This is a genomic window from Mucilaginibacter paludis DSM 18603 (genome assembly GCF_000166195.2).
Taxonomy (GTDB): Bacteria; Bacteroidota; Bacteroidia; order Sphingobacteriales; family Sphingobacteriaceae; genus Mucilaginibacter; species Mucilaginibacter paludis.
In genome coordinates this window covers 2,455,146-2,512,080 of record NZ_CM001403.1, presented here as the reverse complement: position 1 = coordinate 2,512,080, position 56,935 = coordinate 2,455,146, and the positions used below count along the sequence as shown (strand labels likewise).

Annotated in this window: 62 protein-coding genes, 1 tRNA gene and 1 pseudogene (2 of these 64 only partly in view); 53 read left to right on the top strand and 11 right to left on the bottom strand. The window is 41.6% G+C overall.

Features of this window, described 5'->3' with window-relative positions; translation table 11 throughout:
* On the top strand, nt 1-25 hold the final stretch of the coding sequence (gene rpsJ, locus MUCPA_RS10480) for a 30S ribosomal protein S10 (RefSeq protein WP_040627320.1). It extends 281 nt beyond the left edge of the window; the window shows 25 of its 306 coding nt (coding positions 282-306); its start codon lies off the left edge, out of view; its stop codon occupies nt 23-25.
* Nucleotides 26-164: 139 nt separating this feature from the next.
* Here rpsJ and MUCPA_RS35960 read toward each other — a convergent pair whose 3' ends face one another.
* Nucleotides 165-875, bottom strand: coding sequence for a hypothetical protein (locus MUCPA_RS35960; protein ID WP_008506295.1), 711 nt, complete (start codon nt 873-875; stop codon nt 165-167).
* Between the two features lie 32 nt (nt 876-907).
* Here MUCPA_RS35960 and MUCPA_RS10470 point away from each other — a divergent pair, with 32 nt between their 5' ends.
* Together MUCPA_RS10470 and MUCPA_RS35955 are read left to right on the top strand one after the other, a co-directional pair.
* Nucleotides 908-2,284, top strand: coding sequence for a prephenate dehydrogenase (locus MUCPA_RS10470; RefSeq protein WP_316928923.1), 1,377 nt, complete (start codon nt 908-910; stop codon nt 2,282-2,284).
* Nucleotides 2,284-4,172, top strand: a pseudogene (locus MUCPA_RS35955) (rhomboid family intramembrane serine protease). The gene MUCPA_RS10470 and the pseudogene MUCPA_RS35955 overlap by 1 nt, the downstream one beginning before the upstream one ends.
* A 54-nt stretch (nt 4,173-4,226) precedes the next feature.
* Here MUCPA_RS35955 and MUCPA_RS35945 read toward each other — a convergent pair.
* Nucleotides 4,227-4,967, bottom strand: coding sequence for a hypothetical protein (locus MUCPA_RS35945; protein ID WP_008506292.1), 741 nt, complete (start codon nt 4,965-4,967; stop codon nt 4,227-4,229).
* Nucleotides 4,968-5,510: 543 nt separating this feature from the next.
* Here MUCPA_RS35945 and rplC point away from each other — a divergent pair.
* The 29 genes from rplC to rplQ all read left to right on the top strand — a co-directional run bounded on the left by rplC (nt 5,511) and on the right by rplQ (nt 20,851).
* On the top strand, nt 5,511-6,128 hold the full coding sequence (gene rplC / locus MUCPA_RS10450) for a 50S ribosomal protein L3 (RefSeq protein ID WP_008506291.1): 618 nt from the start codon (nt 5,511-5,513) through the stop codon (nt 6,126-6,128).
* 1 nt (nt 6,129) lies between these two features.
* Nucleotides 6,130-6,756 carry a 50S ribosomal protein L4 gene (gene rplD / locus MUCPA_RS10445; RefSeq protein WP_008506290.1) on the top strand — a complete coding sequence of 209 codons (627 nt, stop codon included), beginning with the start codon at nt 6,130-6,132 and terminating at the stop codon, nt 6,754-6,756.
* A gap of 6 nt (nt 6,757-6,762) precedes the next feature.
* Nucleotides 6,763-7,053, top strand: a complete 291-nt coding sequence (rplW, locus tag MUCPA_RS10440; protein WP_008506289.1) for a 50S ribosomal protein L23 — start codon at nt 6,763-6,765, stop codon at nt 7,051-7,053.
* A gap of 2 nt (nt 7,054-7,055) precedes the next feature.
* Nucleotides 7,056-7,880: a 50S ribosomal protein L2 gene (rplB, locus tag MUCPA_RS10435; RefSeq protein ID WP_008506288.1), complete on the top strand. Its 825-nt coding sequence runs from the start codon at nt 7,056-7,058 to the stop codon at nt 7,878-7,880.
* Nucleotides 7,880-8,146: a 30S ribosomal protein S19 gene (gene rpsS, locus MUCPA_RS10430; protein ID WP_008506287.1), complete on the top strand. Its 267-nt coding sequence runs from the start codon at nt 7,880-7,882 to the stop codon at nt 8,144-8,146. Before rplB ends, rpsS begins: the two co-directional genes overlap by 1 nt.
* A gap of 3 nt (nt 8,147-8,149) precedes the next feature.
* Entirely contained in the window at nt 8,150-8,578 is a 429-nt protein-coding gene (gene rplV / locus MUCPA_RS10425) for a 50S ribosomal protein L22 (RefSeq protein WP_008506285.1), read from the top strand.
* A 6-nt stretch (nt 8,579-8,584) separates the two neighbouring features.
* Nucleotides 8,585-9,511 (top strand): 30S ribosomal protein S3, encoded by a 927-nt coding sequence (gene rpsC / locus MUCPA_RS10420; RefSeq protein WP_008506283.1) that lies wholly within the window; start codon nt 8,585-8,587, stop codon nt 9,509-9,511.
* Nucleotides 9,512-9,558: 47 nt separating this feature from the next.
* Nucleotides 9,559-9,981, top strand: a complete 423-nt coding sequence (gene rplP / locus MUCPA_RS10415; RefSeq protein WP_008506281.1) for a 50S ribosomal protein L16 — start codon at nt 9,559-9,561, stop codon at nt 9,979-9,981.
* Between the two features lie 80 nt (nt 9,982-10,061).
* Entirely contained in the window at nt 10,062-10,271 is a 210-nt protein-coding gene (gene rpmC / locus MUCPA_RS10410) for a 50S ribosomal protein L29 (RefSeq protein WP_008506278.1), read from the top strand.
* A gap of 14 nt (nt 10,272-10,285) precedes the next feature.
* Entirely contained in the window at nt 10,286-10,540 is a 255-nt protein-coding gene (rpsQ, locus tag MUCPA_RS10405) for a 30S ribosomal protein S17 (RefSeq protein ID WP_008506277.1), read from the top strand.
* A gap of 1 nt (nt 10,541) precedes the next feature.
* Nucleotides 10,542-10,910: a 50S ribosomal protein L14 gene (gene rplN / locus MUCPA_RS10400; RefSeq protein WP_008506274.1), complete on the top strand. Its 369-nt coding sequence runs from the start codon at nt 10,542-10,544 to the stop codon at nt 10,908-10,910.
* A gap of 1 nt (nt 10,911) precedes the next feature.
* Nucleotides 10,912-11,253 carry a 50S ribosomal protein L24 gene (gene rplX, locus MUCPA_RS10395; protein WP_008506272.1) on the top strand — a complete coding sequence of 114 codons (342 nt, stop codon included), beginning with the start codon at nt 10,912-10,914 and terminating at the stop codon, nt 11,251-11,253.
* Complete coding sequence (gene rplE / locus MUCPA_RS10390; RefSeq protein ID WP_008506271.1) at nt 11,253-11,822, top strand: 50S ribosomal protein L5; 570 nt, start codon at nt 11,253-11,255, stop codon at nt 11,820-11,822. Before rplX ends, rplE begins: the two co-directional genes overlap by 1 nt.
* Entirely contained in the window at nt 11,815-12,084 is a 270-nt protein-coding gene (gene rpsN, locus MUCPA_RS10385; protein ID WP_008506270.1) for a 30S ribosomal protein S14, read from the top strand. Before rplE ends, rpsN begins: the two co-directional genes overlap by 8 nt.
* Before the next feature lie 138 nt (nt 12,085-12,222).
* A complete protein-coding gene (gene rpsH / locus MUCPA_RS10380) occupies nt 12,223-12,621 on the top strand; it encodes a 30S ribosomal protein S8 (RefSeq protein ID WP_008506269.1) in 399 nt (132 codons plus the stop codon).
* Nucleotides 12,622-12,642: 21 nt separating this feature from the next.
* On the top strand, nt 12,643-13,200 hold the full coding sequence (gene rplF / locus MUCPA_RS10375; protein ID WP_008506268.1) for a 50S ribosomal protein L6: 558 nt from the start codon (nt 12,643-12,645) through the stop codon (nt 13,198-13,200).
* 5 nt (nt 13,201-13,205) lie between these two features.
* Nucleotides 13,206-13,556, top strand: a complete 351-nt coding sequence (gene rplR, locus MUCPA_RS10370) for a 50S ribosomal protein L18 (protein WP_008506266.1) — start codon at nt 13,206-13,208, stop codon at nt 13,554-13,556.
* A gap of 12 nt (nt 13,557-13,568) precedes the next feature.
* A complete protein-coding gene (gene rpsE, locus MUCPA_RS10365) occupies nt 13,569-14,087 on the top strand; it encodes a 30S ribosomal protein S5 (protein WP_008506265.1) in 519 nt (172 codons plus the stop codon).
* Nucleotides 14,088-14,093: 6 nt separating this feature from the next.
* Nucleotides 14,094-14,273 carry a 50S ribosomal protein L30 gene (gene rpmD / locus MUCPA_RS10360; protein WP_008506264.1) on the top strand — a complete coding sequence of 60 codons (180 nt, stop codon included), beginning with the start codon at nt 14,094-14,096 and terminating at the stop codon, nt 14,271-14,273.
* 4 nt (nt 14,274-14,277) lie between these two features.
* Nucleotides 14,278-14,724, top strand: coding sequence for a 50S ribosomal protein L15 (rplO, locus tag MUCPA_RS10355; protein ID WP_008506263.1), 447 nt, complete (start codon nt 14,278-14,280; stop codon nt 14,722-14,724).
* Nucleotides 14,725-14,730: 6 nt separating this feature from the next.
* Nucleotides 14,731-16,074, top strand: a complete 1,344-nt coding sequence (gene secY, locus MUCPA_RS10350; protein ID WP_008506262.1) for a preprotein translocase subunit SecY — start codon at nt 14,731-14,733, stop codon at nt 16,072-16,074.
* Between the two features lie 6 nt (nt 16,075-16,080).
* Nucleotides 16,081-16,860 carry a type I methionyl aminopeptidase gene (gene map / locus MUCPA_RS10345; protein WP_008506261.1) on the top strand — a complete coding sequence of 260 codons (780 nt, stop codon included), beginning with the start codon at nt 16,081-16,083 and terminating at the stop codon, nt 16,858-16,860.
* A gap of 78 nt (nt 16,861-16,938) precedes the next feature.
* Nucleotides 16,939-17,157, top strand: a complete 219-nt coding sequence (gene infA / locus MUCPA_RS10340; RefSeq protein ID WP_008506260.1) for a translation initiation factor IF-1 — start codon at nt 16,939-16,941, stop codon at nt 17,155-17,157.
* A gap of 6 nt (nt 17,158-17,163) precedes the next feature.
* A complete protein-coding gene (rpmJ, locus tag MUCPA_RS36925; RefSeq protein ID WP_008506259.1) occupies nt 17,164-17,280 on the top strand; it encodes a 50S ribosomal protein L36 in 117 nt (38 codons plus the stop codon).
* A gap of 33 nt (nt 17,281-17,313) precedes the next feature.
* On the top strand, nt 17,314-17,691 hold the full coding sequence (gene rpsM, locus MUCPA_RS10335) for a 30S ribosomal protein S13 (RefSeq protein ID WP_008506254.1): 378 nt from the start codon (nt 17,314-17,316) through the stop codon (nt 17,689-17,691).
* Between the two features lie 146 nt (nt 17,692-17,837).
* Nucleotides 17,838-18,227: a 30S ribosomal protein S11 gene (gene rpsK / locus MUCPA_RS10330; protein WP_008506253.1), complete on the top strand. Its 390-nt coding sequence runs from the start codon at nt 17,838-17,840 to the stop codon at nt 18,225-18,227.
* A gap of 67 nt (nt 18,228-18,294) precedes the next feature.
* On the top strand, nt 18,295-18,903 hold the full coding sequence (rpsD, locus tag MUCPA_RS10325) for a 30S ribosomal protein S4 (RefSeq protein ID WP_008506252.1): 609 nt from the start codon (nt 18,295-18,297) through the stop codon (nt 18,901-18,903).
* Nucleotides 18,904-19,093: 190 nt separating this feature from the next.
* Nucleotides 19,094-20,086 (top strand): DNA-directed RNA polymerase subunit alpha, encoded by a 993-nt coding sequence (locus MUCPA_RS10320; RefSeq protein WP_008506251.1) that lies wholly within the window; start codon nt 19,094-19,096, stop codon nt 20,084-20,086.
* 198 nt (nt 20,087-20,284) lie between these two features.
* Nucleotides 20,285-20,851: a 50S ribosomal protein L17 gene (rplQ, locus tag MUCPA_RS10315; RefSeq protein WP_008506250.1), complete on the top strand. Its 567-nt coding sequence runs from the start codon at nt 20,285-20,287 to the stop codon at nt 20,849-20,851.
* A 304-nt stretch (nt 20,852-21,155) separates the two neighbouring features.
* On the opposite strand, the gene MUCPA_RS10310 is transcribed toward rplQ, so the two are convergent.
* The gene (locus MUCPA_RS10310; RefSeq protein ID WP_008506249.1) at nt 21,156-22,994 is read right to left on the bottom strand and encodes a UbiD family decarboxylase; all 1,839 of its coding nucleotides are present in this window, start codon (nt 22,992-22,994) and stop codon (nt 21,156-21,158) included.
* A 99-nt stretch (nt 22,995-23,093) separates the two neighbouring features.
* Here MUCPA_RS10310 and MUCPA_RS10305 point away from each other — a divergent pair, with 99 nt between their 5' ends.
* Together MUCPA_RS10305 and MUCPA_RS38625 are read left to right on the top strand one after the other, a co-directional pair.
* The gene (locus tag MUCPA_RS10305) at nt 23,094-24,338 is read left to right on the top strand and encodes a cation:proton antiporter (RefSeq protein WP_040625829.1); all 1,245 of its coding nucleotides are present in this window, start codon (nt 23,094-23,096) and stop codon (nt 24,336-24,338) included.
* A 65-nt stretch (nt 24,339-24,403) separates the two neighbouring features.
* Nucleotides 24,404-24,850, top strand: a complete 447-nt coding sequence (locus MUCPA_RS38625) for a hypothetical protein (protein ID WP_217220458.1) — start codon at nt 24,404-24,406, stop codon at nt 24,848-24,850.
* A 14-nt stretch (nt 24,851-24,864) separates the two neighbouring features.
* On the opposite strand, the gene MUCPA_RS10295 is transcribed toward MUCPA_RS38625, so the two are convergent.
* Entirely contained in the window at nt 24,865-26,046 is a 1,182-nt protein-coding gene (locus MUCPA_RS10295; protein WP_008506246.1) for an AIR synthase related protein, read from the bottom strand.
* 251 nt (nt 26,047-26,297) lie between these two features.
* On the opposite strand from MUCPA_RS10295, the gene MUCPA_RS10290 reads away from it, so the two are divergent.
* Nucleotides 26,298-28,085 (top strand): chloride channel protein, encoded by a 1,788-nt coding sequence (locus tag MUCPA_RS10290; RefSeq protein WP_008506245.1) that lies wholly within the window; start codon nt 26,298-26,300, stop codon nt 28,083-28,085.
* A gap of 12 nt (nt 28,086-28,097) precedes the next feature.
* Here MUCPA_RS10290 and MUCPA_RS35940 read toward each other — a convergent pair whose 3' ends face one another.
* Together MUCPA_RS35940 and MUCPA_RS10280 are read right to left on the bottom strand one after the other, a co-directional pair.
* Nucleotides 28,098-28,502: a hypothetical protein gene (locus MUCPA_RS35940; protein ID WP_008506244.1), complete on the bottom strand. Its 405-nt coding sequence runs from the start codon at nt 28,500-28,502 to the stop codon at nt 28,098-28,100.
* 97 nt (nt 28,503-28,599) lie between these two features.
* On the bottom strand, nt 28,600-30,786 hold the full coding sequence (locus tag MUCPA_RS10280) for a glutamine synthetase III family protein (protein WP_008506242.1): 2,187 nt from the start codon (nt 30,784-30,786) through the stop codon (nt 28,600-28,602).
* Nucleotides 30,787-31,146: 360 nt separating this feature from the next.
* Between MUCPA_RS10280 and MUCPA_RS10275 the strand changes: the two genes are divergently transcribed.
* The 9 genes from MUCPA_RS10275 to fbp all read left to right on the top strand — a co-directional run bounded on the left by MUCPA_RS10275 (nt 31,147) and on the right by fbp (nt 41,111).
* Nucleotides 31,147-32,808 (top strand): ammonium transporter, encoded by a 1,662-nt coding sequence (locus MUCPA_RS10275; protein ID WP_008506241.1) that lies wholly within the window; start codon nt 31,147-31,149, stop codon nt 32,806-32,808.
* A 244-nt stretch (nt 32,809-33,052) separates the two neighbouring features.
* Nucleotides 33,053-34,117 carry a porin gene (locus tag MUCPA_RS10270; RefSeq protein WP_008506239.1) on the top strand — a complete coding sequence of 355 codons (1,065 nt, stop codon included), beginning with the start codon at nt 33,053-33,055 and terminating at the stop codon, nt 34,115-34,117.
* 71 nt (nt 34,118-34,188) lie between these two features.
* On the top strand, nt 34,189-34,776 hold the full coding sequence (locus MUCPA_RS10265; protein ID WP_040625828.1) for a DUF4468 domain-containing protein: 588 nt from the start codon (nt 34,189-34,191) through the stop codon (nt 34,774-34,776).
* Between the two features lie 84 nt (nt 34,777-34,860).
* Nucleotides 34,861-35,652, top strand: coding sequence for an energy transducer TonB (locus tag MUCPA_RS10260; protein ID WP_008506235.1), 792 nt, complete (start codon nt 34,861-34,863; stop codon nt 35,650-35,652).
* A gap of 256 nt (nt 35,653-35,908) precedes the next feature.
* Nucleotides 35,909-38,131: a phosphoribosylformylglycinamidine synthase subunit PurL gene (gene purL / locus MUCPA_RS10255; RefSeq protein WP_008506234.1), complete on the top strand. Its 2,223-nt coding sequence runs from the start codon at nt 35,909-35,911 to the stop codon at nt 38,129-38,131.
* Complete coding sequence (gene gloA2 / locus MUCPA_RS10250) at nt 38,131-38,520, top strand: SMU1112c/YaeR family gloxylase I-like metalloprotein (RefSeq protein ID WP_008506233.1); 390 nt, start codon at nt 38,131-38,133, stop codon at nt 38,518-38,520. The genes purL and gloA2 overlap by 1 nt, the downstream gene beginning before the upstream one ends.
* Before the next feature lie 254 nt (nt 38,521-38,774).
* Nucleotides 38,775-39,485 (top strand): tRNA1(Val) (adenine(37)-N6)-methyltransferase, encoded by a 711-nt coding sequence (locus tag MUCPA_RS10245; RefSeq protein WP_050982069.1) that lies wholly within the window; start codon nt 38,775-38,777, stop codon nt 39,483-39,485.
* Between the two features lie 60 nt (nt 39,486-39,545).
* Complete coding sequence (locus tag MUCPA_RS10240; RefSeq protein ID WP_008506229.1) at nt 39,546-40,037, top strand: metallophosphoesterase family protein; 492 nt, start codon at nt 39,546-39,548, stop codon at nt 40,035-40,037.
* 24 nt (nt 40,038-40,061) lie between these two features.
* Nucleotides 40,062-41,111, top strand: coding sequence for a class 1 fructose-bisphosphatase (gene fbp / locus MUCPA_RS10235; protein WP_008506227.1), 1,050 nt, complete (start codon nt 40,062-40,064; stop codon nt 41,109-41,111).
* A 409-nt stretch (nt 41,112-41,520) separates the two neighbouring features.
* On the opposite strand, the gene rnhA is transcribed toward fbp, so the two are convergent.
* The 3 genes from rnhA to MUCPA_RS10220 form a co-directional block, all read right to left on the bottom strand.
* On the bottom strand, nt 41,521-41,988 hold the full coding sequence (gene rnhA, locus MUCPA_RS10230) for a ribonuclease HI (RefSeq protein ID WP_040625827.1): 468 nt from the start codon (nt 41,986-41,988) through the stop codon (nt 41,521-41,523).
* Nucleotides 41,989-42,264: 276 nt separating this feature from the next.
* Entirely contained in the window at nt 42,265-42,720 is a 456-nt protein-coding gene (locus MUCPA_RS10225; protein ID WP_008506222.1) for a BLUF domain-containing protein, read from the bottom strand.
* 248 nt (nt 42,721-42,968) lie between these two features.
* Entirely contained in the window at nt 42,969-45,092 is a 2,124-nt protein-coding gene (locus MUCPA_RS10220) for a heavy metal translocating P-type ATPase (RefSeq protein WP_008506220.1), read from the bottom strand.
* Nucleotides 45,093-45,192: 100 nt separating this feature from the next.
* Here MUCPA_RS10220 and MUCPA_RS10215 point away from each other — a divergent pair.
* Nucleotides 45,193-45,266 (top strand) — tRNA-His (locus MUCPA_RS10215).
* Here the strand turns inward: MUCPA_RS10215 and MUCPA_RS10210 are convergent.
* Nucleotides 45,262-46,788, bottom strand: a complete 1,527-nt coding sequence (locus MUCPA_RS10210) for a recombinase family protein (RefSeq protein WP_040627307.1) — start codon at nt 46,786-46,788, stop codon at nt 45,262-45,264. The two genes, MUCPA_RS10215 and MUCPA_RS10210, sit on opposite strands and share 5 nt — an antisense overlap.
* Nucleotides 46,789-46,804: 16 nt before the next feature.
* Nucleotides 46,805-47,014 carry a hypothetical protein gene (locus MUCPA_RS10205; RefSeq protein ID WP_008506219.1) on the bottom strand — a complete coding sequence of 70 codons (210 nt, stop codon included), beginning with the start codon at nt 47,012-47,014 and terminating at the stop codon, nt 46,805-46,807.
* A gap of 152 nt (nt 47,015-47,166) precedes the next feature.
* On the opposite strand from MUCPA_RS10205, the gene MUCPA_RS37660 reads away from it, so the two are divergent.
* From MUCPA_RS37660 to MUCPA_RS10170, 8 genes are all read left to right on the top strand, one after another.
* Nucleotides 47,167-47,331 carry a hypothetical protein gene (locus MUCPA_RS37660; protein WP_008506218.1) on the top strand — a complete coding sequence of 55 codons (165 nt, stop codon included), beginning with the start codon at nt 47,167-47,169 and terminating at the stop codon, nt 47,329-47,331.
* A 186-nt stretch (nt 47,332-47,517) separates the two neighbouring features.
* Nucleotides 47,518-47,925 carry a plasmid mobilization protein gene (locus tag MUCPA_RS10200; RefSeq protein ID WP_008506217.1) on the top strand — a complete coding sequence of 136 codons (408 nt, stop codon included), beginning with the start codon at nt 47,518-47,520 and terminating at the stop codon, nt 47,923-47,925.
* A complete protein-coding gene (locus MUCPA_RS10195; RefSeq protein ID WP_008506216.1) occupies nt 47,910-49,187 on the top strand; it encodes a relaxase/mobilization nuclease domain-containing protein in 1,278 nt (425 codons plus the stop codon). The genes MUCPA_RS10200 and MUCPA_RS10195 overlap by 16 nt, the downstream gene beginning before the upstream one ends.
* 10 nt (nt 49,188-49,197) lie before the next feature.
* Nucleotides 49,198-51,270, top strand: coding sequence for a conjugal transfer protein MobC (gene mobC, locus MUCPA_RS10190; RefSeq protein WP_008506215.1), 2,073 nt, complete (start codon nt 49,198-49,200; stop codon nt 51,268-51,270).
* A gap of 98 nt (nt 51,271-51,368) precedes the next feature.
* Nucleotides 51,369-51,971 carry an RNA polymerase sigma factor gene (locus MUCPA_RS10185; RefSeq protein WP_008506214.1) on the top strand — a complete coding sequence of 201 codons (603 nt, stop codon included), beginning with the start codon at nt 51,369-51,371 and terminating at the stop codon, nt 51,969-51,971.
* Between the two features lie 129 nt (nt 51,972-52,100).
* Nucleotides 52,101-53,273 carry a FecR family protein gene (locus MUCPA_RS10180; RefSeq protein WP_008506213.1) on the top strand — a complete coding sequence of 391 codons (1,173 nt, stop codon included), beginning with the start codon at nt 52,101-52,103 and terminating at the stop codon, nt 53,271-53,273.
* Between the two features lie 281 nt (nt 53,274-53,554).
* A complete protein-coding gene (locus tag MUCPA_RS10175) occupies nt 53,555-56,905 on the top strand; it encodes a SusC/RagA family TonB-linked outer membrane protein (RefSeq protein WP_008506211.1) in 3,351 nt (1,116 codons plus the stop codon).
* A 2-nt stretch (nt 56,906-56,907) separates the two neighbouring features.
* On the top strand, nt 56,908-56,935 hold the start of the coding sequence (locus MUCPA_RS10170) for a RagB/SusD family nutrient uptake outer membrane protein (RefSeq protein WP_008506209.1). Its footprint extends 1,442 nt past the window's final position; the window shows 28 of its 1,470 coding nt (coding positions 1-28); the start codon lies at nt 56,908-56,910; its stop codon lies off the right edge, out of view.

Genomic DNA, 56,935 nt, shown 5'->3' with positions numbered 1-56,935 from the left:
TGTTGAAGTTGAAATTAAAGTTTAGTGCGCCCGCTCCCTGCAGGGGAGTATGAAAATAAAAATGCCGCTTTCCAAAAGAGAGCGGCATTTTTTATTTAACTATATTTTATATCAGGCCTGGGATGTAAACGGGATGCCTGCTGCCTTTAACTGTTTGTTTATTTTTATTTCCCACTTAGCTCATCCAGCTTATTTCTTTCTGTTTGCAGTTCCCTGGCAAGTTTCTTTTCCTTTTCGTTAGCCTTGGTTTTATAGGTTTGGAACTCGGCCGATAACTCGTCGAAAAGTTTAATGCGATAAGCTGCTTCGCGGCGGCTGCTGGCTGATAAGTAAATTACCGCTACAAGCCCTGTGCCCAATACCAATACTAACCCCCACATGATGATGTTGTACATGGCTTTAGACAGCGAGATACCTATAAAGCTAACCGAATTAACCTGCGACTGTGATTCGGACAGGGTTTGATCTTTACTTGTTACATCTGTTTGCAGCGCGGCGATTTTTTTAGCCTGTTCGGCCAATTTACTTTGGGCATCCTTTAATTTGCGTTTCTCCACATTAAGGGTGTCCATGTAATTTTTGTGAAAGCTGACGATGGGGCCTTGCTGATATCTGTAAGTAGCTTTAAGTATAGCATTGTACTGGCCGGTTAAACTGTTATCAACAACGGCAGGTGGTACAGGGGTTGTTGCTACCGGTGCTTGCGGGTAGGTAGCTGGTTGTTTATAGGGGTTGGTGGCTGGTTTAGTAGTTGCAGCTTTAACCGGGGCAGCGGTTGCTGGTTTTTGAAATTTTTTGGCAGTATCCTGTCCGTTGGCTACATATGTGCCCGTAAAGGCGAGCAGGCCTAAAATTAAGCTTAATGGCTTATTCATAATTTATAGTATATAATAGAATATAATAACAATTGAACAAATTTGTATTGCGGCGCAATATTAAATTAACATTCAATAATAAAAATAGTGTTAAAAAAACCAAATACGAAATACAACAGCAAATATCACGCCTTCATACCTATATTAGCAACATGAATATCGGAATTATCGGCTTGGGCGACATGGGCCGTTTATATGCTAAGGTGTTTGCAAAAGCTGGTTATAACGTTTACGGTTGTGATTTACCGCAAAATAGGGCGATGCTCGAGGCAGAGCTGAGTCCTTTGGGCATTGCTGTTCTGAGCGATGGACACCAGGTATCGGCAAAGGCAGATGTGCTGATCTACTCGGTAGAAGCCGAAACTATCGGCGCTGTTGTGGCGCAATACGGGGCATCGGCCAAGCCGGGTTGTATTGTGGCTGGGCAAACATCAGTAAAGCATCCCGAAATTGCGGCCTTTGAAAAATATCTGCCCGCCAATGTTTTTATTGTAACAATACATGCCTTGCATGGGCCCGGCTTTGCACCAGAGCAACAAAAGCTGGCCATTATACCGCACCGCAGTAACCCGGAGGTTTACCAGCGGATGATGGATATTTTTGTAAGCATCGGATCGGACATTGTTGAGATAGCTGATTATCATGAGCACGATAAAATTGTTGCCGATACCCAGGCCGTAACCCATGTGGGTTTTGAAAGTATGGGCACTGCCTGGAAAGAGGCCGGCTTTTTTCCCTGGGAAAACGCTTCGTACATTGGTGGTATCGATAATGTTAAAATTTTAACTACGCTGCGTATTTTTAGTTACAAAGCGCACGTCTATGCAGGCTTAGCCATATTGAATCCTTATGCCAAACAGCAGGTTAAGCGTTACGCGGTATCCGAGTCGGAATTATTTAAGCTGATGATCAAGGAGGAGGAAAAGGAATTTCGTGAGCGTTTGTACAGAGCCCGCGATTTTGTTTTTCACGAAAGTCGCAAACCCATTTTGTTGAACGATGCCGTGATGCGCGAGTTCTCGTTGGCGGGCGAGCCGGGTTTACGCAAACATAACTCGCACCTGAGTTTACTAAGTATGGTTGATGCCTGGTACCACTTAGGCGTTAACCCTTATGATAACCTGATTTGCCAAACACCGCCTTTCCGTTTGCGTTTGGGCATAGCCGAGTACTTGTTTAAGAATGAAGAACTGCTGGAAGAATCTATACAAGCGGCATTATATGATAAAACCATCCGGGGCGACGACCTGGAATTCCACTCCGCCGTGCGCGAATGGTCGTCCATTATTGTTTATGGTGATATGAAAGGATATAAGGAACACTTTAACCAGGTAAAGGAGTTTTTTGGCGACAGATTAGAGCAGGGGAGGATACAAAGCGCTGAATTGATTAGGAGGTTGATGGAGTGATGAAACAGTTTGCTGTTAAGGTTAAATTAATACTTGTACCGTTTTTGATAATTACGGTTTGTACAACTTTTGTATACACACTTTTAAATTGGCTATTATTCGTCAAGCTTGAAGCATTTAGTGTAGACGAATTTATTACCAATTTTGTTGCACCAGCATTAATAGTTGGAATAGCAATTTTAATATGGTTACGGCCCCGAGTAAAATTACTCAATTTCAAAAAACGTAATAGTGGCGATCCTTTTGGCGGGTATATGATGCTGGCATGGGTTGCTGCCACTGTACCGATCTGCGTTACCCAGGCATATATCACTACGGCAACGGGTACGCTAACAACCCTTGATCATATCAGCCAGATCAATAAAGTGCCTAAAACCAAATATTATAAGTTAACGCATTTTTATGTAGATAAAAGGCTCGTACGTATCAGGCCTACTTTTAAAGTTACCGGTAAATCAAATCAGGATTTTGATATGGCGATATATGCTCCGTGTCCAATTTTTGATAGTAATGCCACTGTTGAAACAAGGCAAATTGGAACATCAGCAACAACTAACAAAAGCTATCCAATATACGTTGTGGATGGTAAAATAATAGCACAAGATGCATTATCCAAACTAAACAAAGATTCCATTGCGTCAATTAGTATTTTGAAGGGCGAACCGGCGATGGCTGTTTGGGGTACTATAGCACGAGGTGGTGCGGTAGTTATTACCACTAAAAAAGTATTAGTTAAAGGCATGTATAATGCTAAATCAATGTTCGCAAAGAGTAAGCGTGATACAAACTTGAATCGAAGGCCTGTTGCATGGTTTGCGGTGAAGTACGCCAAAACCATTTCGAATAGGCTTTCACCGGCTGAAAAAGAGGAAAATTATAAAGAGTTTGCGAAAGGGAGCGAGGCCGATTTTGAATCTAAGAATTTGGCTGATTTCATTTATCTGGACAGGATGCGTGAAAATTTTGATTTTAAAGATTATAAACAAGCAATTTTAACTAAAGATACAACGGGTATAAACCCAATAATAATTTTATCACCAATTAATGAGCCATTCGAACTTAGAAATGGTAATAAATTTGTTTGGATATTTGGCTCACTCGGTATTGGCTCCGCCATATTTTTGATCTTTTTATTATTTACTCCACTAAAAAGTGATTTGCATTTGCCTGATAAAGCTAATGATGAATCATTTACATTTAAAGATCTTCAAATATTTATTCCACATGAAGGTTATTATGCAACTCCCATTATTATCGATCTCAATATCATCATTTTCGCCATTATGGTATGTTGCGGCCTTGGCTTTATATCCTTTGATGCACCTGACTTGTTAAAATGGGGTGGTAACTTGCGTACAAATGTTATTCAAGGGCAATACTGGCGGCTTTTAACAAATATCTTTTTGCATGGTGGCTTAATGCACGTTTTAATGAACATGTATGGTTTATTGTTTGTAGGTATATTTTTAGAACCATTAATGGGGGTTAAACGCTATACATTGGCATATATTGGTACTGGCATTCTGGCGAGTATCGCCAGTATTTGGTGGCATCCGGCTACGGTGAGTATTGGGGCATCCGGGGCTATCTTTGGTATGTATGGCATATTTTTAGCTTTGCTTACAACAAATCTTTCCCCCATGATTTTAAAAAAACATTCCTGATCAATACATCAATTTTTGTTGGCTATAATTTATTGTATGGACTAACCGGAGGTATTGATAACGCTGCCCACATCGGGGGGGTACTGAGCGGGTTGATAGTTGGTTACGCCTTGTACCCTTCGTTAAAAGAACGAGCTTTGCGGATTGAAGTAGAAACAGGAAAATTTCCCGACGGATTGAGCGAATCGGAGAAGGCGACACCTTCTCCGATTCATAAAGATTAGATTGCCTTCTTAATTTAATCTCCCGGCTACCACCGGGAGATTAAATTAAACAAGCTATTGTTGGGTAGGGAATGGCACCCGTTCCCCATCAAGCAGCAAAGGGAACGGCACATTTTCACTATCGGCCTTAAGCGTTGGTGGCTCCGGCAGAAAATGGTCAATAGTTGTGATTAATTCCCCTTCGTGAAATATTTCTATTGACGAATATTGGCCAGGGGTATCCAGTCCTTGAGAATAACTATTGTTACGGGGATTAAAAATATAGATCATTTCGTTCGAGTCGGTAATTTCCAGCAAGAGAATTCTGGGATTGATCCCTTGAGGAACCATGGGGTGCAAAGTATGAAAACCATGATTATTGGAATTATACTTGATGCTAACCACAAGCGTGCTGCCAAACTTGGTGTGTTTTACCCAAGCCTCCGCTTTAATAACCTGTATGCCCAATTGCACCGGCTGTGTTTTGGTTTCGGGTTTACCAGGTATAATGGTAATACTGTTTGATGCCGAATAAACTTTGATGCCTCTAACAGCTATTGAATATTCTTTCCATTCGTAGTGTGCGGTTACCGGAGTAACTAATTGATTAGCCTCGCCTACAGGTGCATCAGCAACCATATCAAATTCCCAGATTCCATTGGCTGGCGCCTTTTTATATACAAACGGGCTTAAGGTGATGTTGGTAAAACCACCGGTATTGGTATACCCTTTGGCCTCAATTAAAAGGGTAGGAGGATTAGTTTTTGACAGCGTAGCAATAACGCTCTCAATTTTAGCAACTTTTTCCATGCTCATTAACTTGATGTTTTAGCCTACTCTGTTTACCGTTTTCGGCTTCCCGGGTGCATACGCTGTTTTTGTTGTGGATTTTTTCAGTATTCATCCTTTACACTTGGTCTGTTTTTTGTTTTGGGATAAGCCTGCACTCTACCGTATCCCTATATCTTTAATTTTATTGGCCTATCATTTTGGTTTTTAACGTGATACGATAGGTATATGCAAGTTTCATCATCTTTCAGGCAGCGGAGTACCGTAAAAAAACGGTATTGTATAAGTATAAACGCCCTCGCCAGTATATAGCGAAAAATAAAAATTATAGCATAAGGCAGCGAGTAAATAGGGAGGGCAAATTGTGCCGTCCTGTTTAGATTTTGTTGCCCGGCAACCAAAATAACCCGGCCAATCAGGGGCGTTTTCAATTGCCTAATTATTTACAAAAATAACTCACTAAGTATTTGATTATTAATATAACATTCTTATCTTTGCCGTCCCTTTCGGGGGGAATATATGCCTTGAACGAAGCCCTACTGCTTCGATGGGCAAAAAACTAAAAAGAAAATGTCAGGAATAATTGGTAAAAAGGTAGGTATGACCAGCATATTCGATGAGGCAGGGAAAAACATCCCATGTACAGTAATCGAAGCTGGACCATGTGTAGTTACACATGTTAAGTCTGTAGATACAGACGGGTACGCCGCAGTACAGTTGGCGTATGGCGAAAAGAAGGAAAAAAACACCAGTGGCCCTCTAAAAGGCCATTTCCAAAAAGCCGGTACTACTCCAAAACGCAAGCTTGTTGAATTCAAAACATTTGAAGACGAAAAATCTCTTGGTGATGTAATCACTGTAGATCTTTTCTCGGCAGGCGATTTTGTGGATGTTGTAGGTACCTCTAAAGGAAAAGGTTTTCAGGGTGTTGTTAAGCGTCACGGTTTTGGCGGTGTGGGTATGCAAACACACGGTCAGCACAATCGTTTAAGAGCTCCGGGTTCATTGGGTGCTTCATCATGGCCTTCACGTGTATTCAAGGGAATGCGCATGGCAGGGCATATGGGTAACAGCCGCGTTAAAGTTCAAAACTTACAGGTTGTTAAAGTTTATCCAGAACAAAATCTAATAGTTGTTAAGGGTTCCATACCAGGAGCTAAGGGTTCATTTGTAATTGTGGATAAATAAGATGGAAGTTAAAGTATTAAATGTATCAGGTAAAGAAACAGGTGCAAGTGTGCATCTACCTGAGTCGGTATTTGGTATTGAGCCCAACGATCACGCAATTTATTTGGATGTTAAGCAATACTTAGCTAACCAGCGCCAGGGAACTCATAAATCAAAACAACGTAACGAGATTGCAGGTTCAACCCGCAAGTTATACAAGCAAAAAGGTACAGGTGGTGCCCGTGCAGGTAGTATTAAATCTCCTTTGTTTAATGGTGGTGGCCGTGTATTTGGCCCGCAACCACGCGACTATAGCTTTAAGCTGAACAAGAAGTTAAAACAACTTGCCCGTAAATCGGCCTTAAGTTATAAAGCATTGGATAACAGCATAGTAGTATTGGAAGATTTTACTTTTGATGCTGTTAAAACCAAAACCTACATACAGTTTGTTGCTGATTTGAATTTATCCGACGAAAAAACTTTGTTGGTATTGCCTTCAGCAAATAACAATATTTATTTATCAAGCAGAAATCTTAAAAAATCGAAAGTTATCACTGCCGATCAGTTAAGCACTTATGATGTGCTGAACGCTGGCAAGTTGTTACTTACCACTGATTCTGTTAAAACTTTGGAGGAAGCATTAGCTTAAGCAAAAATGGAAGTATTAAAGAAACCCTTACTTACTGAAAAGGTATCTCAATTAACCGAGAAGCTTAACCGTTACGCTTTTATAGTTGATCCCAGAGCTAACAAGATCCAGATCAAAGGAGCAATTGAGACCATGTACGGTATTAACGTAGTTGCAGTAAACACCATGCGCTATGTTGGAAAGTTGAAAAGTCGTAATACTAAGGCAGGTGCCATATCAGGCCGTGCTGCTAAGTATAAAAAAGCGATCATCACTTTAAAAGATGGTGAAACGATAGATTTTTATAGCACAATATAAAGATGGCAGTTAAAAGATTTAAACCGGTAACACCGGGTACCCGTTTCAGGGTAGGTGCCGATAATTCAGATATTACAACCAACGTTCCTGAAAAAACGTTAGTAGTATCTCACAAAAGATCAGGCGGCCGTAACCACGATGGCAAGATGACCATGCGCTACCTTGGTGGTGGTCACAAACAATCATATAGGTTGATCGATTTTAAACGCGATAAGTTTGATATCCCTGCAAAGGTTGCAACTATCGAGTACGATCCAAACCGTTCAGCACGTATTGCTTTATTGCATTATGTTGATGGCGAGAAAAGATACATGATCGCTCCGGAAGGATTAACAGTTGGACAAGTTGTTTTATCAGGCGAAAAATCAGCTCCAGAAGTTGGTAATACCCTGCCGCTAAAAAACATCCCTCTGGGTTCAATCATCCACAACATTGAGCTGAACCCTGGTCAAGGCGGTACAATTGCCCGTTCGGCAGGTACTTATGCCCAGCTTTCAGCACGTGATGGCAAATATGCTATCATCAAATTGCCTTCAGGCGAAACACGTATGATATTGCTTACTTGTATGGCAACTATCGGTACCGTTTCAAACGGCGATAAGGCTAACGAAGTGTTAGGTAAAGCTGGCCGTAAACGCTGGTTGGGCCGTCGCCCAAGAGTTCGTGGTGTTGCCATGAACCCGGTAGATCACCCTATGGGTGGTGGTGAGGGAAGGGCCTCCGGTGGTCACCCACGCTCACGCAAAGGTTTATTGGCTAAAGGCTTTAAAACCCGCGATAAAAAGAAATCATCTGATCGTTATATCATTGAAAGAAGGAAGAAATAATGGCACGTTCAATTAGAAAAGGACCTTATATTGATCATAACCTGGAAAGAAAAGTTCTGACCTTGAATGATACAAGCAAGAAATCGGTAGTTAAAACCTGGTCACGTCGTTCCATGATATCTCCTGATTTCGTTGGTCACACGTTCGCAGTACACAACGGTAACAAGTTTATCCCTGTGTATGTTACAGAAAACATGGTTGGACACAAGTTGGGAGAATTTGCTCCAACCCGTACATTCCGTGGTCACGCAGAAAAGAAAAAATAAGGCATGGAAGCAACAACTAAAATCAAAAAGTCTGTATTGATCAGACAACAGAAAGAAGCTGCGAAAGCTGTTGTAGGCGGCGCTTCTATCGCTAAATTACAAGACTGCCCAACTTCACCCCGCAAAATGCGTTTGGTGGTTGATTTGATCCGCGGCGAAAAAGTAGAAAAAGCTTTGTACATATTAAAGTATACCAACAAAGAAGCTGCTATCAGGGTTGAGAAATTATTATTATCAGCCATTAAAAACTGGGAAGCTAAAAACGAAGGTAAACGTGTGGAAGACAGTGGGTTATTCGTTAAAGAAGTTTCTGTAGGCGGTGGTCGTCAATTAAAAAGATTACGCCCGGCTCCACAAGGTAGAGGATACCGTATCAGGAAACGTTCTAACCACGTAACCTTAGTTGTGGATAGTAAAAACGATAACAATTAATTTGAAATGGGACAAAAAGCACATCCAATAGGTAACAGATTAGGAATCATCAGAGGTTGGGATTCTAATTGGTTCGGTGGCAACAACTACTCCGACAAATTAGTTGAAGACGAAAAGATCCGCAAATATATTTCGGTACGTATCGCCAAAGGCGGTGTATCAAAAGTGGTTATTGAGCGTACATTGAAACGCATCACTGTAACTATCCACACTGCCCGTCCGGGTATTGTGATTGGTAAAGGTGGCCAGGAAGTTGACAAGATTAAAGAAGAGTTGAAAAAACTGACTAAAAAGGACGTTCAGATCAACATCTTCGAAATTAAACGCCCTGAACTTGATGCTCAGTTAGTAGCAGAAGGTATAGCAAAACAACTGGAAGCACGTATATCATTCCGTCGTGCCATGAAAACTACCATCGCATCAACCATGAGAATGGGTGCCGAAGGTATCAAGATCATGACATCAGGTCGTTTAGGCGGCGCGGAAATGGCTCGTAGCGAACAATATAAAGAAGGTAGAATACCATTGCACACTTTCCGTGCTGATATTGACTATGCATTAGCTGAGGCTTTAACAACCTATGGTAAAATAGGTGTAAAGGTTTGGATTTGCAAAGGCGAAGTTTACGGTAAACGCGATCTTTCTCCAAACATCGGTGGCACAAGCAGCAGCAGCGGCAAGGGCGGACGTCCTGAAGGCGCAGCAGCTTATGGCGACCGTGGTGGTGACAGAAGAGGCGGAGGCGGCGAACGTCGTGGAAATGACAGACGCGGTGGAACCGGTGGTGCTCCAGGTCAGGGTGGTAATCGTCCAGGTGGTCAAGGCGGCGGTAACCGTCCGGGCGGCCAAGGCGGTAATCGTCCAGGTGGTCAGGGTGGCAGTCGCCCAGGTGGTCAAGGTGGTGGCGCAAATCGTCCAGCCGGAAAGAGATAATAATTATTCAAAGTCGAGAGACATCGTTTATATAAGAATTTAAAACAATGCTACAGCCAAAAAGAACGAAGTTCAGAAAGATGCAAAAAGGCAGAATGAATGGTTTAGCCAGTCGTGGTGCAGAGCTATCATTCGGTTCATTCGGTATCAAATCACTCGAAGCCGCCTGGATTACCAGTCGTCAGATCGAGGCTGCCCGTATCGCTGTAACACGTTTCATGAAACGTGAAGGCCAGGTATGGATACGTATATTCCCTGACAAACCGGTTACTAAAAAACCAGCAGAGGTACGTATGGGTAAAGGTAAGGGTGCTCCAGAATATTGGGTAGCCGTGGTTAGACCAGGCCGCATCATTTTTGAGGCCGAAGGTGTATCTTTGGAAACTGCCAAAGAAGCCTTACGCCTTGCCGCAGCTAAATTACCGGTACAAACAAAATTTGTGTTACGTAGGGATTACGTAGAAGAATAGAAAACAGTTATCGATCGGGAGTTGCCTCTTATCAGTGGACTAACGCAGCTTGATGATCATAACATATAATTAACAAGAAAATGAAGAACTCAGAAATTTTAGAGCTATCAACCGAAGAACTTGCTGCAAGGATCGGGGAAGAAAGAGGGAACTTAACTAAATTGAAATTCGCTCACGCAGTTTCGGCAATTGAGAACCCAACCCGTATTACTAAGGTAAGAAAAGATATTGCTCGTTTAAATACTGAATTAACTAAGCGCAAAGCGGCGTCTGCTTCTGAAAAGAATTAATTTTTAGAATTGAAATGGAAAGAAATTTAAGAAAAACACGTACCGGTTTGGTAGTTAGCAATAAGATGGAAAAATCTATTGTTGTAGCTGTAGAGCGGAAGGTGAAACACCCGATCTATGGTAAGTTCGTTAAGAAAACTACCAAATTTATGGCTCACGACGAAACTAATACCTGTGGTATTGGCGATACCGTATTGATTATGGAAACCCGTCCGTTGAGCAAGAGCAAAAACTGGAGATTAGTACAAATTTTAGAAAGGGCTAAATAAGATGGTACAACAGGAATCAAGATTAAATGTTGCCGATAACAGCGGAGCTAAAGAAGTTTTAGTGATCCGTGTATTAGGCGGAACAGGTAAGAGATACGCCTCTATAGGCGATAAAATTGTTGTTACCGTAAAAAGCGCTATACCTTCAGGCAACATTAAAAAAGGTACAGTGTCAAAAGCCGTAGTGGTTAGAACCAAGAAAGAGATCCGCAGGAAAGATGGTTCATATATCCGTTTCGACGACAACGCAGCCGTTTTGTTAAACAACCAGGACGAACCGAGAGGAACCCGTATTTTTGGCCCGGTAGCAAGAGAGTTGCGTGAAAAACAATTCATGAAAATTGTATCATTAGCACCGGAGGTATTGTAAAATGGAAAGAAAGAAAAATACACAGCCGAAACTAAAAATCAAAAAGGGTGACCTGGTTAAGGTTATTGCCGGAGATTCAAAAGGTTCGCAAGGAAAAATATTAGAAGTATTGGTATCAGCAAACCGTGTAATTGTTGAAGGCGCCAATATGGTTTCAAAGCATACTAAACCTAATGCTACCAGCCCTAATGGTGGTATTATTAAACAAGAAGCAGCTTTACATATTTCAAACGTAATGTTGGTTGATCCTAAATCAGGCGTGACAACACGTGTTGGCAGAAAGAAAAACAGCGAAGGGAAATTAGTAAGGGTAGCAAAAAAATCGGGGGAGGAAATTAAGTAATGACTTACGTACCAAGATTAAAATCAAAATACAAGGACGAAATTCGTACTGCGCTGAAAGATAAATTTCAGTACAAAAGCGTAATGCAGGTTCCTAAGCTGGAGAAAATTGCTATCAACCAAGGTGTTGGTGCTGCCACTACTGATAAAAAGCTGATTGATGTTGCCATCAACGAGATGACTACCATTACCGGCCAGCAAGCTGTCGCATCAAAATCTAAAAAGGATATTTCGAACTTTAAGTTACGTAAAAATATGCCGGTTGGTGTACGTGTTACGTTACGTGATAATACCATGTACGAATTTTTGGATCGTTTAATTGCTGTGGCATTGCCACGTATCCGCGATTTCAAAGGTATCAACGACAAAGGTTTTGACGGAAAAGGTAACTATACATTAGGTATCACAGAGCAAATTATCTTCCCTGAGATTAATATCGACAAGATCAACAAAATCATGGGTATGGATATTACCTTTGTAACTTCCGCTACCAATGATGTTGAAGCATTAGAGTTGCTTAAACAATTTGGTTTACCATTTAAAAATCAAACTCCAACCAACAATGGCTAAAGAAGGTGTAAAAGCGCGTGAAGTTAAACGTGCCAGAATTGTAGCTAAATACGCTGAAAAAAGAGCAGCTTTGAAAGCCGCAGGTGATTTTATAGGATTAGACAAGTTGCCAAAGGCTTCTTCGCCGGTAAAATTGCACAATCGTTGCAAGTTAACCGGTCGTCCTCGTGGTTATATGCGTCAGTTTGGTATTTCGCGTGTTACATTCCGCGAAATGGCTTTAGCTGGTAAAATTCCCGGAGTAAAGAAAGCAAGCTGGTAATAAAAGCATAGAGCGAAAGCAAGTAGCCGGAAGCAAATAACGCTCCAGGCTTCTTGCTTTAATGCTCAAAATAAAAATTAACCGATGGAAGGTCGTCCCGGTGTTCGGGAAAGGAAACCACTGTCATAAACAAGAGTAATGAATACAGATCCAATCGCAGATTATCTTACACGAGTAAGGAATGCTATTAAAGCCAACCACAGGGTTGTTGAAATTCCTGCATCAAACCTGAAAAAGGAAATCACCAAGGTGCTTTTCGACAAAGGTTACATCGCAAATTTTAAGTTTGAAGACAATGGTCCTCAAGGTACTATTAAGGTAGCTTTGAAATACCACCCGATCACTAAAATCTCTGCAATACGTAATATTTCACGTATCAGTAAACCAGGTTTGAGGAAATATGCAGGTTCGGCAAATATGCCAAGAGTGTTAAACGGATTAGGCATCGCCATCCTTTCAACCTCTAAAGGAATTATGACCGATAAAGAGGCCCGTCAGCAAAATATTGGTGGCGAAGTTATGTGTTACGTTTATTAATCATTTAAGGAGAAACAAAAAATGTCAAGAGTAGGAAAAGCACCTATAGCAATCCCGTCCGGCGTTACAGTTACCGTATCTGATGATAACTTAGTAACAGTAAAAGGCCCTAAAGGAGAATTGTTCCAGGCAGTTGATAAAGATATCACCATTGCCCAGGAAGATGGACACTTAACAGTTCAACGTCCGTCAGAACAAAAACGTCACAAAGCATTGCACGGTTTATATCGCGCATTGATCAATAATATGGTTATTGGCGTAACAGAAGGTTACAAGCTGCAACAAGAGCTTGTGGGTGTAGGTTACCGTGCCACTAACACAGGTAATACTTTAGATTTAGTGTTGGGTTATTCTCACCATTATGTTTTTGAGTTGCCTAAAGAAATTAAAGTTACAACAACTGCTGAAAAAGGTAAGAATCCGATTATTATTCTGGAATCAACCGATAAACAACTGATAGGTCAGGTAGCGGCAAAAATACGCTCGTTACGTACTCCAGAGCCTTATAAAGGTAAAGGTATCAAGTTTGTTGGTGAGATATTAAGAAGAAAAGCAGGTAAATCAGCATCTAAAAAATAAGCGTCATGACAGGTAAATTATCAAGAAGAGACAGAATTAAGAGAGGGATCAGAAAACGCCTTTCAGGTTCTTCAGAGCGTCCGCGCTTGTCAGTGTACAGAAGCAATAAAGGCATTTATGCCCAGATCATTGATGATATCAGTGGAAAAACATTGGTGTCGGCATCGTCTTTATCAAAAGAGTTTGCTACAACAGGCAGTAAATCAGATCAATCAGTAGCCGTAGGCAAAATGGTTGCTGAGAAAGCTATTGCAGCAGGTATCAAGCAAGTAGTGTTCGATAGGAACGGGTATTTGTACCATGGCCGCGTTAAGTCATTGGCTGAAGGTGCACGTGAAGGTGGTTTAATATTTTAATTACAACAAGAGATGTCAACTATTAATATAAAAAGAGTAAAATCAAGCGAGATTGAATTAAAAGATCGTTTGGTTAGCATCCAGCGTGTAGCCAAAGTAACCAAGGGTGGTCGTACTTTCAGTTTTTCTGCCATCGTGGTGGTAGGTGATGAGAACGGTATTGTTGGATATGGCTTAGGTAAAGCGAAAGAGGTAACTGAGGCAATTGCCAAAGGTATTGATGATGCAAAAAAGAACCTTGTAAAAGTTCCGATTATCAACAATACTATACCTCATGAGCAAATAGGTAAGTTTTCCGGAGGTTTTGTATTCCTTAAACCTGCTGCAAACGGTACCGGTGTTATTGCCGGTGGTGCGATGCGTGCAGTGTTGGAATCTGCCGGTGTACACAACGTATTGGCAAAATCAAAAGGTTCATCAAACCCCCACAACGTGGTAAAGGCAACAGTTTCTGCATTATCGCAAATGCGCGATGCTTACACTGTAGCTCAGCACCGTGGTGTTAGTTTAGGTAAAGTATTTAACGGATAATCAGTCATGGCAAAAATCAAAATTACACAGATTAAGAGCGTGATCGATAGAAGTGAGCGCCAGAAAAAAACCATCCAGGCATTAGGTTTACGCAAGATAAACCACAGTGTTGAAGTTGAAGCTAATGCAGCTATCATCGGTATGGTGAGAAAAGTAAATCATTTGGTAGCAGTAGAAAACATTTAATGTTATGAATTTAAATAATCTGAAACCTGCAGAGGGTTCTACTAAAAATAGAAAAAGAATCGGTCGTGGTACCGGTTCAGGCCGTGGTGGTACATCAACACGCGGTCACAAAGGTGCCGGTTCACGTTCTGGTACTTCAAGTAAAGTAGGTTTTGAAGGTGGACAAATGCCTTTGCAACGCCGTGTACCTAAGGTAGGTTTTAAAAACCCTAACCGTGTGGAATATGTAAGCGTTAACCTTGATGCTTTACAAGCTTTGGTTGAGCAATACAATATTGTTACTGTTGATTTTGATACACTGAAAGAACATGGTTTAGTGTCAAGAAACGACTTGGTAAAGGTATTGGGCCGTGGCGAGTTAACAGCTAAAATAGAAGTAAAAGCACATGCATTTTCTGCTACTGCACAAAAAGCAATTGAAGCAGCAGGCGGTTCCATCGTTAAGTTATAAATTTCAATGAAGAAATTTTTCACAACTTTATCCAATATCTGGAAAATTGAAGATTTAAGAGTGCGTATAACAAACACATTCTTATTTCTTCTGATATATCGTGTTGGTTCGTTCGTCGTATTACCGGGGGTAGATCCTACCTCCCTGAGTACGCAAAAAGGTAAAGAAGGCCTGATGGGCCTTTTAAACATGTTTGCGGGTGGCTCGTTTTCACGCGAATCAATCTTCGCTTTAGGTGTGATGCCTTACATCTCTGCCTCCATTGTGGTGCAGTTATTGGGTATTGCGGTTCCGTATTTTACCAAATTGCAAAAGGAAGGTGAAAGCGGCCGTAACAAATTAAACCAGTGGACCCGTTATTTAACTATAGCAATTACTGCTTTGCAGGCTATCGGTTATGTAAGTTCACAGGTATCGCCTGATGCTAAGTTGATAGCAGAGCCTTTCTTTACTATTTTATCAGTATTTGTATTAACCGCCGGTACGTTATTTGTAATGTGGCTGGGTGAAAAAATCACTGATAAAGGTATAGGTAACGGTATTTCCCTGATCATCATGGTTGGTATCATTGCACAATTGCCGTTTGCTGTGGGCAGCGAGTTTGCTACACGCGTAAATGGTACTGGTGGTTTGTTCATCTTTGTGGTAGAGATTGTGGCGCTTATCGCTGTGGTAATGTTTACTATTTTAATTGTACAGGGTACTCGTAAAATAGCTGTTCAGTATGCAAAGCGTATAGTTGGTAATAAGCAATATGGTGGGGTTAGGCAGTATATACCTTTAAAGGTAAATGCAGCTGGTGTTATGCCTATTATATTTGCTCAGGCTTTAATGTTTTTGCCCGGCATGGTATCGCAGTTCTTTCCGAGCGCGGCATCAAGCGGTATCCTCATCGCATTATCAGATTACACCTCTTGGGGGCATAATTTGTTATTCGCGATATTGATTATCATCTTCACATACTTCTACACCGCTATCACGGTTAACCCTAACCAGATGGCTGATGATATGAAAAAGAACGGTGGTTTTATACCTGGTGTTAAGCCAGGTAAAACAACAGCCGATTTTATTGATGGAGTTATATCAAGGATTACGCTGCCAGGTTCGATATTTTTGGCCATCATTGCCATTATGCCAGCCATTGCAACAGTGTTGAATGTTAACAGTCAGTTTGCACGTTTCTTCGGCGGAACATCGCTCATCATCCTTGTTGGTGTTGTATTAGATACCTTGCAACAGATAGAAAGTCATTTATTAATGCGTCATTACGATGGTTTGATGAAAACCGGAAGAATCAAAGGACGTACGGCTATCCCTACTGTGGCAGGTACAACTCCCCCGGAAATTTAATAAACGATGTCTAATAAGATCAATTATAGGTCTGCTGAGGAGATAGAACTGATTAGGGAAAGCTCTTTATTGGTGTCTAAAACGCTTGCTGAGATTGCTAAGGTTATCAAGGCTGGTGTGAAAACGATAGAACTGAATAAGCTTGCAGAAACGTTTATCCGAGATAACGGCGGTGTGCCTGCATTTTTAAACTACAACGGTTTTCCGTATTCGCTTTGTATTTCGTTGAATAACCAGGTGGTACACGGCTTTCCGAGCGAACACGTACTGGTTGACGGCGATTTAGTGTCGGTTGATTGTGGTGTAGTTAAGAATAAGTACTATGGCGATTCTGCTTATACATTTGCCATAGGCGAAGTAAGCGAAAGCACCAAGTTATTGATGCAGGTAACCAAAGAATGCCTCCAATTGGGTATTGAGAAAGCCGTTGCCGGTTTACGTATTGGTGATATAGGTTACGCCGTTCAGGAACATGCCGAGAAACATCATTTTGGCGTTGTGAAAGAGTTGGTAGGCCATGGTGTAGGTACAAGGCTTCACGAGAAACCCGAGGTTCCAAATTACGGCAAGCGCGGATCTGGTATTAAGCTTGAGGAAGGGATGGTGATAGCCATTGAGCCTATGATTAATGCCGGAAGAGCGGGCGTAAGGTTTTGGGATGATGGATGGACCGTATCTACGGTTGATGGCAAAGTATCAGCGCATTACGAGCATACGGTGGCCATTAGCAAGGGAAAAGCCGATATTCTTTCAACTTTTTCTTATATAGAAGAAGTTTTTAAATAAAAAGAATAAAATATAAAAAAAATGTTTAATTTTGCATCCCGCTTTTAAGGCGGATAATCGTATAGAAATCAGTAATATATGGCTAAACAGGCCTCAATTGAACAAGACGGGACAATAAAGGAAGCATTATCAAATGCAATGTTCAGGGTCGAATTAGAAAACGGCCATGAAATAATTGCGCATATTTCAGGTAAGATGCGAATGCACTATATCAAAATATTACCTGGCGACAGGGTAAAGCTTGAGATGAGTCCATACGATTTAACAAAGGGAAGAATAACCTACAGATATAAATAAAAAGAGATGAAAGTTAGAGCATCAATAAAAAAACGCAGCGCTGATTGCAAGATCATTCGTCGTAAGGGCAAGCTTTATGTAATTAACAAGAAGAACCCTAAGTACAAACAGCGTCAAGGTTAATTATTCAGTACAGAAAACCATAAACAATAATAAATGGCAAGGATTGCAGGTATTGATTTACCAAAAAACAAACGCGGAGAGATCGGACTTACTTACATATTTGGTATCGGCCGCTCAACAGCTCAGGACATCCTGACTGAAGCAGGCATCGATTTTAATACCAAGGTACAAGACTGGACCGATGAGCAGTTGACATCCATCCGTGGTATCATCAACGAACGTATTAAAGTAGAAGGTGCTTTGCGTTCCGAAGTTCAATTAAACATCAAACGTTTGATGGATATTGGTTGCTACCGTGGTACCCGTCATCGTAAAGGTTTACCATTACGCGGACAACGTACTAAAAACAACTCACGTACCCGTAAAGGAAAACGTAAAACAGTTGCTAACAAGAAAAAGGCTACTAAGTAATTGATAGATAGGAGATTTTAGATATGAGACCCATATCTTTTTGATCTTCTCAAATCTGGAACAAAAAAGATAAAAATCAGGATACTGAGTGCCGGGATAGACAAAATCTTCTATCTCAAGTCTCATATCTAACATCTAAACAAAAAATGGCTAAGACTAAAAAAGTAACCAAAAAGCGTATTGTAATTGTTGAGCCGATTGGCGAGGCACACATAAACGCTACCTTCAATAATATTATCATTACCCTAACCAACAAAAACGGTCAGGCCATATCTTGGTCTTCTGCCGGTAAAATGGGTTTCAAGGGTTCTAAGAAAAATACACCTTATGCAGCCGGACAAGCGGCTTCTGATTGCGGCAAAACAGCTTATGATTTAGGCTTACGTAAAGTAGAAGTGTTTGTTAAAGGCCCGGGTTCTGGTCGCGAATCAGCTATCCGTACTTTGCAAACTGCAGGTATTGAAGTTACTACTATCAAGGATATCACTCCGCTTCCACACAATGGTTGCCGTCCTTCAAAAAGGAGAAGAGTTTAATTAATCAATTTTTTAAAGCTAAGATTCTGCAGCTGCGGGCTGCATGATACTTTAAAAGCACAAAACAATGGCAAGATATACCGGTCCAAAATCCAAAATTGCACGTCGTTTCAGAGAGCCAATCTTCGGTCCTGATAAAGCGTTAGAAAGAAAAAATTATCCGCCAGGAATGCATGGCGCCTCAAAAAGAAGAGGAAAGCAATCTGAGTATTCAACTCAGTTGATGGAAAAACAAAAAGTAAAATACACTTATGGTGTATTGGAAAAACAATTCGAAAACTTGTTTCACCGTGCTTCTTCTAAAGAAGGTATCACTGGCGAAAACTTATTAAAGTTTTTGGAAGCTCGTTTGGATAACGCGGTTTACCGTTTAGGTATCGCTCCAACACGTTCAGGCGCTCGTCAATTAGTGGGCCACAAACATATTACAGTGAATGGCGAAGTAGTGAATATTGCTTCTTACGCTTTAAAAGCTGGCGACGTAATCGCTGTACGCGAAAAGTCGAAAACAATGGAATCAATTACAACTTCGGTTGCTGGAAGAAGAATTAACAAACACAGCTGGTTAGAATGGGATCCATCTAACTTAACTGGTAAATTCCTTAACTATCCAAACCGCGACGAAATTCCTGAAAACATCAAGGAAAACTTAATCGTCGAGTTGTACTCAAAATAAGATATGAGATTTTAGATATGAGATTTGAGGTAATTCAAAATCTCATATCTCATTTTATAATATCATTATTAATATAGAGAAGTTAAATTAGATTTAGAGCATAGGCACGCGGGGGTAGGCAATTTGGTTGGATAACCTGAAGCTATTTTCTCAGATCTATTATCAAACAAACATAAATTACAAGATATAAATGGCAATATTAGCATTTCAAAAACCGGATAAGGTTATCATGCAGAAATCAAATGATTTTGATGGTACGTTTGAATTTCGTCCATTGGAACCAGGATTCGGGATAACTATTGGTAATGCTTTACGTCGTATCTTACTTTCATCATTGGAAGGTTATGCGATTACTTCTGTTCGTTTTTCAGGAGTTAACCATGAGTTTTCAACTATTAAAGGTGTGGTTGAAGACGTTACCGAAATCATATTGAACTTGAAACAAGTTCGTATGAAGAAATCAGGTGAGTCTGGTGATTCTGAAAAAATATTCGTGATCATCAATGGTCAGGATACATTCAGCGCCGGTGATATCACTAAGTTTTCAAACAACTTTACTGTACTGAATCCGGATCTGGTTATTTGTAACATGGATTCTTCGGTTACTTTAGAGATCGAGATTACTGTAGGTAAGGGCCGTGGTTACGTTCCAAGCGAAGAAAACAAAAATCCTGATGCAATGGTTGGCGTGATCGCGATAGATTCGATCTATACTCCGATCAAAAACGTGAAGTACACTATCGAAAACTATCGCGTTGAGCAAAAAACAGATTATGAAAAATTAGTTCTGGATATTGCTACAGATGGTTCAGTACATCCTGAAGATGCATTAAAAGAAGCCGCTAAAATTTTGATACAGCACTTTATGCTGTTCAGCGACGAGAACATGATGCTTGAGGCTCAGGCTAAGGAAGAAACTAAGGAAGTTGACGAGGAAATTTTACATATGCGTAAAATCCTTAAAACGGAGTTAGTTGATCTTGATCTTTCAGTTCGTGCGTTAAACTGCTTAAAAGCAGCTGATATCCGCAGCCTGGCTGATCTGGTTTCTTACGATGTAGCTGATATGTTAAAATTCAGAAATTTTGGTAAAAAATCGTTAACCGAAATTCAGGACCTGGTTAAGTCAAAAGGTTTATCTTTTGGCATGAACCTGTCTAAATTTAAGTTAGACGAAGAGTAAAATATAAGATGTGAGACGTTAGATTTGAGATTTTCTCAATCAAACGTCTCACATTTTTAGTTTAAACAAGCGGGTAAAACGGATAAGAGTCTTAGGTCTCAAATCTTAATACTCAAATCTAATAAAAATAAGCGAGCGCATAATTCCGAGGGTTGAAATTTGTCCCCAACGGTATGCACGTGAAAAAATCAAAAAACAATGAGACACGGAAAAAAAGTTAACCATTTAGGCCGTACCGACAGTCACCGTAAGGCGATGTTGGCAAACATGGCTTCTTCGCTTATCCTGCACAAGCGTATTACAACTACCTTGGCTAAAGCAAAAGCTTTACGTTTATATGTAGAGCCGATTTTAACAAAATCAAAAAACGACACTACACACTCACGCCGTACAGCGTTTAGCTATCTGCAAGACAAAGAAACAGTAACCATCCTGTTCCGCGAGATTGCAGAAAAAATTGCTAACCGTCCGGGTGGTTATACTCGTATCGTTAAATTGGAAAACCGTTTAGGCGATAACGCTGAAATGGCGATAATTGAGTTAGTTGATTATAACACAGTATACACCAAGGGCGAAGCTAAGGTTGAAAAGAAAGCTACCCGTCGTCGTGGTGGGGCAGGTAAAGGAAAATCGGCTGCCAGTGCAGCGGTTACTCCGGCTGATGATGCTGTAATTGTTGAAGAAGCTCCGGCTGCAGAAATAGTTGAAGAAACTCCTGTTGTTGAGGATAAGGTAATCGAAAACCCAGAAGAAAAAGGCGAGTAATTAATCGCTTTAAATGATACAAGCCCCGTTCATGATTTGAGCGGGGCTTTTTTTGTGCTGTAATAATCCGGAAATTTATAATTCTGGAAAGCAAAGGTGTTATTGCCTTTTGAGGAGAGCGGCGCCGTGCGACAAACTCTTCGTCTTTTCAATTGTGAAGAAGTAGCCTACCTGTCGGCACAAGCATTCTATTTCGCCAATATTCTACCGAGCTAAAAAAGAAAAAGTCTCCCCTACCGGGGGAGATTATGCACTTTGTTTTATTTGGGGGTGTGCATGATAGCTACGCTGTTTAGAGGGGGCTTTAAATTATCCCATAAAGCGGCCCACCCTTCACACCTAAACTATCAACCTTTCGCTCCGTAGCCGCGTCTTCAATTAGAGGCGGTGCATGGTGAGGTTTGATGCGGGCGTCTATAATAAGCGGCCCGTTACAGCCCCAGTGTTTGTGTTGGGTAAAGCTGTTAATGCCGTAAATATCATGCGACGGATTACTGCGGGTAAAAGTTACCCATACAAAATTATTAACGGTTTTAGCTGTAAAGGCAGCATCGTCGCATAAAATCATCAAGGGTAAGCCATCGAGTTTTAGATCCTTTAAATGGCTATTTAAAATGTCTATCTGGTTTAGGGTTTCTGTTTCGCCGATGTAGGCCGGTGCTTCTACCACCAATATACCCGGCAAAACCAATTTAAAATTATTGAAGGGCCGGGGCAGGCTTAGTGAAGGCGGTATTTCGGTCCATAATTCCCTTTTCCGGTCGCCGGCAACGGTTATTGCCACCTTACTGCCTGAGTTTAAATCGCTACCGCTGTAATCAAGCGTGTCAATGGTAGTTTTGGTATAAAAATGCAGGTCGCGGGTGAGGTCTACACGCTCAAGGATATGTTTTAAAAATTTCGGAACATCATGTACATGAAGCGAGGGATCATCCGCCAGCGAACAGATAAATAGGTATTTGGCCAAACTGAGCTGGTTACTCCCCAGGATATGATTGGCTATGGTGAGTATTTCCTGCGGTTTGCCGCCATTTAAATACGGGGTGTAACGTTCACTGCCAATGGCAAATAATAAGGGATGCACGCCTGCGGCATCAACTGCGTTAATTTCGTGGAGGCCGGGTATTTCTTTAGGGATAGCTTTCCCGCTGATCTCGTGGATGAGCGCGCCAAAGCTCGTATCTTCCTGGGGCGGTCTGCCTACCACAGTGAACGACCAAATAGGGTTTTTGCGGTGGTAAACCTTACTCACCCTCATCAACGGGAAGGGATGTTGCAGGCTATAATACCCCAGGTGGTCGCCAAAAGGGCCTTCTGGTTTATTTTCGTGCGGCATAATGGTACCTGTAATTACAAAATCAGCATCCGCCGAAATGCAAAAACCTTCCTCATCATAAAAATACCTGAAACGGCGGTTGCCCAGTGCTCCCGCAAAAGGCAGTTCAGATAGGCCCTCTGGTAAAGGCATCACGGCTGCCAACGGATGTGCCGGTGGGCCGCCTATAAAGATGCTCACCTTAAGCGGCTGCCCTTTAGCGTTCGCCTTAGTTTGATGTATCCCTATCCCACGGTGCAATTGGTAATGAAGGCCGATCTCTTTGTTTGGTATATACTCATTTCCGCCAAGTTGTATACGATACATACCCAGGTTTGAGTTCATGATACCGGGCTTATCAATATCTTCGGTATAAACCTGTGGCATGGTGATAAATGGCCCGCCGTCCATAGGCCAGTTGACTACCTGGGGTAATTCGCTAATTTGTGTGCGGCCAAAGTTTATGGGCACATTTTTTCCGGTTTTCATCGGCAAGGCCGATAGGGCAGACGAAGCTACATTTAGAAATTGAAAGGGGTGCTTAATCGCTTTCATCGGGTCGCCTTTCATTTCAACCAGTATTTTAATTTTATCCAGGGTATCTCTGAATAAAAATTTGGACCGGTCAAGGGTGCCAAACAAGTTGGACACAGCGGGGAATTTACAGCCTTTAATGTTCTCGAACAAAATGGCCGGTCCGCCATGGTCATAAACCCTTAAATGGATAGCAGCCATCTCCAGGTATGGGTCAACTTCTTCTTTGATACGTATTAATTGACCGTTTTTTTCAAGATCGGTAATGCAGGCTTGTAAACTTGGATATCCCATTGTTGGTGATAATATGTCGGGTAAAGTTAATTAAGCTTTGGATATAATATCTTCATTAATTATCATTTATTGGTGATATTTGGATTTTTGCAGTATCCTATGAACATCAGCGAAATTTTAACCATCACCATCGTGTTAGCCGCAGTGTTTGCCTATATCAACCACCGTGTTATCAAATGGCCGCCTACCATCGGCATTATGGTGCTTTCGCTTGGTACATCTATCTTTTTAGCCGTGCTGGGTAAATTCCATCCTTTTCTTTCGGATAAAGCTATTCAACTGGCATCATCCATTGATTTCAGGGATGTGCTGATGAATTTTATGCTGAGTTTTTTATTATTTGCCGGCGCCATACATATTGATGCGGCTAAACTGAAGAAAGAAGCTTTACCGGTTATGCTGTTATCAACCTTAGGTATCTTAATCTCTACTTTTTTAGTTGGGGCTATGGTTTGGTACTTGTTTGTTTTATTCAGTTTACCTATCCCTTTTATCTATTGCCTGCTTTTCGGCGCGCTTATTTCGCCCACCGATCCTATTGCTGTTTTAGCTATTTTAAAAGAAGCAAAAATACCATCCTCGCTCGAGGTTAAAATATCCGGTGAATCTTTGTTTAATGATGGAGTGGCTGTAGTGGTATTTATTACTTTACTTGAAGCATCACGGTCGGGAGCAGCCGATATTTCTGTATTGAATGTAGGCAAACTTTTTTTACAAGAAGCTGTGGGAGGATTACTTTTTGGGGCTGCACTGGGCTATATAGGTTACTATGCCTTGCGTTCGATTGACGATTATAAGGTGGAAGTTTTAATTACGCTGGCCATTGTTATGGGAGGGTACTTTATAGCCGACCATTTACATGTATCCGGCCCTTTGGCCATGGTTGTTGCCGGGATTATAACCGGGAACAAAGCCAGAAACGGAGCTCTGTCTGATTTGAGTCGCGATTACTTGGGGAAGTTTTGGGAGCTTATAGATGAGATATTGAATGCTATCCTTTTTTTATTGATTGGCTTAGAGATGCTGATCATCAAAATAAATATTGATGTTTTAATTATAGGTATGATATCGATAGCCTTGGTTTTGCTGGCAAGGTGGATCTCGGTATTTTTCCCGATACTGCTGCTGCGTTATAAAATTAAATTTGAAAAGCACACGGTAGCCATTTTAACCTGGGGAGGCCTGCGGGGAGGTTTATCGGTGGCGCTCGCCTTATCTTTAACGCCAGATATGCACCGCGACGAATTTGTGCTGATCACTTACATCATCGTGGTATTCTCTATTTTGATACAAGGGCTAACTATTGGTAGTTTTACTAAGCGGCTGTTGCAAACTGCCCCATAAATCATCTGAAACCGTTAGTTGTTAGAGCGTTTATTACTATGGATTTGAAGAAATATCTACCCATATTGTTTATTTTAAATGCCTGTCATAAAGCTGCGAGTAATCCCGGGACCACAGTTAGGCATGGCAGCTTGGTTGCGAAAGTTAATAAGACAGTAATTGCGGATAACAATATCATCATAAAACCTTGCGCAATTATCGTTAAACCCAACAGTAGGTTAATCAGCAAAGTGAAAAAAGAAATGAACGATGATGAAGCTTTTTATATCGCTACTGATGATTATATGTTTTATATGGCGCAAGCAGAGCTGTATCTTGATTCGGTTAAAGCGAATAAGATACGAAGGCTGTCCGAAGGATCTGTTAAATTTAACACCATATCCGGGCGTACCTTTGTAATGAAACTCGATACCCTGTTTTTTGGCGTATTATTATTTAATGGGAAAGACAAACCTATTACAGCCGACATCACTGATTTGCAAGCCGATTATCAAAAGTATATGAAAAATTAATGCCTTCAACAGGCTTAATTATAAACAAACTCCCCATACTCCGATGTAATGGTTACCTGCTTATGCTCAGCAGCCTCTACGCGCCCAATAACCTGCGCTTCAATGCCAAAACTTTGTGATATTTTAATCAGGTCGGCGGCAATGGCTTCGGGTACATACAGCTCCATCCGGTGGCCCATGTTAAACACCTTATACATTTCTTGCCAGCTGGTTTGCGATTCCTGCTGGATAAGTTTAAACAGGGGGGGCGTAGCGAATAAATTGTTTTTAATGATATGCAGGCGGTCTATAAAATGTAAAACCTTGGTTTGCGCGCCGCCGCTGCAGTGCACCATACCATGGATCTGGCTGCGGAAGCCATCTAATATGCTCTTTATCACCGGCGCGTAGGTGCGGGTTGGCGATAATACCAGCTTACCGGCGGTCACGGTTTCCCCATTGCCAATGTCTATCAGGTCGGTCAGGTTTTTGGAACCCGAAAATACCAGGTCTGTCGGAACAGCCGGATCGAAGCTTTCGGGGAAATTCTGGGCGATATTTTTATTGAAAACATCGTGCCGTGCGGATGTTAAACCGTTAGAACCCATACCACCGTTGTACTCGGTCTCGTAGGTGGCTTTTCCGTAAGATGCCAGTCCCACAATAACATCGCCTGCCTGAATTTTATCGTTGGATATTATATCCGCACGTTTCATGCGGCAGGTAACGGTAGAGTCTACAATAATGGTGCGTACCAGGTCGCCCACATCTGCAGTTTCGCCCCCGGTAGAGTAAATGCCGATCCCTTGCGACCGTAGTTCCTCTAAAATCTCTTCGGTACCGTTAATAATAGCGGCTATAATATCACCGTTGATCAGGTTTTTGTTGCGGCCTATGGTTGACGACAGCAAGATGCCATCGGTAGCGCCTACGCAAAGCAGATCGTCAAGATTCATGATGATGGCGTCCTGTGCAATACCTCGCCAAACTGAAATATCCCCGGTTTGTTTCCAATAAGTATATGCTAAGGATGACTTAGTACCTGCACCATCAGCATGCATAATATTACAATATTCAGGGTCGTTGCCTAAAATATCAGGGATAATTTTACAGAAAGCCTGAGGGAAAATACCTTTATCAATTTTTTGTATTGCCCGGTGTACATCATCTTTAGATGCGGAAACACCACGCTGATCGTATCTTTGCGAGGAAACCATGCTGCAAATATAAGGTTTTTGATTATTGGCTTGTTAAGTTATTTGGTTATTGAGATATTGGTTAATAGGTTATTGAGTTACTGGTTAATAGGATATTGGATAGCGAACTGAAACTCATCATCTACATTTTAATTCGCACATTTTCACATTTGAAATTCACACATTCATTTACACATTTATAATTTGCACATCCCCACATTTGCACATAGTTTTTAATATATTCCTTAAATTGCGCCCCATCTCTTTAAGCTATGTTAAAAACAATTTATATTGCAGTTAATAATTGGCGCCTTACCCGTAATGGGCAACGCAATTTTTTGCTGTACGGTAGTGCCTTTGTAGGTTTGGTTGGCGGGTTGGCGGCTGTACTTTTAAAATATCTTGTTCATTTAATGGAAGATGTGAGCCTCAACATATCCGGCCATCTATTTCATATCCTTTATATATTTTTACCCGCTGTGGGTATACTGCTCACCGTGGCCTATCAGCACCTCATCAACCGCGACCATATTGAAAAGGGCATAGGCAGTGTGCTGGCCAACATCAAGCGCAATAAATCAAACATTGCCGTTAATAATATTTACTCACATCTAATCACCAGTTCGCTCACGGTTGGCTTTGGCGGGTCATCTGGTTTAGAGGCTCCTATAGTTTGCACGGGTGCGGCCATCGGTTCAAATACAGGTAAGTTTTTCCGGCTCAGCCCTTTTGAAAAAACGGTACTATTGGCTTCAGGTTCTGCTGCAGGTATAGCGGCGGTATTCAACAGCCCTATTGCAGGTGTATTATTTGCTATTGAGATATTGATCGGCGAGATCAGTATACCAACATTTATTCCCTTGTTAATAGCCTCGGCAACCGGGGTAGTAGTAGCTAAGGCTTTATATTCAAGGCAGTTGTTTCATTTGGCAACCGAAGGCTGGGTAATGCAAGCGCTGCCATTTTATGTACTGTTAGGGCTATTAAGCGGCTTGGTGACGGTTTATATCGCTAAGGTAGGTGGCAACCTGGAGAAGGGTATATTTAAAAAGCAGAATCGTTATGTACGCGCCATCGCGGGCGGTTTGCTGCTTGGGCTCATCATTCTGCTGTTTCCACCGCTATTGGGCGAAGGGTATCATTACCTGCAGGAAGTTTTGGACGGTAACATCAACGCCTTAAAAGAACAATCTTTGTTTCCCGAATTATTATCGGGCCCGGTGGGCATGGTTTTGTTTATTGCCTGCCTGGTATTTATTAAAATAATTGCCGCCGGTATAACCATTGGTGCCGGTGGCAATGGCGGTACTTTTGCACCATCTATGTTTACCGGCGCATTTTTAGGCTTACTGGTTGCCTTTGCTGTAAACCAAACAGGGCTCATCCATTTAAATACCAGCAACTTTATAGCAGTGGGTATGGCTGGCGCTATAAGCGGAGTAATGCACGCGCCGCTTACAGCTATATTTTTGATAGCCGAAATTACAGGCGGCTATATTTTGTTTATCCCCTTAATGATCGTTTCTGCTATATCCTATATTATATCGCGGGCGTTTAATCCGCACAATATGTACTGGCACCATTTAATTGCCGAACATGATATCCATCCCGATAACGATTATAGTATGCTTGCATCCATCAGTTTAAAAAGTATGATCAATAATGATTATACGCCTATAAAAAAAGAAATAACGCTTAAACAGCTGTTTAAGCTACTGCCTCAAACCAGCAACAGTATTTTCCCTGTTTTAAGTGCAGATAACAAGCTGGAAGGGGTTGTTTTTTTAAGCGAGGTTAGAAAGTATATGTTTTCGGCTGCCGAAGATGAAATGACAGTTGCCGAAGTTATGGTAGCACCTCCGGCTATCATACAGTATAACGAATCCATCAGTAAAGTAATGGAATTGTTTGACCTGTACGGCGTATGGCACCTGCCTGTAGTGAGAGACGATGTGTTTGTTGGCTTTATATCTAAATCAGCTTTGTTTGTACGCTATCGCGAGGTGATGGTCAAGCAAAACAAAGAGGCGGATATATTTGCACCGAAGGACCACGTGTGATATTGAATGAAGTTAGTTGATTAACTCGTACTGGTTATAATTGACTGTTAAATCCTGGGATAATATCTCTTTGGTGTTGGATCCGGAATATTGTTGCTGTATTTTTATCAACAAATCCTCAGTTACATCAATGCCACCTCCGGTTTTAGCGTTAATTTTAATCATATCTATGGTGTAAATCGGCCCCCATGGTAACCCCCACCATCCCAGTATTAAAGATCTTAAATTATAACCCATTCTGTATTTGGATATTTTTTCATCCGGCCTGATAAAATGGGGCGACGACATTAAGCGATAAGTCATCGCGATTATAGAGACACAATAGCCATAACTAACAATGCGTCCGCCGTGTGATAAGTCGTCATATAATTGTTCTATCGATATACCGGCTGTCTTTTTAATGGTGTAGCTCTTCATATCACTGTTATGGTTGATTTCTATAATTGAAAATAGCAAAAAAAAGGTTAATAGCTAAGCAAATAGCTATTAACCCAATAACATATTAACTCAATAACTATTTAATAAAAAGCAGTTCCCTAAACTTAGGCAACGGCCACAGTGAGTCTTCAACTAAAAGTTCCAGTTTATCAACATGATACCGTATCGGCTCAAAGTAACTTTTTACTTTTTCGTCATAAGCGATTGATTTTTCGCGGAGATCATCAATTTTATTAGCTTTCCTGCGTTCGTCAATCATCTGGTCTACGTTATCTTTGATAAAGGTTACGTGTTTAGATATGCGCTCAATAATATCCAATTGTGCCGAATAATGCTCTTTGTTTAAACCAATTTCTTTTAAGCCTTTCACATTTTCAATCAGCTTGCTTTGGTAAGTAATCGCAGTCGGGATAATGACGTTGGTAACCATTTCACCAATTAAACGCGCTTCTATCTGTAACTTTTTGTAAAAGCTATCCAGTAAAATCTCGTGGCGTGCTTCCGATTCGCGTTTGGTATATACGCCTGTATCTGCAAATAATTTTTCAACTTTCTCTGTAACTAAAACATCCAGAGCCTTAGGTGTAGTTTTAATGTTGGATAAGCCGCGTGTAGCCGCTTCTTTTTCCCACTCTTCGCTGTAGCCGTTGCCCTCAAAACGGATAGATTTTGATTCCTTAATGTATTTTTTGATGATGGTAAGCAGGGCGATATCTTTTTTCTCTCCTTTTTTAATCAGCTTATCAACGTCAACTTTAAACTTTTTGAGCTGATCGGCAACAATCAGGTTCAAAATCGTCATCGGACTTGACGAGTTTGCTGATGATCCTACGGCGCGCAACTCAAACTTATTGCCGGTAAAAGCAAAAGGCGATGTACGGTTACGGTCGGTATTATCACGTAAAATTTGCGGTATCTTAGGTATGCCTTGCCATAACAAAGAGTCTTCCTTTATTTTTTTGCTGATGCGCGATGTTTCTATCTCATCCAATACATCGTTCAATTGGCTGCCCAGAAAAATAGATATAATAGCCGGAGGTGCTTCGTTGGCACCCAGGCGGTGATCGTTACTCACCGAAGCAATTGATGCGCGCAAAAGATCGGCATATTCATACACAGCTCTAACCGTATTTACAAAAAAGGTTAAAAACATCAGGTTGTTTTTGGGCGTTTTGCCGGGCGATAACAAGTTTTTGCCTGTATTGGTAATCATCGACCAGTTGTTGTGTTTGCCCGATCCGTTGATACCTGCGTAAGGTTTTTCGTGCAGTAATACCTTAAAATTATGCCGCTTGGCAACCTTGTCCATCACATCCATTAATAACTGGTTATGATCAATGGCCAGGTTAATTTCTTCGTAAACTGGCGCGCATTCAAATTGCGAAGGTGCAACCTCGTTGTGGCGTGTTTTTAAAGGGATACCTAATTTAAGGGCCTCGGTTTCCATATCCAGCATAAAGGCGTAAACGCGCTCCGGTATCGATCCAAAATAATGATCTTCCAGTTGCTGACCTTTGGCTGATTCGTGTCCAAATAAGGTACGGCCTGTTAAGTATAAATCGGGACGGGTGTTAAACAAAGCCAGATCAACCAAAAAATATTCCTGCTCAATACCCAGCGAGGCATTAACTTTTTCAACACTTTTATCAAAGTAATTACAAACATCAACGGCAGCTTTATCCAAAGCGCTCAACGCCTTTAATAAAGGTACCTTATAATCGAGTGCTTCGCCGGTATATGATACAAATACGGTAGGGATACATAAAGTTTTACCGGTATTGCTTTCTATGATAAATGCCGGAGATGATGGGTCCCAGGCGGTGTAGCCGCGGGCCTCAAAGGTATTGCGTATACCACCATTAGGAAAACTGGATGCATCAGGTTCTTGCTGTGCCAGCGCATCTCCCGAAAAACGTTCAATTGCCGAGCCATCAGCAGCTGGTTCAAAAAACGCATCGTGTTTTTCGGCAGTTGTTCCGGTTAGTGGCTGGAACCAGTGTGTATAATGGGTTGCTCCTTTACTCATTGCCCAGGCTTTCATGGCCGATGCAACTTGCTCTGCCATGTCGCGCGGAATTGGCTCGCCTATCTCAATGGCGCTCACTATACTTTGATAGGCTTCTTTGGATAAATAATCCATCATTTTCTTTTTATCGAAAACATTTGCCCCGTAAAAGTCTGAAATTTTGGCGCCCGGTACCTTAACTTCCGGTATTGTGCGTGTTAAAACCGCCTGTAATGCTTGAAATCTGATGTTTGACATAGTATATACCGTGAATTATTGAAATAATTCATCAAAAATATAAAACTCCTCACAAGGATTGGTTTTTTTCCGATAAAAAATAGTGTAAGATACCTCAATGCGGCATTTTTGTTTTATTTTCAAATAATTTGAAATTTTTATGCGAATACTATTGTTTTTTTAAATTATTACTCATAATTTCATAAAATCAATCAAAAAATTATATGATTTATTAAAATGGCATTAAAATCTGTTAGGAATTAATCAAAATATCTATTAATCCTATCAATTATGTTATTTCTTTATTTATAATTGTAATGTAAACCCAATTTTATCGATAAAACCTGTAACTCACTTAACAATCAAACTAAATAACAAACTATGAACTTAAAAAATGACAAAAACAAATTGCTCGGACTCAATTTGTTTAAAGACAGCGGGGGGGGAAAGAACACATCTTCCAAATGGTCAACCATCACACCAGAGCAGTGGAAAATGGGGATCACTATTTTTTCGGGAAAAATCTTAGGTTTAATGTTGGTGCTTGCCGCCATGGTTACCCTTCCGGGTTTATTTGGAACAAGCGCTCACGCCGCTGCGGCTCCGGGGCCTACCGCTATAGAAACTAATCTGATGAACTCTATCAATACCTCATGGACATTGGTAGCTGCGTTTTTGGTTTTTGGTATGCAAGCCGGATTTGTAATGCTCGAAGCCGGTTTTGCACGTACTAAGGAAACAGTGAACGTTTTAATGGAGTGTATTTTTGATACATGCCTTTGCGGGATACTTTTCTGGGCTGTTGGGTATGCATTTATGTTTGGTTGGGGCAACGGCTTTATAGGCTGGCATGGCGATCCGGCCGGTAAAATTACCGGTGCCTGGTTTTTCCTTGCCAATATCCCTGATACTTATGCTGCTACAGGTATTCCATTGTTAGCACATTGGATTTTCCAGTACGCTTTCGCTGATACCTGCTCAACCATCGTATCGGGTGCCATGATCGGACGTACCAGTTTCCGCGGAGATATTCTTTACTCTATCGGTATCACCGGTTTTATCTATCCAATAATTGGCCACTGGGCTTGGGGGCCGGATGGTTTCCTTGCGCTGATGGGCAGCAAAGGCGGTTTCTTCGAATCTTTAGGTACCGGCTTCCGCGATTTTGCTGGCTCAACCGTAGTACACACTATAGGTGGTATAGCTTCGCTGGCGGGTGCTATCGTATTAGGGCCGCGTTTCGGACGAATTTTTGCACGTGATGATAAAGCTAAAGGTGGTATGCCACCTCCGCATAACTTAACCTTAGCTGCAATAGGCGGGTTTATCCTGTGGTTTGGATGGTACGGCTTTAACCCCGGAAGTACACTATCTGCAATGGATATGCAAGGTATAGGCCGTATTGCCGCCAACACTACGCTTGCTGCCTGCGGTGGCGGTATGGCAGCTATGTTTATCGCTTTATGGTTTGGTCCTACCAAAGGTAAATTTGATTTAGGTTATACCATTAACGGTTTCCTTGCCGGTTTGGTAGCTATTACCTGCCCTTGTTACTGGGTTAGCCCGGGCGGCGCCATCCTTTTAGGTTTGGTAGCAGGCGTGCTTACCTATGTATTTATGAATGTGGTAGAGTGGTTCCGTGTTGACGATCCAGTTGGGGCTGTTACTGTACACGGTATCAACGGTATTTGGGGTACTTTATCTTTAGGCTTATTTGCCTGCGGAAAATATGGCGCAACAGGCCCTACTGGTGCCGATAATTCTTCACCGGTAGCTGGTTTATTTTACGGCGGTGGTTTCCAGGTGCTGGAAGCTCAGGCCATAGGCAGTGCTATTATTACTGTATCAACCTTTGTTGTTTGTTTGGTGATGATGTATATCGTTATGAAGTTACCTCATCCATGGAGCTTACGTGTGCCAATTGAAGCAGAAACAGGTCCAGGTGGTTTGGATGTGTTTGAGCACGGTACGGGTGCATATCCTGATATAGCCGAAGAAGAAATTGATCTTTCAAAACTTGGCGTTGCTGAGTATGCTAAATAATATGCTTCTTGCATCTTATTTTAATAAAAGTATACTATAAGATTCCTCAATTACCTATCATATTGATTTCCCCGATCAATATGATAGGTTTCAAATCAAAACTGACCTTTTATTGATTAACTTAAATTGATGATTATTAGCCAATTGTCTCTATGGGCTTTTATTGGCCTTTAATTAGCATTGGCTTGAAAGATGAATAAGATTAACTCACTCAATAATTAAATCAAACCCACAATCAAAAAACATGAAACAAAAACTATTACTCATTTGTGCATTTGTAGCATCGGGGTTCGCCGTTAAGGCTCAGGACACGATAAAAGTTACCAGTGACGCGCCGCTGGTGATCTCAGGATCGGTAGATACTTATTTTAAGTATGATTTTTCCGGGAAAAAAATTGCCAATATCCCAACCAGCTTTGCAAGCGAGCAAAATTCTATCTCTTTAGGCATGATCGATCTGGGCCTGAAAAAAACAGTAGGCAAAGCTTCGTTTGTAGGTGAATTATCATTTGGCCCAAGGGGTGAAGCTCAGTCAATCCCTAATGCAGGAACCAACGGGCAATCTTACCACATTCAAAATTTATACGTAAGCTATAATTTTACTGATAAGTTTAATGTAACCGGTGGTTATATGGCTACGTTTGTTGGCTACGAAGTAATTTCTCCGGTGGGTAACTTCAACTATTCAACTTCTTATTTATTTACCAATGGTCCGTTCCAAAATGCTGGTATTAAAGCTACTTACGCCTTTACTGATAAAGTAAGCTTAATGGCCGGAATTTTTAATGATTCGTGGAATGCTTACACCTCAACTAATGATGTATCAACTTTTGGTGCGCAGTTAATGGTGGCTCCTGTAAAAGGCTGGACTGCTTATCTTAACTTAGTTGCCGGATACGCATCTGGAACAGAGTTTGATTTAACTACCACCTACCAAATTACAGATGCCTTTAAATTAGGTTTAAACGCGGCCGATTTTACAGCTCCTAAATATTTAGGTTACGATAAAGGTGGTTTTACAGGCGCCGCTTTATATCCTCAATATGCAGTATCTAAATCTGTAACATTAGGGTTAAGAGGTGAGTATTTTAAAACAAAAACAGGCACTTACTTTACTGCCGGTCCTCCTCCAGGCGAAAACGTAACTGCCTTTACGCTTACTGCTAACATCAAGGCAGGCCCGTTAAACTTTATTCCTGAGGTGAGATTGGATAACGCTTCAAAATCGGTATTTACCAATGGTGATGGTGTTCCTAATTCTACCAAGTCAGCTTCACAATTTGCTGTAGCTGCGGTATATGCTTTCTAATTAAAGAAAAAATATTCTTAACTTTAAAAGCCGTCAGGAAGCTATTCCTGGCGGCTTTATTGTATGATGATATGAATAAATTAATAGTGTTATTTTTTTGCCTTGCTTTAAGTAAGGCAGCAATGGCTCAAAAGGATTCGCTGGCTTTGGATGAGCACGGCAAATATATTTACTACAAAATAGTGAGTATGAATAAATACACCGCTGATACTTTGTACCAAAGGAGCCTGCGTTTTTTTAAAAACATTGCCGATAAAAAAAGTTTGAAAATCACATCTGCCGATCCAGGCAACATGGGCTTGGCCGGTACCGGCTTTTTTACGGTTTATAAAACGGCAATAACCAAACATCCCGACGGGCAAATTGCTTATCAGCTTAAACTGGAAGTAAAGGATGCTAAGTACAGGTACTGGTTAACCAATTTTGTATATACCCCCTATTTTAGGGACAGGTATAATAATTATGTCCCTCAAAATAATGTTGAAGTTCCGTTGGAAAAACTATCGAAAAATATCGCCGAAAAGGATCTGAATAGCTATCTGGATGAGTCGGCTTTGTTTGGAAGGCAATTAGGCGAGCGTTTAAAAAAGTATTTGACAAATGTAGTTGTGGTTGAAAAGAAGGCCGTACCCAAAGTTATCTCTATTGGTAAATGGTGAGGGCATTTAAATAACATGAGGGTGTAATAGCCAAGCGTATTTATTTATCGTATAAAAGCATTACCTTTAAGATTATATATAACCATGATGCTTAATTCGAAATTTGACATATGTAGCCCCGAGTGGATAGAGCGTGTGTTCGAAAACCGGAATAAAAGTTACGGCGCTTATGATATCAGGAAGCACTATGCGTCCAACGTATTGCGCGCCCTTGGTGTTACTGTGCTTTTTCTGGCTGCTGTTTTTGGCGGATCGATGTTACTGGCCGATAATCAAAACGATGCCATTAGTGTAAACCAAATTGATGTTACCAATCAGAACCTTCATGTGGTTAAGGAGCCATCTCCACAAAAGCGTGATAAATTAAATAAATCTGCCGTTTCACCTTCCCTAAAGGAACCGGGCGGTAAAAATCATAGCTCATTAAATGGCAATCATCATGCGGTTAAACAAACCTCAGTTGTGCCGGTATCAAATACTGATCAGCCGCTGTTGATCACTTCTGCAGCCAAGCCAACCGAGCCTTCTAATTCAACACTTCAGCAGCAAATTGATGTTTTGGATAACGATGAGGTAGCTATTAAACCCGTGCTGCCGGGCGGTGCCCAGCAATGGTCGAAGTTTTTAGAAAGCAACTTGCGTTATCCGGCAGAAGCCAAAAAAAATAGAATTTCGGGTAAGGTTTGGATGAGCTTTATAGTTGAAAGGGATGGCCATGTTTCCAATGTATTGGTGGAACGTGGTGCAGGCTACGGTTTTGATGAGGAAGCTCTGCGTGTTTTAAAGTTGTCGCCAGTTTGGATCCCCGGTAACCATAACGGGCAAACTGTCCGGGTTAAATATGTCCTTCCCATCAATTTTCATATAGAACATTAGACTTCGTGAAGCAGCTTAAAGTGCTTTAGTTTCGGTGGTTTCCCGCGTGCTTATCAAGACCACTAATTCACTCCTGACTCAAGGCTCAAGACTCCCGACTATATCATAACAAATCTTTTATAGCAGAGATAAAAAACGCCGGGGCTTCAATGTTAATATGTTTAATCCATACGTTTAAAACATTCCTGATTTTAAAACGGGATTATTACCAGCAAATTCATAATTTTGCGCTTTCCTTAAATAAAACCACGATACATTGGAGCACCAGGAATTAACCACCGTTGAAACCGCTAAAAATTTAGGTTTACTACCCGAAGAATTTGACAGAATAAAAGAGATATTGGGCCGCACGCCTAACTTTACCGAACTTTCTATTTTTTCGGTGATGTGGAGCGAGCATTGCTCTTATAAAAACTCTATCACCTGGTTAAAAACCCTCCCTAAGGATGGACCGCGTATGCTGGCTAAGGCCGGCGAAGAGAATGCCGGCTTAGTTGACCTTGGCGACGGTATTGGCTGCGCATTCAAAATCGAATCGCACAACCACCCATCGGCATTGGAGCCTTACCAGGGAGCAGCTACAGGTGTTGGCGGTATAAACCGCGACATATTTACCATGGGCGCGCGCCCTATAGCACAATTAAACTCCTTGCGCTTTGGCGACCTTAAACTGGATAAAACCAAATGGCTGGTAAAAGGAGTGGTAAAAGGTATTGGCGATTACGGCAATGCTTTTGGGATACCAACTGTTGGCGGCGAATTGTTTTTTGATGAGTGTTATAACATTAACCCCTTGGTTAACGCCATGTCGGCAGGTATTGTAAAGGCTGGTGAAACGGTTTCGGCAACATCGTATGGCGTGGGTAACCCGGTGTACATCGTTGGGTCGGCAACCGGTAAGGATGGTATCCACGGCGCGGCATTTGCCTCGAAAAATATTACAGAAGATTCGGTGAATGATTTACCTGCCGTACAGGTGGGCGATCCCTTCCAGGAAAAATTATTGCTCGAAGCTACGCTCGAGGTGATTAAAACCGGCGCCGTTGTAGGTATGCAGGATATGGGCGCGGCAGGTATCATCTGTTCCAACTCCGAAATGTCGGCCAAGGGCGAGCATGGTATGCGGATTGACCTGGATATGGTTCCAACACGCCAGCCTAATATGAAGCCTTTCGAAATTTTGCTTTCTGAATCGCAGGAGCGGATGCTGATTGTGGTATACAAAGGACGCGAAAAAGAAGTTGAGGCTGTTTTTGACAAATGGGACTTAAACTGCGCCATTATAGGCGAAGTTACCGACACCAAACGGCTGCACTATTATATGCATGGCGAACTGGTAGCCGACGTACCTGCCGACGACCTGGTTTTAGGTGGCGGTGCACCGGTTTACAAACGCGAATACCGCGAACCGGCTTATTTCCAAAAAAACCAGCAATTTAAAATAGACGACGTTGCAGAGCCTGCAGATTTAAAGGCTGTTGCCGATCATCTGGTATCGCACCCCAATATCGCGTCGAAGCGTTGGGTTACCAATCAGTATGATTCTATGGTGGGTACCGCTACCATGACCACCAATCGCCCTTGCGATGCCGCGGTAGTAGCTGTAAAAGATACTAATAAAGCCATTGTATTAACCGTGGATTGTAACTCCCGCTATGTATACGCCGACCCGCAAAAAGGTTGTGCAATCGCCGTAGCCGAAGCCGCACGCAATATTACCTGTGCCGGTGGCGAGCCTGTAGCCATTACCAATTGCCTTAACTTTGGTAACCCTTATGTGCCCGAAGTATACTGGCAATTTGTGGGTGCCATTAAAGGGATGAGCGAGGCTTGTACCAAGTTTGAAACACCGGTTACCGGCGGTAACGTGAGTTTTTATAATCAATCTACAGATGATGGGCCGGTATTCCCTACGCCAACTATAGGTATGTTGGGTGTGATGGATGATATTGCCAACATCATGACGGCCGACTTTAAACAAGAGGGCGACCTGATTTACCTGTTAGGCGAATCTGTGAACGATATAGCCTCATCGCAATACCTGGCATCCCATCACAAAGTACTGGCCGCGCCAGCGCCTTATTTTGACCTGGACAAGGAGTATGCGCTGCACCAGGTGGTGAAACAATTGATTACCCAAAAGCTGATCCAATCGGCACATGATGTGGCCGATGGTGGCCTATATATCACCTTGTTGGAATCGGCTATGCCAAACGGCCTCGGTTTTACCATCGAAGCTGATGATTCCATCCGTAAGGATGCCTTTTTGTTCGGCGAAGCACAAGGCAGGGTAGTGGTATCGGTTAAACCGGAAGGCCAGGAAGCATTGGTGGAATTGCTTTCCACCTCCGAGATTGATTTTACCTTACTCGGAACGGTTAACGCAGGCGATTTATTGGTTGACGGGGAGTTATTCGGTACCGTATCGGCCGCTAAAGATGTTTACGATAACGTATTGGTTAACATTTTGGGAGAATAATGTTAAAACTTAACCGGGTACATCATATTGCCATTATTTGCTCGGATTATCAAATATCCCGGCATTTTTATACCGGAATACTCGGCTTGGAAATTGTGGGCGAAGTTTACCGAGAAGAGCGGGATTCGTACAAGCTTGATCTGAAGGTGGGCGACCAATATCAGATCGAGCTGTTTTCGTTCCCCCACCCTCCCGAAAGGCCCTCCAGGCCCGAAGCATCGGGCTTACGGCATTTAGCTTTTGAGGTAGACGATTTAGACGCTTCGAAAGCCCTTTTAGAGGAGCATGGCGTATCAGTTGAGCCTGTAAGAGTTGACGAGTTTACCGGCAAACGCTTCACTTTTTTTGCCGACCCCGATGGTTTGCCGCTGGAGCTTTACGAGAAGTAGAATCGTAATCATAGTAATCCCTCCCCACTTGTCATTTCGACCAGCGGGAGAAATCTTTTGCGAGCGATGAGTTTACAGCGGATTGATCGCTTGCAAAAGATTTCTCCTCGTACCTCGTCGTATGACATTTTTCTTTAGAAACGGTACACTTCTGCCAACTGAAAACCAGGATACAGTCGGCCTGAAACAATAAATTTCCCAATTAAATCGAAAAAAAACCTTAATCTTTCATAAATTTAGTTCATTTGGGTAAGATGATGGTATTCAGATTTAAGCAATTCGATGTCGACCAGTCCGGCTGTGCCATGAAGATCAATACCGATGGCGTACTGCTTGGCGCGATGGTGAAAGCTGATGAACCACACTATATTCTGGATATTGGGACTGGGACAGGCGTGATTGCCTTAATGATGGCTCAAAAATTCCCAGGTGCTGTTATCGATGCTGTGGAACTCGATACTGCTGCCGCGCAAACCGCCGGTAAAAATTTCGGTAACTCAAACTTCAGTAACAAGCTTCATGTTCACCCGCTTGGTTTTGAAGAATATTTTAACCATCACCCGGAAAAAAAATACGATTTGATTGTAGCTAACCCGCCTTTCTATATTAATTCTTTAGAAGCCGCAGGTGACAAGATGAACTTAGCCAAGCATACCGATCAAACCTTCTTCGAAGTTTTAATTAAAGCGGTTTCTGCACATTTGGCCAGTAAGGGGTTATGCTGGCTGGTGCTTCCGGTTGCAACGGCCTCATTGGTTAAAAAACTGATTTTGCCCTATCAGCTTTATGTGCATCACACCATCAACATTCATTCTTTTACAGATGTTGATGCCCATCGCGAAGTTGTTGTATTGGGTACCATACCAGTGCAAAGTACTACAGAGCGGTTTATTATTTACAACTCGCCCAAAGTATATAGCAAACAATACCAGGAGATATTGAAAGATTTTTTTACTATCTTTTGATATTGAAATATCAATACCCTTTTTAATTGAATATTTTACGCTTACCATAATTATTTTAGTATGACTCGGATAGGCCTTATTTCGGATACACATGGATATCTTGATGATGCTGTTTTTAAACACTTTGACAAAGTTGACGAAATATGGCATGCAGGCGACTTTGGTACTATCGAATTAGCCGACGCTTTAGCCGCTTTTAAGCCCTTGAGGGGTGTTTATGGAAATATTGATGATAAGGATATCCGTTTACAGTACCCCGAAGACGCGCGTTTTTACTGCGAAAACGTTGATGTGTGGATGACGCATATCGGCGGTTACCCGGATAAATACAGCCCGAGAGTAAAGGGTACAATTTACACTAAGCCCCCTGGTTTATTTATCAGCGGGCACTCGCATATCTTAAAAGTTGTATACGATAAGAAGATTAATTGTTTGCATTTAAACCCCGGAGCAGCAGGTAAACAAGGATGGCACAGGATGCCAACATTGATGCGTTTTTGCATTTCTGAAGAAAAAATTCATACCTTAGAGGTAATTGAATTGGTTAAATAATAATGTAAAAAATACACTAAGCCCATGTTGATAGCTAAAACTTTAGGACAATTTATTATTGAGAAACAAGCAGACTTCCCTTATGCCAAAGGCGAGTTATCGCGTTTACTGCGGGATATCGGTATCGCTGCTAAAATTGTTAACCGCGAAGTTAATAAAGCAGGCTTGATGGATATTTTGGGCGAAGCAGGTAGCACCAATATACAGGGCGAATCGCAAAAAAAACTGGACATATTTGCCAACGAGCAGTTCATTTCGGCCTTACAAAGTGGTGGCGAGTGCTGTATAGTAGTATCCGAAGAAAACGACGAATATATTTATATCGATTCGGAGATATCAAAAAACGCAAAATATATTGTAGCTATTGATCCCCTGGATGGCTCATCAAACATTGATGTAAACGTGAGCGTGGGTACTATTTTTTCTATCTATCGCCGTAAATCAACAAACGGGAAAGCCACGTTAGACGATGTTTTACAAAAAGGGGTTGACCAGGTAGCCGCAGGTTATGTTATTTATGGCTCATCAACCATGCTGGTATATACAACGGGCAAGGGCGTTAACGGCTTTACGCTTGATCCATCTATAGGCGAGTTCTGCTTGTCGCACCCTAACATGACAATCCCCGAGGATGGTTTTATCTATTCCATCAACGAAGGTTATTATACCCACTTCCCCGACGGGGTAAAAAAATACATTAAGTATTGCCAGGTTGAAGATACCACTACACGCAGGCCTTACACCTCGCGTTATACCGGATCTATGGTGGCCGATTTGCACCGTAACATGATTAAGGGAGGGATATTTATTTACCCTATAACAGCAAGCGCACCTAATGGGAAACTGAGGTTGGTTTACGAATGTAATCCGATGGCGTTTATCATTGAGCAAGCCGGTGGATTAGCCTCAAACGGTTACGAGCGTATACTTGAACTTGATGTAACCGAACTGCACCAACGCTCGGCTATATTTATCGGGTCGGCCAATATGGTTAAGCGTGCCGAAGAAATGATGAAAAGCTTTTCACCACAGATAACCAAAAAATCATTCGAAGGTGTGGTGAATATCCAATAGCCGCTATAGTTGGCTTCTGTTGTAAATTACTGATAGCTATTTGAAAAAGGCACTATAATCAAATGTTGATTGTGGTGCCTTTTCTTTTTACCCTCGCTGTTCGTAGACTCCGTCTACGAACCTCTATGCCGGTAGTCTCCGACTACCGTTTACAATGTTTGTAATGATGTTAGGACGAATGAGCCTAAATTATAAGGCCAGGTGATGGAAACGATTTAAGGATTTCTAAAATATAAGTATTGGTGCGATGATACCAAAATCATATTAAAAAATCACAAAAACAGTATCAAGGCGGCTGAAGCAGAGCAGTAATTATTTTAGCCGGTAGTCGGAGACTACCGACATATACGTTCGTAGACAAAGTCGACGAACAGCGAATAGTAGGCTCCAGAACTCGATACTTAAAACGCTACACGCCGCCCCTGGCGGCTTCAGCCTCAAAAACCGAATCGATTAAGAGGCCGGGCTGTTTAGAAGCGGCAACGGCAAGCCTGTCGCAGCGTTCATTTTCGGGATGGCCGTTATGCCCGCGCACCCAAACAAATTTAATCTGGTGCACTTTAATCAGCTCTAACAAGCGCAACCACAAATCCTTGTTCTTTTTATCTTTAAATCCTTTTTGTACCCATCCGTAGAGCCATTTTTTTTCAATAGGGTCTATCACATATTTTGAATCAGAGAAGATGGTTACCGTTTGGTTAGGCTTGGTTAAAGCCTCTAAACCCTTAATTACAGCTAACAGTTCCATGCGGTTATTGGTGGTTTTGCGATAGCCGCCAGATAGTTCTTTATAATGTGCGCCCGAACGTAAAATAGTGCCATAGCCGCCCGGACCCGGGTTTCCGCTCGATGCGCCGTCTGTAAAGATCTCGATCATTATTTTTAGTTCGTTATTAGGGATTGGCAAATGCAATAATAGCATTATCCAACCTGGATTTGTTTTTGCGAAGATGGCAATAATGATGCAAAAACTAAAGAAACAGATTAGTGACCGATTAAAGCAGGCTGGGCTTTAGCGTTATAAAACGCGACTGGGGACAATATACAATAGGGACCGCTGTTATAGTGCAAAAGCTAAAAATACCGCTTAGTGCAGAGTGAATTTATTTGTACCAAGCAAAATAGAATTTAACTATAGCCTCCCCCGTGCCATTTACCTGGCCTGTAATGCCTGGTTAATGGCATGAGGGTAATTATTTTGTGCGAATGATTTGATAAACAACAGGGCTTCGTGATTTTGATTACGAGCGGCCTCATTGCCTATAGCATCAATTGTTTCGAGACGTTTGTAGCCTCTTATAATCGACAAGGTTTCGGCATCGACAGATAAAAAGCCCATAGACCAATCTGGAAAGGCATGGGTTTCCATTATCCCCTCGGTTATTATAGTTAAACCAAAATGGCGTTTATCCTTGCAAATGGAATTTAACAGTTTATCAATCACAACCTTATCCCCTTCTATGGCTTGTATAAAGGTACCTTCGTGATAAAGCAACACACCTGTGATACCAAGCCTGAAATTATTATTGCGGCTTTTGATTAAAATTTCTATCAGATCTTCGTCCGTCATTAATCTGGCGGCTGTGCTGATGTAAACAACGTAGTACATAAATTGCAATAAGAGTTTACAGTAGTCAACAAATAACGGACCGGTTTGTGTTGATTAAGTAAACAATTGTGATGTTATTAGCTTTGTTTAACGGATTAATGACGAAAAGAATTGCCATACTGTTTTTAAGAAGCTGCAGATGATGGTCAATAGGTATTTACTTAGCCCTGCTGGTTAAATAAAGTAACCGGTGCATCAGTAAATTTACCTCAGGATAAGCCAATATTTTATAGTTGGCACGGTATTACTTAATTGAATATGTTTTTCTTTTTTAACCGTAGCGAGTTGCCTATAACTACCACATCAGAGAAAGCCATAGCAAAAGCACCGAGCATCGGGTTAAGCATGCCAATGGCTGCCAGCGGTATGGCCACTATATTGTAAGCAAATGCCCAAAACAGGTTTTGTTTAATAGTGATGAGCGTGTGCTTGCTGATCTGTAAAAATTTAACTACCGAATGCAGATCGGTATTTAACAAAATCACCCTGGCCGATTGTATAGCTACCTGGCTGGCATCGTTCATGGATACGCCTACATCGGCCTGGGTAAGCGCAGGGGCATCGTTTATGCCATCGCCTATCATCACCGTTTTGCCTTTTTGTTTGTAGATATCTATCACCATCAGTTTTTGCTCGGGCAGGTTTTCGGCGTGCACCTCATCAATCCCGATGGCCTGGGCTACCTGTATGCACTTGCTGTGTCTGTCGCCGCTGAGCAGTACCGGGATAATATCCATTTTTTTAAGTTTCGCAATCAATTCTTTAGCGTCGGGCTTAATTTCATCGTCGATGGAGATTTGTGCCAGCAGCTGCTGATTTCGGTATAAAAACAAATTGAAATCATCGGTGCCCGGTTTGCTTGTGCCCGATTTTAAACCCGAGCCCAAAAAGTAATGGTTACCATCAATATCTTCGGCGCGCATACCCAGGCCTTTTTCTTCGCTAACCGATTTGAGTATCACCTTTTTTAAAGGCAGGGATTTTAACTCTTTCACCAGCGATTGGGCAATGGGGTGATTTGAGCGCTCCTCGATGGAAAGGATCAACCCTCTCACTTTTTCTATATCGTCCGTTTCGGCTTTAATTTGGCGGATTTTAAATTTGCCCGTGGTTAAGGTGCCCGTTTTATCAAATACTACATACTTGGTATTAGCTATGGCTTCAATAGTATCGCCACCCTTAATCAGTATTCCGTTTTTAGCCGCGCGCCCTAAGCCCACCATTACCGCCGTTGGTGTGGCCAGGCCCATAGCACATGGGCACGAAATAACCAATACCGCTATGGCATTCATTAAAGAGTGTTGAAAGCCGATGCTAAACACCCAATAAGTTATAACAAAAGTAAGCAGTGAAATGCCTATTACCGCCGGAACAAATATGGCCGCCACGCGGTCGCCTAATTTTTGGACCGGTGGTTTGGCGGACTGCGCCCTTTTCATCAGCTCGATAATTTGCGCTAATATGGTGTTTGAGCCCACCTTGGTAGCAATCATCCGGATATTGCCGCGCTGAACGATAGTTCCGCCTATTACCTGGTCGTACTTTGTTTTTTCGACAGGGATACTCTCGCCGGTAAGCATTGATTCATCGATAGAGGCATCGCCCGAAAGGACGTCCCCGTCAACCGGAACCTTATCGCCCTGGTTTACCAGCAGGATATCGCCGGGGCGCACATCCCTCGCGCTGATTACTTCCGTTTCGCCGTTAAGCAGGCGGGTTGCCTTTACTTGCTGAATCTTAACCAGGTCTTTAACAGCCGATGTGGTTTGGCTAACGGATCTTTTTTCTAACACGTTGCCCAATAGCACCAGGGTGATGATAGTAGCGCAGGTTTCGTAAAAAAGGTAATCGGGGCCTAAATTCTGAAAGGTGCCTATCAAACTGTAAATAAAAGCCGAGCTTGAGCCAACAAATATCAGCACATCCATATTGGGCACGCCACCTTTGATGGAGTTAAAAGCGCTTTTGCCAAAATGCAAACAACCCAACGTAAATACCGGGAGGCATAAAATTAACTGAACAATGGGGTTATGCAAAAAATGCCATGGCAAAACCATGTGCAGCAATAAAGGGATGGTGAATATGAGCGAGAAGATGAATTTGTTTTCAACCTTCTCGTAAAAGTGTTCGTTGTTGATATTGATATCTTCAACCACTTTAAAACCGAGCCCCTCAATATTTTTTATCACATCGGGCACTACCGACTCGTCGACGGTGGAAAATTTGACCTCTTCGCTTGCAAAATCGACAAAGATGTGATGAAAGCCTTTCTTTTCCAAAAGCTTATGTATGGATAACGCACAATTATTGCAGTGCATTCCGGTTACATTGAGTTCAATTAATTGTTCGGCCATAGTAACAAATTTACCCATTTGCTTAAAATCGATCTAAATAAAATAGTAAACTTAATGTAATATTAAAAAAGTACTTGATTTTAGCCGGAAGATTTTTACCTTTGCAATCTCCAAAACGGTAGATGTAGCTCAGTTGGTTAGAGCATCGGTTTGTGGTACCGAGGGTCGTGGGTTCGAGCCCCATCATTTACCCTTTATGGGGCAAGGTCTTTAAAATAGATTTTTGCCCCATTTTTTTTGCCTGTAACTCCTTGTTTTTCATATATATTACAGACGCAGCCTCGTTCATTTTCGTGGTTCGACATCCCCCCTCAGAATAGGTCAATTTTTCAGGAAAAAGCATCCCTACTAAGTATCTTTGCCCCCCAATTGTCGAATCATCAAACCACCTATCCAGCATTTCCAGGTTCAAAATCGCTTTTTCTGCTATCGGTTTGATGTTTAAAAGGTTCGAACTTTGTTCCATAACCGTGTTCAGCTTCGCTTCCAGCCTTACCACCTGTTCACTAGCATCATCTTTTACCTTGCGAAATTCGGCCGCATCGATCTCGTCTGATAGCATCAACTCCCTGGCTTTATCAATTCGGTTGTTTTGCTCATTGATGTGTTGTATTAATTCTTTGCGTTCTTCCTTGATAGAACGTGTCTGGTTATTGTAGCAGTCCGTCACGGTTTCGACAAATAGTTCTGAGTAACCTTTACGCGGTAAAAACAGCATCAGTTCCTCCATAAATGACTTATTGACTTCCTCAGCCCTAAAGCGAACGCCACAGGCAGAACGGCAATGGTAATAAACCCGGTAAGTGGTACGGCCTTTGGAAGCACTGCCGGTTAACATTCTTGGACATTTAGGACATTTCAAAAAGTTGCGCAGTGGCAGATCCTTTGGCGTGGCTATCGCTAATCCATATACTTTCTTTCTACCATCCAGTACGTCCTGTACTTTATAGAATAACCCTTCTGAAATCAGCGGTTCGTGTAATGCCTGTACCAGTCTTGCCGGTTCATCTTTATATTCTGCCAACCTGATCTTTCCGCAGTAAGCAGGGTTTCTTACGCAGGTATAAAAGTTGTTCTTACTGCATTTAATGCCTTTTTCCCGCATAGCGTGCAATATTTGTTCGCCTGAAAAAATACTTTCGCTCAATTGCTCGAATACCCATTTCATTACCGAGGCTTCCGGTTCTTTAACGGCAATATACCTGGAACCGTTTTCACGCGCCTTATTGGCATAGCCCAATGGCGCTTTACCCATCCATCGTCCTTCTTTCTTGGCCTGCCTGATGCCGAAGAACGTATTCAATCCCCTGCGGTCATTCTCAATTTCAGGGGTAGTCAGGTAAATGGCCAGCATCATCTTGTTTTCCGGAATACTCATATCCAGAGGCTGCTCGATAGCCTGCGGATCAACACCCAGTTTTTTCAGTGTGGTGATCATTTGGTAAGCATCCGATGTATTCCTGCTAAATCTGTCCCATTTGGTAAATAACAATAAGTCTGTTTTGTGCTTGTGTTTTTTGAGGGTAATGAGCAGTTTTTTCCATTCCGGGCGATTAAAGGTTTTTGCGGAATGGTCTTCAAAGATGACATTGCGTACTTTAATGTTCTGCATTTCACAATACTGTCGGAGAACGTGTTCCTGGCTTCGGGGCGAATACCCCTTTTGTGCCTGTTCGTCCGTACTTACACGGACATACAAATCTGCGGTTTTCATAATTTTTTTCTTTAATTCATAATTTCCTGTTTTTGGGCGAAATGCCATTTTTCTGCCTTGAAACGCTCAAAATGGCTTCCGATACAGACAAGTTACTCAATTTATACAGGAAATCCAACATCTGTTCAGCCGTCTCTAAACTGATATGTGTACCGTGTTTAGCCAATATTTCCATTGCTTTTTTAGGTGTCACGGTACGTTTTTCTTCTCTTAAATAAATTTCCATAGCTAAAATTTCGTAGTCAAAATTCGCTCAACCCAGCGATTGTTCGTCAGTACTACTGATGGATTTTTTCTGTGGCATTTTTATTTGCCAGTACTACTGATAAGCAGATTTGATGGCATGGCATCTTTGATCATTCATTAAATGATAAGCCAATGAAAGATCATAAAGACCCAAATGTAAAAGGCCGTAAATACCACGGCAGCCCTTACCTCAAACTGAAAAAGGTAGGCCAATCTCCCAGGCGGGAAATCAAGCAGCGATTAAGATGCGCGGTGTCGTTTGGTTATGCAATTCAGTTCGATCCGGCTGCCGGTTAACCATAATTTAATAACAATTCATTCGATCATTAACCAAAGTTTTACAGCACTTCGGAAGGCGCTTCTTTGTAGCCCGCGTGGTCTAGGCAAAGATGTATTTTTGCATGCGCAAAAAATCTTTGCCGTCCTTCCGGCCGGGGCATCACTCGGAACTCGTGCTGCCTGAACTTTATATAAGTGAAGTGTATGCCTAGAAAAAAGACGGAAAACCCCGAAGAATTACTTAGTCATAATATCATTATCCGGGTAACTGAAAGTTTGTTCAACAAGCTGGAAAAACTGCGGAAAGAAAGCGGGGTATTGTCCATTGCGGATGTGTGCAGGAAGATTTTATTGAATCAAAAGATCAAACTGTTCACGTACGATGCGACCATGAACCCTGTTATGGAAGAACTGGCACTGATTCGTAAAGAGCTTAAAGCCATCGGCATCAACATTAATCAAATCACCAGGCATTTCAATGCCGACAAGGTGGAAACACATAAAGGTTTTTATGCTTTGAAAGTGGCGGATCAGTACAAGAAAGTTGATGAACGGGTAGAAATCTTGCTGAAGATCATTTCTAAACTGGCGGACAAATGGTTGCAAGAATAAGCACAGGTAAAAGCATAAGAGCCATGCTCTATTATAATGAAAATAAAGTGGGCGAAAATGAAGCGAACCTGATCATGGCCAGCGGCTTTGCCGGGGATATTGAAAGCATGAGCGTGGGACAGAAACTGCACCGCTTTACCCACCTCACGCAACTGAAGCCGAACGTCAAAACCAATGCGCTGCACATTTCTCTAAATTTTCATTCAAGCGAGGATCTAAGCAATGCAAAACTACAGCAGATCGCAGTGGCCTATATGGAAAAGATCGGATTTAGTGATCAGCCGTTTTTGGTTTATCGCCACCACGATGCCGCACATCAGCACCTGCATATTGTGACCACCAACATCACTGCTGCGCGTGAACGCATCGACCTGCATGATATTGGCCGTAAATTATCAGAACCAGCAAGGAAACAAATCGAGGAGGATTTTAAGCTCATCAAAGCGGAAAGCAAAACATTTAAAATGGAGGCGGCTATTAAAGCTGCTGATATCAAAAAAGCTAAGTATGGTCATCTGCCGACTAAACGTGCGCTCAGCAACGTGATAACGGCTGTAACGCGCGATTATCGGTTTACGTCCCTTGCGGAATTGAATGCAGCTTTAAAGTGTTTTAACGTGGTGGCGCAGCGCGGTGAAGAACATACGGCCATGTTTCAGAAGAAAGGCCTCATGTATTCCTTACTGGATGCTAAGGGCAATCCTGTTGGCGTGCCCATTAAAGCCAGCGCGTTTTATACCAAACCTACTTTCAGAAACCTGGAAGTAAAATTTGAACTCAACAAGGGCATCCGGAAACTGTATAAAGGAGAATTGGCTAAACGGATCGATAGTCTGTTTGATAATTACAGGGAAATAACCCTATCCAAGTTTGAAACGGAAGCCAGACAAGCGGGCATTACGGTTAATTTCCGCCGTAATGATAAAGGGGAGCTTTTTGGTATCACCTATATTGACCATAAAAACAAGACGGTTTTTAATGGCAGCGATCTGGGCAAGGCTTACAGCGCAAAAGGCATTACAGAAAGATTGGGCAAGAGCAACCGCCTGGCAAGGACAGAAGAACAATTTATATCCCGACCGGCACAGCGGGTAAGTAAAACGCAGAAAAATGAGCCGACTAATTATTTGAAACCCATCAAACAGACGAATTTTTTGGCGCAGGCCTTAGCGAAAACGCAGCCGGATTATGGCTCGGGTGTGCCACGGAAAAAGAAACGCAAAAAACGGAATCAGCAGCAACAACAAGAATTAACCTTATAAAGCTAATCATATGAATACAGGAGAAGATACGCAAGGATTACGAAAGATTATTGATCTGACCAGACTAATTAGCCTGGCTATACTAGCTATACATTTTTATATCATCTGCTACAAGGCGTTCCTATATTGGGGCTGGACAGCCGATCTCACCAATCGTTTAATTGGCAACCTGGTGGGAACAGGATTGTTTACCGGCATACTAAAACCCAAACTGGCGGCATTGTTACTGTTAGTAGTTTCCCTGCTTGGCGTAAAAGGCAAAAAGGACGAGAAAATCAAAAAGAACAGTATTGTTGCCTACCTGTCCTGTGGCTTACTGGCTTACCTGCTTAGTCCGCTTGTGTTCTACCTGCATAATGGCACAACCTTTACAGCGGTCTGGTATATCGGCTTATCGCTTGGGGGTTACCTGCTTATTTTAACCGGCGGCACCTGGCTATCGCGGCTAATCAAAATCAGCCTGACTAAGGATGTTTTCAATACTGAAAACGAGACCTTTCCGCAGGAAGAACGACTATTGGTAAATGAGTACTCTATCAACCTGCCGGCAAAATATAGGCTAAAGGATAAAATCAGGGATAGCTGGATCAACGTCATTAACCCGTTCAGGGGATTGTTGGTATCGGGTACGCCGGGCGCGGGTAAGTCCTATTTTGTGATCCGGCATATTATCGACCAGCACATCAAAAAAGGTTTTACGATGTTCCTGTATGATTTTAAATTCGATGACCTATCTAAGATCGCTTATAACAAGCTGCTGCAATACCGGCATCACTATAAAATCCAGCCAGCGTTTTACCTGATTAACTTTGATGATTTAACCCGTACCCATCGTTGTAATCCGCTCGATCCGCTAAGTATGGACGACCTGACCGATGCGACCGAGGCCAGCCGTACCATTATGATGGGTTTAAACCGCGAGTGGATCAAAAAGCAAGGTGATTTCTTTGTAGAAAGCCCGATCAATTTTCTAACGGCTATCATCTGGTACCTGCGAAGATACAAGGATGGTAAATATTGTACTTTGCCACACGTTATTGAATTGTTGCAGGTAGATTATGACCCCTTATTCGCGATTCTTAAACAGCAACCGGAAATACAGGTATTGATCAATCCGTTTATTTCTGCGCATCAGAACAATGCCAAAGCGCAACTGGAGGGACAGGTCGCCAGCGCAAAGATCGGATTGGCCCGTTTATCTTCTCCATCCCTTTACTATGTGCTGAGCGGGCATGATTTTACACTGGACGTTAACAATCCTGATGAGCCAAAGATTATTTGCGTGGGTAATAATCCGCAGAAGCTGCAAACCTATGGTGCGGTGTTATCACTTTATATTTCTCGTATGATTAAGCTGGTCAATCGCAAAGGTCAACAAAAAAGCAGCCTGGTATTTGACGAGTTCCCGACTATTTATTTTAACAATATGGATAGCCTGATTGCGACTGCCCGCAGCAATAAGGTAGCGACTACCTTGGCGGTACAGGATTTCAGCCAGTTAAAAAAGGATTACGGAGCGGAACAGGCGGATGTAATTACCGGGATTGTAGGCAATGTGATTAGCGGGCAGGTTACGGGCGACACAGCCAAAACCTTAAGTGAAAACTTTGGCAAGATCAAGCAGGAAAAAGAAAGTAGGAACATTAGTGGTTCGGACACATCTTTTACTAAATCTACGCAAATGGATTATGCGATACCGGCATCAAAGATAGCTGCTCTTTCTTCCGGTGAATTTGTGGGCTTCGTTGCTGATAACCCGGAGCAGAAGATCGCGCTCAAAATGTTTCACAACGAAATACAAAATGACCATGCCGCCATAAAACGGGAAGAAGAAAATTACAGGGACATTCCTGTTATTGAAAAAGTTACTCAGGAGGATGTAATGGCATGTTATGAGAAGGTCAAAAAGGAAGTGGCGAATCTGGTAAAGTCGGAACTGGATAAATTGAAGCCGGAGATCGAGCCTGCTCACGAGAAGAAAAAGCCAGTAAAAAGGAAAAATGTTCAGCACAACGTTAAGTCAGCTGGGAAGCGAATTAATCAAAAAAAGAAGGATTATCCTGAGCAAACAATTTCTCTGTAAACATTTCAATCATAGGTTAATCTGTCACTTTTTAAAGATTTTATAAGTAACATTGCCGTAAATTTTGCGTAAATTTAAAGCAAGGGAACAGGTAAATCATGTCGAAAGCGAGCCAATATTTATTGAACGAGGAGCAGCTGTTTAAGCAACTGTCTGAGGGCGATGAACGTGCTTTCGAATCCATTTACCGATATTACAGTTCACGGCTGTTCCCTTTTGTTGACCGGATGGTTCGTTTACCCGAACTTACGGAAGAGATCATACAGGATGTGTTTATTTTGCTCTGGGCAAAGCGTGAACAGTTGGTAGATGTCAGCAATAAGTCGTCTTATATCTTTCAAATGGCGAGCAATAAGACGCTGGATTACCAGCGAAAGATAGCCAGTAATAAGCGGTTATTGGAAAAAGTTACTTATTTATCCACAGAGCTAAGTAACGAAACCGAAGAAAAAGTACTTTATAACGATAGCGCTGCCGTACTGGAAGAGGCTATTAATTTACTACCGCAGCAACGAAAGTTGATTTACCACTTAAGCCGTGTGGAAGGCTTAAGCCATGAGCAGATTGCTGAGCGGCTGGATATTTCAAAAAGTACTGTTGCCAACCAAATGGTATCTGCGATGAAGCACATACGTACATTTATGGAGAAGAGAGCAGACCTGTTTTCCTACGCTGTTTTCTATTTTCTTACCCGAAAATAGCGCGAAATTAAATTCCCATTATTTTTTTGTTAAAAAATCGGTATCGCGAATAGTAGTTGCGTTTGAGTACTTACGTCTTAGAGATAAATGGCGACATTATTCACTTATAACACAATTATTAGATAAGCTATGGCGGAGAACGAATCAAATATTGCCTACCTTTTCAAGAAGCTTGCCGACGGGACTGCCAGTAAGGAAGAGTTAGCGGCTTATTTTGAACTGACTAAGGATAATAGCTTAGATGATAAAATTACAGCCCTAATGCAGGCTGAGCTCAAAAATAACGCTACACCTGAAATTCAGGATACTGAACGGATTGACAGGGTTTACAATAATATCGAGGCTGCTATCAGAGTTCAGCAACCCGCTATTAAAAAATCAAATTATCCTTTCTTCAAACGCTGGGCGGCAGCGGCAGCTATTTTGATAGTAGCTGGTGGCCTGTTCTATTATAGCCAAAACAAACCTTCAAAAAACAATACCCAATTGGTCGCTAATGATGTTGCACCGGGTCATCAGGGTGCTACGCTGACTTTAGCTAATGGCAAAAAAATCATATTGACCCAGGCAATTAATGGGAAACTAGCCAAAGAGGCTGGTGTGACCATAACTAAAACGGCAAACGGGCAATTGGTTTACCAAGTCGAGGGTACAACAGAAGTCAATAAAGTAAATACGCTTTCCACCGACAATGGAGAAACGTATAAAGTCCAATTACCGGATGGGTCTGAGGTTTGGTTAAATTCCGCATCAAGCCTGACTTATAATACCAATCTTAATGAAAACGGAAAACGTATGGTCAGCCTGACTGGTGAGGCCTATTTTCAGGTGGCGAAAGATAAAGCCCACCCTTTTATAGTACATACCGAAAAGCAGGACGTAGAGGTGTTGGGTACCCATTTCAATATCAATTCTTACAAGGATGAACCTGCTATAGCTACAACTCTTTTGGAAGGTTCCGTAAAAGTTACTTCAGGTACTTATAAGCAAATCATCAAACCCGGCGAGCAGGCGGTTAATAATGGGGCTGGAATTAAAGTGGCCGTTGTTGATGCAGATAATATCACAGACTGGAAAGATGGCGACTTTAATTTAAATCATGTGGATTTTAGGGTTGCGATGCGAAAAGTTGCCCGTTGGTACGATGTGGAAGTGGTTTATGATAAATCAGTACCGGAGGATATAGAAACAGGTGGCTGGATTTCAAGGAAACAAAAACTATCGGCTGTTTTGAAGTTCATTGAATCTTCCGGCTTGGTGCATTTTAAGGTGGAAGGTAAAAAGATATACATCTCAAAATAGTTATAAAAAACATCATCTCCTATGAAAAGATTATTCACAGATTCATTCACAGCTAAACCATTCAGAAGATGATAAGATATTTACGACGATAAAGCTTCGGTTTAAAACGAACGCCGGAGGCCTCTTGAGCACAATAGCAAAACAGACCTAAAGCGAAAAAACCAGAAGTGCTACTAACACCCCTGGTCGCCGTTTGGACAATTAATATGAAATCAACTGTTTAACCGCAGTATGCCCAAGTTTCGAAGCAAGAGGCAGCCTGCATAAACCAAACTAAACAAATGTATAAATTTTATACCAGGAAACTCGGTGTATCTGAAAGGCTATGCCACAAAATATGGCTGATTATGCGCTTAACCACCGTTATATTAATAGCATCACTTATTCAGGTTAGCGCCGCGACTTTTGCGCAGCGTATTACTCTAAATCAGCGCAATACTCCGCTGGAATCTGTTTTTAAGGAAATAAGGAAACAGAGTGGCTACGACTTTTTCTATGATGGGAAAGCAATTAAGCCCAATCAGCGTGTAAGCATTTCCGTTACCGACGTATCTGTAGAAGATGCTTTACGATCAGTATTAAAAGATTTGCCCTTTACATACGAGATCAATGATAACCGCATAACTATCAGGAAGAAAGAGGAACCTTCCTTTCTTGACAAGGTCAAACCTGCTTTTGATCCTATTGATGTGCATGGGCGTGTGGTGGATGAAAGTAATAAGCCAGTTGCTGGGGCTACTGTTAAAACAAAGGATGGAAAACAGGCAACATTAACGGACGTTCAAGGTGTTTTTATTTTGAAAAATGTTAATGAAGGAACAGAAATGTTAATAAGCTTCATTGGTTATAATCCTAAAGAAGTTTTAGCTGCAAAAGACTTGGAGATTATTCAATTACAAGTAGCTACTTCAAAACTTGATGAAGTTCAAATTCAAGCTTATAGCATAACTTCAAGAAGGCTAAGCACTAGCAATATTTCTACTATTAAAGCTAAGGATATCGAAAATCAGCCTGTTAACAACCCAATGTTGGCTTTAACTGGACGAATTCCTGGCTTGCAAATCGCGCAAACAAATGGCATGCCTGGTTCTTCTATAAACATTAAAATTCAGGGTCTAAATAGTATTAATGCAGGTAATGCCCCATTTTACGTACTTAATGGTGTTCCATATATAAGCCAATCATTGCCTACAACTAATGGTGGGCCTCTTAATACACTTGGAAATATACCCGGAGAAGGTGGTTCAATAAACCCATTAAGTTTTATTAATCCTAACGACATAGAAAGCATCGATATATTGAAGGATGCAGATGCTACTGCAATTTATGGATCTCGTGCTGCAAATGGAGCAATCTTAATTACTACCAAATCAGGAAAAGCCGGCAAACTAAAAGCGGATTTTAATGCGCAGTCAGGCTGGGGACAAGTTACGAGTCGGATGAAATTATTAAACACCGAGCAATATTTGATAATGCGGCGTGAGGCTAAAGCAAATGATAATGCTGGTCTTGGTTCAACTGATTACGATCTTAACGGTGCGTGGGGAAATATTAATCAATATACCGACTGGCAAAAAGTCCTACTTGGTCACACATCCAATTACAAAAATTTCAACGGGAATTTATCTGGGGGAAGCCAAACCGTAAGTTTTTTAATTGGAGGCTTTTATAGATACGAGAATTCGGTTTTTTCCGAAAATTTAAGCGATCGAAAAGGAGGAGTAAACTTAAACTTAAACACAAACTCTTCGAATAAGAAATTTAAGCTTTCGTTTACTGCAAATTACTTGGCTGACCAAAATAAGTTACCGAGGCTTGACTTAACGAGCACCGCTTTAACTCTTGCACCTAATGCACCAGGACTTTATAATCCCGATGGGACACTAAACTGGCAGTTAAATTCTTCTGGGGCGTCTACTTTTTTAAACCCATTAGTTAACATTACTTCGCCCTATCGAGCGAACAGCCAAAGTTTGGTTTCAAGTAGTAATATTTCTTATCAAATCATTCCCGAATTGAGAATTCTTAGCAATTTCGGGTATAACAGATTACAAATTGATGAATACTCGCCAGCACCCTCATCAACAGTTCCCCCTGCTGATCGGGTGATCTACACCCGAGTAGCGGATTTTAGTAATAGCGCACAGTCTTCATGGATAGTGGAGCCCCAGTTGCAGTTTAATAAGCATATTGAAAAAATAGGAATTGATTTCTTGGTAGGATCTACTTTGCAACGTACATCGGGCATAGGGCAAACTATACACGGTTCGGGTTTCATCAGCGATCAAACCATGGAAAGCCTTTTAAATGCACAAAACATCACAATTGAGAATGATGTTTATAATAAATATAGCTATAATGCTTTATTTGGTAAGCTTAATTTAAATATAGATGATACTTATATTTTGAATTTTAGCGCCAGACGTGATGGCAGCAGTCGCTTTGGGACCAATAACCTTTTTCATAATTTCGCTGCAGCAGGTGCCGCCTGGATATTTTCTAATGAAAATCTTGTAAAAGACAATCTTAAATTCTTAAGCTTTGGTAAGATCAGACTATCGTATGGAACGTCAGGTAATGACCAAATCCCAGATTACTCAACCTTAAGCCTTTTTCAAGCTGCTCCGGGTACCTATCAGGATGCTAAAGGCGTTTATGTAAATAGTCTTGCTAACCCCTATTTGCAATGGGAGGAGACCACTAAAATAAGTTTTGGCTTAGACCTTGGCTTTTTTAATGATCGATTATTGCTGAATGGGAACTATGCGAGAAATAGATCCAGTAATCAATTGTTAGGATACTCGTTACCAGCAATGACCGGCTTTTCATCTATAACTAGCAATTTCCCCGCGAAAATTCAAAATACCTCTCTTGAATTTAGCCTTAATAGTACAAATATCAAAAGGCAACGATTTCATTGGACAACTAATTTAAACGTTACCATTGGGAGAAATAAGCTTCTTGAATTTCCAAATTTATCACAGTCATCTTACGCAAACACGTTAATTATAGGGCAACCAATATCTATTCAAAGATTATATAAATTTCATGGGGTCGATCCCTCGACCGGCGAATATACGTTTTTAGATAAAAGTGGAAATATCACAACGTCACCCAATTACAGTACGGACCAAATTAGCTTCTTCGATAACACTCCCAGATTTTATGGCGGTTTCCAAAACTCATTAACCTTTGGAAATTTAACATTGGACGTCTTTTTTCAATTTGTAAAACAAAAAGGAGTTGACTTAGGGATGGGTGGAATTTCTATTCCGGGTGCTAAAAGAATGAATCAACCCTTATATGTACTTGACAGGTGGCAAAAACCAGGTGATCAGGCGTCTGTTCAAAGATTTAATTCAAACTCGGCGCTTCTTGGTACATATTTTAATATGAAAGGAAGTGACGCCGTCATCGGCGACGCGTCATATATAAGGCTCAAAAATATTGCTTTGGGCTACGAGTTGCCATTGAAATATGCTCAGCGGCTTGGGGTAAGCCAAATGAAGGTGACAGTTTCTGCACAAAATATCTTGACGTTTACAAATTACAAGGGACTTGACCCCGAAAGTGGCGCATACAGCCTCCCTCCTTTAAAACTTATAGCATTAGGAATTAACATTAGCCTTTAAAAATGAAATTAGATAAAATAACTCATATAT

Excerpts from the sequence above, each read along its gene's own strand:
- rplV (WP_008506285.1), top strand. The coding sequence starts at position 8,150 with ATGGAAGCAACAACTAAAATCAAAAAGTCTGTATTGATCAGACAACAG.
- rpsE (WP_008506265.1), top strand. The coding sequence starts at position 13,569 with ATGTCAACTATTAATATAAAAAGAGTAAAATCAAGCGAGATTGAATTA.
- MUCPA_RS10205 (WP_008506219.1), bottom strand. The coding sequence starts at position 47,014 with ATGGAAATTTATTTAAGAGAAGAAAAACGTACCGTGACACCTAAAAAA.
- rplF (WP_008506268.1), top strand. The coding sequence starts at position 12,643 with ATGTCAAGAGTAGGAAAAGCACCTATAGCAATCCCGTCCGGCGTTACA.
- MUCPA_RS10220 (WP_008506220.1), bottom strand. The coding sequence starts at position 45,092 with ATGGGTAAATTTGTTACTATGGCCGAACAATTAATTGAACTCAATGTA.
- MUCPA_RS10260 (WP_008506235.1), top strand. The coding sequence starts at position 34,861 with ATGATGCTTAATTCGAAATTTGACATATGTAGCCCCGAGTGGATAGAG.
- rplX (WP_008506272.1), top strand. The coding sequence starts at position 10,912 with ATGGAAAGAAAGAAAAATACACAGCCGAAACTAAAAATCAAAAAGGGT.
- MUCPA_RS10270 (WP_008506239.1), top strand. The coding sequence starts at position 33,053 with ATGAAACAAAAACTATTACTCATTTGTGCATTTGTAGCATCGGGGTTC.
- MUCPA_RS10200 (WP_008506217.1), top strand. The coding sequence starts at position 47,518 with ATGCCTAGAAAAAAGACGGAAAACCCCGAAGAATTACTTAGTCATAAT.
- MUCPA_RS35940 (WP_008506244.1), bottom strand. The coding sequence starts at position 28,502 with ATGAAGAGCTACACCATTAAAAAGACAGCCGGTATATCGATAGAACAA.
- rpsS (WP_008506287.1), top strand. The coding sequence starts at position 7,880 with ATGGCACGTTCAATTAGAAAAGGACCTTATATTGATCATAACCTGGAA.
- MUCPA_RS10290 (WP_008506245.1), top strand. The coding sequence starts at position 26,298 with ATGTTAAAAACAATTTATATTGCAGTTAATAATTGGCGCCTTACCCGT.
- MUCPA_RS10185 (WP_008506214.1), top strand. The coding sequence starts at position 51,369 with ATGTCGAAAGCGAGCCAATATTTATTGAACGAGGAGCAGCTGTTTAAG.
- MUCPA_RS10280 (WP_008506242.1), bottom strand. The coding sequence starts at position 30,786 with ATGTCAAACATCAGATTTCAAGCATTACAGGCGGTTTTAACACGCACA.
- MUCPA_RS10245 (WP_050982069.1), top strand. The coding sequence starts at position 38,775 with ATGATGGTATTCAGATTTAAGCAATTCGATGTCGACCAGTCCGGCTGT.
- secY (WP_008506262.1), top strand. The coding sequence starts at position 14,731 with ATGAAGAAATTTTTCACAACTTTATCCAATATCTGGAAAATTGAAGAT.
- rplD (WP_008506290.1), top strand. The coding sequence starts at position 6,130 with ATGGAAGTTAAAGTATTAAATGTATCAGGTAAAGAAACAGGTGCAAGT.
- MUCPA_RS10275 (WP_008506241.1), top strand. The coding sequence starts at position 31,147 with ATGAACTTAAAAAATGACAAAAACAAATTGCTCGGACTCAATTTGTTT.
- rpsN (WP_008506270.1), top strand. The coding sequence starts at position 11,815 with ATGGCTAAAGAAGGTGTAAAAGCGCGTGAAGTTAAACGTGCCAGAATT.
- rplQ (WP_008506250.1), top strand. The coding sequence starts at position 20,285 with ATGAGACACGGAAAAAAAGTTAACCATTTAGGCCGTACCGACAGTCAC.
- MUCPA_RS35960 (WP_008506295.1), bottom strand. The coding sequence starts at position 875 with ATGAATAAGCCATTAAGCTTAATTTTAGGCCTGCTCGCCTTTACGGGC.
- rplO (WP_008506263.1), top strand. The coding sequence starts at position 14,278 with ATGAATTTAAATAATCTGAAACCTGCAGAGGGTTCTACTAAAAATAGA.
- map (WP_008506261.1), top strand. The coding sequence starts at position 16,081 with ATGTCTAATAAGATCAATTATAGGTCTGCTGAGGAGATAGAACTGATT.
- rplW (WP_008506289.1), top strand. The coding sequence starts at position 6,763 with ATGGAAGTATTAAAGAAACCCTTACTTACTGAAAAGGTATCTCAATTA.
- MUCPA_RS10320 (WP_008506251.1), top strand. The coding sequence starts at position 19,094 with ATGGCAATATTAGCATTTCAAAAACCGGATAAGGTTATCATGCAGAAA.
- rpsQ (WP_008506277.1), top strand. The coding sequence starts at position 10,286 with ATGGAAAGAAATTTAAGAAAAACACGTACCGGTTTGGTAGTTAGCAAT.
- MUCPA_RS35945 (WP_008506292.1), bottom strand. The coding sequence starts at position 4,967 with ATGAGCATGGAAAAAGTTGCTAAAATTGAGAGCGTTATTGCTACGCTG.
- MUCPA_RS10225 (WP_008506222.1), bottom strand. The coding sequence starts at position 42,720 with ATGTACTACGTTGTTTACATCAGCACAGCCGCCAGATTAATGACGGAC.
- MUCPA_RS10210 (WP_040627307.1), bottom strand. The coding sequence starts at position 46,788 with ATGAAAACCGCAGATTTGTATGTCCGTGTAAGTACGGACGAACAGGCA.
- rplR (WP_008506266.1), top strand. The coding sequence starts at position 13,206 with ATGACAGGTAAATTATCAAGAAGAGACAGAATTAAGAGAGGGATCAGA.
- MUCPA_RS10240 (WP_008506229.1), top strand. The coding sequence starts at position 39,546 with ATGACTCGGATAGGCCTTATTTCGGATACACATGGATATCTTGATGAT.
- MUCPA_RS10295 (WP_008506246.1), bottom strand. The coding sequence starts at position 26,046 with ATGGTTTCCTCGCAAAGATACGATCAGCGTGGTGTTTCCGCATCTAAA.
- MUCPA_RS10175 (WP_008506211.1), top strand. The coding sequence starts at position 53,555 with ATGTATAAATTTTATACCAGGAAACTCGGTGTATCTGAAAGGCTATGC.
- rplC (WP_008506291.1), top strand. The coding sequence starts at position 5,511 with ATGTCAGGAATAATTGGTAAAAAGGTAGGTATGACCAGCATATTCGAT.
- rpsC (WP_008506283.1), top strand. The coding sequence starts at position 8,585 with ATGGGACAAAAAGCACATCCAATAGGTAACAGATTAGGAATCATCAGA.
- rnhA (WP_040625827.1), bottom strand. The coding sequence starts at position 41,988 with ATGATCGAGATCTTTACAGACGGCGCATCGAGCGGAAACCCGGGTCCG.
- rpsH (WP_008506269.1), top strand. The coding sequence starts at position 12,223 with ATGAATACAGATCCAATCGCAGATTATCTTACACGAGTAAGGAATGCT.
- infA (WP_008506260.1), top strand. The coding sequence starts at position 16,939 with ATGGCTAAACAGGCCTCAATTGAACAAGACGGGACAATAAAGGAAGCA.
- MUCPA_RS10265 (WP_040625828.1), top strand. The coding sequence starts at position 34,189 with ATGAATAAATTAATAGTGTTATTTTTTTGCCTTGCTTTAAGTAAGGCA.
- rplB (WP_008506288.1), top strand. The coding sequence starts at position 7,056 with ATGGCAGTTAAAAGATTTAAACCGGTAACACCGGGTACCCGTTTCAGG.
- rplE (WP_008506271.1), top strand. The coding sequence starts at position 11,253 with ATGACTTACGTACCAAGATTAAAATCAAAATACAAGGACGAAATTCGT.
- rpmD (WP_008506264.1), top strand. The coding sequence starts at position 14,094 with ATGGCAAAAATCAAAATTACACAGATTAAGAGCGTGATCGATAGAAGT.
- rpmJ (WP_008506259.1), top strand. The coding sequence starts at position 17,164 with ATGAAAGTTAGAGCATCAATAAAAAAACGCAGCGCTGATTGCAAGATC.
- rpmC (WP_008506278.1), top strand. The coding sequence starts at position 10,062 with ATGAAGAACTCAGAAATTTTAGAGCTATCAACCGAAGAACTTGCTGCA.
- fbp (WP_008506227.1), top strand. The coding sequence starts at position 40,062 with ATGTTGATAGCTAAAACTTTAGGACAATTTATTATTGAGAAACAAGCA.
- rplP (WP_008506281.1), top strand. The coding sequence starts at position 9,559 with ATGCTACAGCCAAAAAGAACGAAGTTCAGAAAGATGCAAAAAGGCAGA.
- rpsK (WP_008506253.1), top strand. The coding sequence starts at position 17,838 with ATGGCTAAGACTAAAAAAGTAACCAAAAAGCGTATTGTAATTGTTGAG.
- gloA2 (WP_008506233.1), top strand. The coding sequence starts at position 38,131 with ATGTTAAAACTTAACCGGGTACATCATATTGCCATTATTTGCTCGGAT.
- rpsM (WP_008506254.1), top strand. The coding sequence starts at position 17,314 with ATGGCAAGGATTGCAGGTATTGATTTACCAAAAAACAAACGCGGAGAG.
- MUCPA_RS10180 (WP_008506213.1), top strand. The coding sequence starts at position 52,101 with ATGGCGGAGAACGAATCAAATATTGCCTACCTTTTCAAGAAGCTTGCC.
- MUCPA_RS10195 (WP_008506216.1), top strand. The coding sequence starts at position 47,910 with ATGGTTGCAAGAATAAGCACAGGTAAAAGCATAAGAGCCATGCTCTAT.
- MUCPA_RS10310 (WP_008506249.1), bottom strand. The coding sequence starts at position 22,994 with ATGGGATATCCAAGTTTACAAGCCTGCATTACCGATCTTGAAAAAAAC.
- mobC (WP_008506215.1), top strand. The coding sequence starts at position 49,198 with ATGAATACAGGAGAAGATACGCAAGGATTACGAAAGATTATTGATCTG.
- MUCPA_RS37660 (WP_008506218.1), top strand. The coding sequence starts at position 47,167 with ATGAAAGATCATAAAGACCCAAATGTAAAAGGCCGTAAATACCACGGC.
- MUCPA_RS10305 (WP_040625829.1), top strand. The coding sequence starts at position 23,094 with ATGAACATCAGCGAAATTTTAACCATCACCATCGTGTTAGCCGCAGTG.
- rpsD (WP_008506252.1), top strand. The coding sequence starts at position 18,295 with ATGGCAAGATATACCGGTCCAAAATCCAAAATTGCACGTCGTTTCAGA.
- rplN (WP_008506274.1), top strand. The coding sequence starts at position 10,542 with ATGGTACAACAGGAATCAAGATTAAATGTTGCCGATAACAGCGGAGCT.